This window comes from Sphingopyxis sp., assembly GCF_051861155.1.
Lineage (GTDB): Bacteria > Pseudomonadota > Alphaproteobacteria > Sphingomonadales > Sphingomonadaceae > Sphingopyxis.
In genome coordinates, this window is the sequence record NZ_JBHYDE010000001.1 from 1 (window position 1) to 57,671 (window position 57,671).

The following is a 57,671-nucleotide window of genomic DNA, read 5'->3' on the forward strand; positions in this document are numbered from 1 at the left end:
ACCGCATCGACGCCCGAACCGGCGACGAGCAGATGGACTTCGCCGAGCTTCGACGCGGCGGTGACCACCGCGAGCGTGGCGTCCTTGACGGCCTTGCCGTCATGTTCGACCCAAACCAGAGTTTTCATGAGTGCACTCCCAGCGCTTTCAGCTTGGCAACCAGTTCATCGACATCGGCGACCTTGACCCCGGCCGAGCGGACGGGCGGCTCCGAAACCTTCACCGTCTTGACCCGCGGCGTCGTATCGACGCCGTAATCGGCGGGGGTCTTGGTATCGAGCGGCTTCGACTTCGCCTTCATGATGTTCGGCAGCGAAGCGTAGCGCGGCTCGTTCAGACGAAGGTCGGTGGTGACGATCGCGGGAAGCTTGAGCTTCACCGTCTCGAGGCCGCCGTCGACTTCGCGGGTGACCGAGACATGGTCGCCATCCACATTGACCGCACTGGCGAAAGTGCCCTGCGCCCAGCCGGTCAGCGCGGCGAGCATCTGGCCGGTCTGGTTGTTGTCGTCGTCGATCGCCTGCTTGCCAAGAATGACAAGGCCGGGCTGTTCGGCGTCGGCGATCGCCTTGAATATCTTCGCGAGCGCGAGCGGTTCAACGGCATCGTCGGTCTGCACCAGGATCGCGCGGTCGGCACCCATCGCGAGCGCGGTGCGCAGCGTTTCCTGCGCCTTCGCCGGGCCGACGCTGATCGCGACGATTTCGGTCGCGACGCCCTTTTCCTTCAGGCGGATCGCTTCTTCGACCCCGATCTCGTCGAACGGGTTCATCGACATCTTCACATTGGCCAGGTCGACGCCGGTGCCATCGGACTTGACCCGCGGCTTGACGTTGTAATCGAGCACCCGCTTCACGGGGACGAGGATTTTCATGGGCTCTTGGCTCCTCTCAGCAAATTGTGCACTGCGCCATAGTTGCGCTTTACGTAAACGTCAACCTGACTCCCTTCTCCCTTGAAGGGAGAAGGATAGGAAGCCTTATCGCCGAAGGCGATTAGGCGAACTTGGATGAAGGTGGGCAGAGCTTCGCTCCGCGCGAGCCAAAGGCTCGCAACCCCTCACCCAGCTTCGACTAGCCAGCAAGCTGGCAAGTCTTCGCAACCTTCTCCCGCAAGGGGAGAGGGGATTTCATCACGCCGCGCGAACCTCGGCGACGATCTTCTTGGCCGCGTCGCCAAGGTCGTTTGCCGCCACGATCGGCAGCCCCGAATTGGCGAGGATGTCCTTGCCCTGCTGGACGTTCGTGCCTTCGAGGCGGACGACCAGCGGCACCGACAGATTCACTTCCTTCGCCGCGGCAACGATGCCGTCGGCGATGATGTCGCACTTCATGATGCCGCCAAAGATGTTGACGAGGATGCCCTTCACCGCGGGATCCTTGAGGATGATCTTGAACGCCGCGGTGACCTTTTCCTTGCTCGCGCCGCCGCCGACGTCGAGGAAGTTGGCGGGGAATTCGCCGTTCAATTTGATGATGTCCATCGTCGCCATCGCGAGGCCCGCGCCGTTGACCATGCAGCCGATGTTGCCATCGAGCTTGATGTAGGCGAGGTCATATTCCGACGCCTCGACCTCGGCCGGATCTTCTTCGGTCAGGTCACGCAGTTCGGCGAGATCCTTGTGGCGGAACATCGCATTGCCGTCGAACGCCACCTTGGCGTCGAGGACGAGCAGTTCGTCGCCGTTCGCGCCTTCGCACACCGCGAGCGGGTTGATTTCGATCTGTTCGGCATCGGTGCCGAGGAACGCGGCGTAAAGGCCAGCAAGAACCTTGGCGGCCTGCTTGGCAAGGTCGCCCGACAGGCCGAGCGCCGCGGCGACGCTGCGGCCATGGTGCGGCTGCAGGCCCGTGGCGGGGTCGACGACGATCGTGTGGATCTTTTCGGGCGTATCGTGCGCGACGGTTTCGATGTCCATGCCGCCCTCGGTCGAGGCGACGACCGCGATGCGGCTGGTGGCGCGGTCGACGAGCAGGGCGAGGTAGAATTCCTGCTTAATGTCGGCGCCGTCGGTGATGTAGAGGCGATTGACCTGCTTGCCGGCGTCGCCGGTCTGGATCGTCACCAGCGTGTTGCCAAGCATGTCCTTGGCGTGCGCTTCGACTTCCTCGATCGACTTCGCCAGGCGGACGCCGCCCTTGGCGTCGGGTCCGAGTTCCTTGAACTTGCCCTTGCCGCGGCCACCCGCGTGGATCTGCGATTTCACGACATAAAGCGGCCCGGGGAGCTGCCTTGCCGCGGCGACGGCTTCTTCGACGCTCATCGCGGCAATGCCCTTGGGCACCGCGACACCAAATTTTGCGAGCAGTTCTTTCGCCTGATATTCGTGGATGTTCATGAGGTCTGCCGGGCCTTTCGAGTCTGGGGCGGGGACAATTGGCGCCGCCTAAGCACAAGTTTGGCGGCAAGGCTACCCCTGGGGCAGCAAGAGATTCTATCCGTCGCGGCGAGCAAACTTATCCGTTCGTCATCCCGGCGAAGGCCGGGATCTCGCCGGTGCGCCTTGTCCCGAGGTTGAGATCCCGGCCTTCGCCGGGATGACGACAGCGGTTCTAGCGGAAAGCGCAGAGCGCCGCCGAGCTTGTCGTGACCGTCAAGATCTCGGGGTCTTTGAGCGCGCGGACCTTGTGAAGGAACTGGTTCAGCGACAAATCGCTCATCCGCTTGTCCTTCAGGCTCGACAGCGAGCCAAGGCGGCGTAGCTGGAGCAGCGACAGCCGGTCGACCATGCGTTCGGCCATGCACGACGCGATCGCCTGCGACAGCCCGGCATTGACCAGCCCGGTGCGCAGCCGCGTTTCGGGGGTGGCGCAGGCGGCAAGCGCGAGCAGCGACAAGGACAGAACAACGATACGCATCAGCGATTATCTTCCATGAAATTCGGCGACAGCGCCCGACACCGCCTGCATCAGCGCCATGCGCGCGGGAACCGGCGACGTCGTGCTGCCCATCATCACCACGATCGCATAGCGGGTGCCGTCGGGCGCGGTGGCGATGCCGATGTCGTTATAGCCCGCGGTCATGCCGTTCAAATTCTGGCCCGTCCCGGTTTTGTGCAGGAATTTCCAGCCGGGCGGCAGCCCGGCCTTGAGCCGCTTGGGGCCGCTTTTCGTCCGGCCCATCACCCCGAGCAGATAGTCGGTCGATTCGGGCGACAACAGCGTCCCGCGCGCCAGCCGGGTCAGCGCGCTGGCGATCGCCGCCGGGCTGGCGCCGTCCATCGGATTGGCGAGATAATTGTCCATCGCGGCGCGGCGCGTCGCCGGGGCGAGCGCGGCGCGGGCATTTTCGAAATTGCGCGCGACCGAATAGCTTTGCTGCCACGACATCCCGGCAATGCCGCTTTGCAGCAGGCGTTCGCCGGGGCCGAAACGGATTGCACCCAGGTCTTTTTTCGCCATGAAGGCGCGCACCGTGCCCGGCCCGCCGATCGTGCGCAGCAGGCTGTCGTTCGCGGTATTGTCGCTCTGCGTGATCGCGGTTTCGATCAGGCTGCGGACGGTCATCGTCACCGACCCTTCGCTGCGAACGCGCGCGGCGAGCGGCTGGTAGAACAGCGTCAGATCCTCGGGACCGATCCGCACCGGCTGGTCGAGCCGCAGCCGCCCCTGATCGACCGCGTCGAGCGCCGCCAGGCTGACCCACAGCTTCGACACGCTTTGCTGCGGGAACAGCTCGCCGCCGCGCTCGGCAATCGCCCATTCGCCGTCGATCCGCTGCACCGCGATCCCGGTCTTGCCCGGAAAGGCGCGCCACAGGAAATGGATGCGCTCGGTCAGCCCGGCGGGGGCGCGGCGAAAACCGGGATCGAGGGGGCCGATCGGGCGCGGCATGGCCGACCGCACCGGCTGGCCGATCGGGACCGTCACCGAACCCGCGGGCCGCGGCGCCGCCGCCTGCGAACGCGCCGGCGGCACGATCGCGGCACTGCTGACACAGCCCGCAAGCACGGCGGCGCTCATCGTCATGGCGAGGAGCGGCCGGCCCGATAACTTCAACTTCATGCAAACCCCGCAAGCTGCGACTTGTATAAAATCCCCGGCCTTCTGGTCTCGCACGCGGGCAAGGCGGACCAGCGGTTTGCGACGAATGATTCCTCTGGCGCGACGAGCGGCGGAACCGCGCGGATTTCTAAGGCGCGGGCGCCGCGCGCACTATCGCGGGGAACAGCCGCTTCAGCGCCGCCAGCTTCGGCGCGTCCCAGCGAACGATATAGCCGTTCGACGGGTTGCGGCGCATAAAATCCTGATGACTGGGTTCGGCGGGGTAAAAGCGTTTGTAGCTTTCGACCGGCACGACGATCGGCCGCGCGAAATATTTGCCCTTGCCGATCTGCGCCAGATAGCTGGTCGCGACCTGGCGCTGGACCGCGTCCAGCGGAACGATCGCGGCGCGATATTGCGAGCCGACGTCGGGCCCCTGGCGATTCTTGAGCGTCGGGTCGGCGACGACTGAAAACAGCACCCGCAGCAAGGTGCCATAGCTGACTTGGCTGGGGTCATAAACGATCCGCACCGCCTCGGCATGGCCCGACCGACCGTCGTGGGTCAGTTCATATTTCGCGGTGGCGGCGCTGCCGCCATGATAGCCCGATTCGACCGAGATGACGCCCTTCACATGCGAAAAGACGCCCTCGACCCCCCAGAAACAGCCGCCCGCGAGCACTGCGGTGGCCCGCTTGGCCTTGACCGCGGGATCGACGGCGGCGGCGGGCAGTTTAACGATGCTTTCGGCCTGCGCCGGGGCGCATTGCGCGACCAAGGCGCTGGCGGCCAGCGCCGCGACGACGCGAAAAAAAGATCTGCGGCGCGGTGGTGCCGTCACGCCGGGATCGGCAGCGCCGGCTGATTGAGGACGATGAACGTCGCACCAATAGCAAAGCCGGCAAGCATGGTCAGGAACCAGTCGGAGCGGAGGAGAGTGAGCATGGGAGCCTCTTTTTTTCATATCTGTCGTTCGCGGCCAGAACCGCTTTGGTTACACCGACGATATGGAGCGCCCCGACCAGCCGTGCAGTGATGACCGTCACCCTAAACAGGATGGCTTACTATCCGGTGAACCGGGCGCTTAACCGCGGTTCAGCTTCAGATAGGGCCGGCCGCGCCCATTACAAGACCGATCGGTATAGAATTCCTATGCGATCGCGGCTTCAGCGCAGCGCCGCGCACGCCTGCTGGATGCGCACGCACGCCTCCTTCAGCACCGCTTCCGACGTCGCATAGGATACGCGGAACGCGGGCGAGAGGCCGAACGCCCCGCCGTGCACCGCCGCGACCTTCGCCGCGTCGAGGAAATAGTCGATCAGTGCCTCGTCGCTGTCGATCAGCGCGCCGTCGGGAGTTTTCTTGCCCATGCAGCCGCTGGCATCGGGATAGACATAGAAAGCGCCGTCGGGGGTCGGGCAGCTGAGACCCGGGGCGTCGTTGAGCATCGCGACGACCATGTCGCGGCGCTTGCGGAACGCGGCGTTGCGGTCGTCGAGGAACTGCTGCGGCCCGCCGAGCGCGGCGGCGGCGGCGGCCTGCGCGATCGAACAGGGGTTCGACGTCGATTGCGACTGGAGCTTGCCCATCGCCTTGATGATCCACGCCGGGCCGCCCGCGTAACCGATGCGCCAGCCGGTCATCGCATAAGCTTTCGAACAGCCGTTCACCGTCAGGATGCGATCGGCAAGGTCGGGGCAGCGCTGGGCAAAGGTCGAAAATTCGAAATCGGCGTACCAGACATGCTCGTACATATCATCGGTCATCACCATGACATGCGGGTGTTGGCGGACAACCTCGCCCAGCGCGTCGAGTTCTTCGCCCGAATACGCGGCGCCCGACGGGTTCGACGGCGAATTCAGCATCACCCAGCGCGTCTTCGGGGTGATCGCGGCGTCGAGCTGCGCCGGGGTGATCTTGTAATTCTGCGCCGCGCTGCCTTCGATGATCACCGGCGTGCCGCCCGCAAAGGCGACGATGTCGGGATAGCTGACCCAATAGGGCGCCGGGATGATCACCTCGTCGCCCTTGTCGACCGTCGCGACGAGCGCGTTGAACAAAGTATGCTTGCCGCCGACATTGACCGAAATCTGGTCGAGGCCGAACTCCAGCCCGTTGTCGCGGCGGAACTTGCCGCGGATCGCTTCCTTCAGCGCCACCGTCCCGTCGACCAGCGTATATTTGGTCTGACCATTGCGGATCGCCTCGATCGCGGCTTCCTTGACGAAATCGGGGGTGTCGAAATCGGGTTCGCCGGCCGAAAGGCCGATCACGTCGACGCCCGCCGCTTTCAGCGCCGATACGCGCGCGGTCATCGCGAGCGTCGCCGACGGCTGGATACGTTTCAGGGCGGCGGAGATATGCGGCTTCAGCGACATGGACGGTCTTTCCTTCGCGGGCAAATTGACAGGAAATTGCGCGGCCGCGCGTAGAGCCTCCGCCCGCAGTTCGCAAGCACAGCGTCGCATAATTTACGAATGCAGGGCAGCGCCGAGCGAGAGGACAGACAGCACTCGGTCTTACGGCCGGGCTGACTCTCCCGACCACTGCGGCGACTTTCTAACAGATCGACCGCGCAGCGTCATTGCACTATTTTGTCCACCAGCCGCGCCGGGATCAGCCCGCGCAGTGAATTACCGATGAAGAAGCCATCCGCCAGGTCGGCGAGCCGCAGATGCGATTCGACCGCGCGCCCCTTGTCGATCAGCTCGGCGCGCAGCACCCCGGGCAGCAACCCCAGCGCGAGCGGCGGGGTCAGCAGCTGGCCGTCGCGTTCGACAAAGATGTTGCTCCAACTGCCCTCGGTAACAAAACCCGGCTCGTCGACAAAAACCACCTCGGCGGCGCCGCTGTCCAACCGCGCGGCGTCATAGGCGGCGCGCTGGCTCGTCTTGTGCGCCAGGCGGAAATCGTCGGCGGCCATCGGCGTCGGCCGCACCGCGACCGGCACCGGCAGTTCGGCAAGCCGCGGCAGCGGCGATACCTCGACCGCCAGCGCCCCCGACGGCGCCAGCCGCATCCGCACCCTTGCCGCGCTGCGCAGCCGGAAGGTCGCCGATTGCAGGCTGTTGCGCGCGCCGTGGCGATCAAAGGTAAAGCCGAGCGCCGCGGCGCTGGCCTTCATCCGCGCCAGATGCCCCTCCAGCCGCTGGACCCCCTCGACGGGATCGAAGAACATGGTTTCGATCAGGTCGAAACGCGCCCCCGCTGCTCCCACAAATTCCCCCTTCGCCAGACATTCGCGCCATTCCTCAGCCGGCCGGCTGTCGGCGACAATTCCCGAACCCAATCCCAGCGTGGCGCGATTTGCGCCATCGTGCAAGCCATCCCCGCGCGGCAGCACCAGCGTCCGGATCGCGACGTTGAACGCCGCGTCGCCACCGGGTTCGATGAAACCGATCGAACCCGTGTACAGTCCGCGCGCGCCTGCCTCTAGTTCGTCGATGATTTCCATCGCGCGCACCTTGGGCGCGCCGGTGATCGAGCCGCAGGGAAAGGCGGCGCGCAGCACATCGACCGCGCCGATACCTGCGGGCAGGCGCGCGCTGACGTCGGAGACGAGCTGGTGGATCGTCGGAAAGCTTTCGACGCGGAACAGGTCGGGCACCGCGACCGACCCCGGCACCGCGACGCGCGACAGGTCGTTGCGGATCAGATCGACGATCATCAGATTTTCGGCGCGCTGCTTGGGATCGCCCGCCAGCTCGCGCGCCGCCGCCGCGTCGGCCTCTGCGTCAGCCTGCCGCGTGGCGGTACCCTTCATCGGCCGCGCCATCACCTGGCCCTCGCGCAGCGCGAAGAACAGCTCGGGCGAATGCGACACGATCGCGCGCTCGCCGGTCCAGATCACTCCGCCATAGCCCGCGCGCGCCGTCTGCCGCAGTCGCGCGTGGATCGCGAGCGGATTGCCCAGCACCGGCACGTCGGCGCGAAAGGTCAAATTCGCCTGATAAATGTCGCCGGCGTCGATCAGCGCCAGCACCGCCTCGACCGCCGCCAGATAATCGGCGCGCGTCACCCGCGGCGCGACGGCGCCCACCCACGCCGCTTCGGGATCGGGCAGCAGCGCTGGTACCGCATCGGCGTCGATCCGCACCACGCCGCCGAACAGCCCGAACCAGCCGAGCGGCGCATCGCCGTCGCCTGCCGAACCGACCGGACCACGCCACGCCGGCGCCAGCGCCTGGCCCGCTTCATAGGCCAGATAACCCGCGGCATGGAGCCCGCGCGCCTGCGCCGCCTGCAGCGCTGCCAGCAGGTCGGGCACCTCCGCCGCCGAACGCGCGGTCAGTATCTCGACCGGATCGACGAACAGCCGCGCCGCGGCCGCGCCCTGCGCGCGCGCATCGTCGAGCAGGACAAAGGGCGGCGCGCCCGCCTCGGCCCCGGGAATCGCGATCTCACCCGCCACGACGACCCTGGCTCCCGGCGTGATCGCGCGCGGCGATCAGCGGTCGCGCTTCATGCGAATGCCGCGGCCGCCCTCGATGCTCGCGAAATAGCTGCCCATCGATGCGACCCGGATTTTGACCTTTTGCCCCGGCTTGGGCTGCCGCGCCAATTGGGTGGAATCGATCTGCACCCACACCGCATCATCCTCCATCACCAGCGTATATTTGCCCGAGCGGTCGACGCTGGCCGAACGGAGCGTCGTTTCGATCTCCTTGACCTCATCCTCATCGCCGCCGAAGATTCCGCCGAGCTTGGGAAAGGAAAAGCCGAACAGGCCGCGCCGCGCCTTTTTCGCGGTCTCGCGGTCGGTGAAGGTAATCTCGCGCGCGGTGTCGGCGCTCGACAGCTCGCCGACCTCGCGGTCGAAACAGGCGAGGCGGGCGGCCGGATCAGCGATGTCGCGGCAGGCATAAAGTTCCTGAATCTGCACCGGACGCGCCGTCGGCGCCTTGTCCTTGGCCGCGGCCGGCACGGCGATGGCGCCGGCAAGCAGGGCGAGCGGGATGGCGACGCGCGATGACAGCTGCAACATGGCAAAAACCCCCTGGCGAGAAAGATGGCTCTGCCTAGCGGGGCCGACCGCGCGCCGCAAGCGCGCCCGGTTGCGATGTCGGCTTACTGACCCTAGTGTCAGGAAAGCCGTGGCAATGGCATAGGGACGAGAGGATTTTTTCGGGCAATGGACAGCGAATTTTCCTGGGCGAGCGACTATCATCACCCGACGATCTGGGACCAGTCCTTCGCGCCGCTGTCGCTGCCCGACATGTTCGCCGCCAGCGTGGAGCGGCGCGGCGATGCGGCAATGCTCGATTTCCTCGGCCGCCGCTTCAGCTATGTCGAGGTCGCGCGCGGCGCGGCGCGCGTCGCGCGCGGCCTCCAGCAACTTGGACTCGGCAAGGGCAGCCGCGTCGGCCTGTTCCTGCCCAACGTCCCGCATTATGTCGCCGCTTATTATGGCGCGCTCGCCGCCGGGGCGACGGTGGTCAATTTCTCGCCGCTCTACACCGCCCGCGAGCTGGAGGAGCAGGTCGAGGATTCGGGCACCGACACATTGTTCACGGTCAGTGCCGCGGCGCTGTTGCCCACCGCGCTCAAAGTGCTCGACGGCTCAAGCCTCCAGCGGCTCGTCGTCGGCTCGGTCGCCGGGGGGCTGCCCGCCACGAAGTCGGCGCTCTACCGCCTGTTCAAGCGCGCCGAGATCGCGCCGCTGCCCGCCGATCCGCGCATCATCCGCTTTTCGGCGCTGATTGCCAACGACGGGCGGCCCAATCCGGTGGCGATCGACGCGGAAACCGACATCGCGCTGATCCAATATACCGGCGGCACCACCGGGACGCCCAAGGGCGCGAAGCTGACGCACCAGAATCTGACCGCCAACGCGCGGCAGGTGAACGCGATCGATCCCGACCATGACGCCGACGATCGCATTCTCGGCGTGCTCCCCTTCTTTCACGTCTTCGCCAACACCTGCGTGCTCAACCGCACGATCCTCAACGGCGGCACGATCACGATGCTGCCGCGCTTCGATGCGAAGCAGGCGCTGGCGGCGATCACCCGGACGCGGACCACCGCGCTGCCCGGGGTGCCGACGATGTATCAAGCGCTACTCGACCATCCCGACCTCGCGCGGACCGATTTCTCGTCGCTGCGCATCTGTATTTCGGGCGGCGCGCCGATGCCCGCCGAGCTGCGCGAGAAATTCACCGCCGCGACCGGCGCCGCGCTCGTCGAGGGCTATGGCCTGACCGAAAGCTCGGGGGTCGTCGCGACCAACCCCTATGACGGCCCGGTGCGGCCCGGCACGATCGGCCAGCCGCTGCCCGCGACGCGCATCCGCCTGCTCGACAAGGAAGACCCGGCCAAGGCCGCGCCCGCGGGCGAACCCGGCGAGCTGGCGGTCAAGGGGCCGCAGATCATGCAGGGCTATTGGAACCGCCCCGACGCCGATCTCGACAGCTTCACCGCGGACGGCTGGCTGCGCACCGGCGACGTCGCGGTGGTCGAGGAGGGCGGCTATATCCGCATTGTCGACCGGCTGAAGGACATGATCGCGGTCGGCGGCTTCAAAGTCTATCCGAGCGTGATCGAGGCGCATCTTTACGAGCATCCCGCGGTCAAGGAAGCGATCGTGCTCGGCGTCCCCGACGCCTATCGCGGCGAGGCGCCCAAGGCCTTTGTGACGCTGGAGGAAGGGTTCGAGATATCGGGCGAAGCCCTCGCCGCCTGGCTCAACCCGCGGCTCGGCAAGCACGAACGGGTGAACGCGGTCGAAGTGCGGCTGAACCTGCCCAAGACGATGATCGGCAAGCTCGACCGCAAGGCGCTCAGGGCCGAGGAAGGAGGCTGATGATCACCCACCGGCCGGTGAAGGCGCACGGGACACGCTCCGGCAGCCTCGGGGCTACGGCTCAACTTCGACAGGAGAAACGCGGATGCGGCAATATGGCACTTGTGTCAGCGTCTAAAGATTGATGTCGAAATGTAGCACTTCTTGGCGAACGCCGAGCGACTCATAGAGCGCGATGGCCGGCTCATCGCCATGGTCTGCCTGAACGAAAACCGCCCATACGCCGCGCTCTAACGCGATTTCTTTGAGATGCCCGATGAGGGTGGTCGCGACACCGCGTCGTCGATATTCTGAGGCGACGGCGAGATCATAGATGTAGAACTCTCGGCGCCTTTGCTCGAACTTTTCGAACTCATAAGCAACCAGGCCGCCCACGACCGCCGTGCCTGCAATTGCCACGAGAACCAGAACATTCTCTTTCGCGAGCAGTTCGGTCAAATAGGTGTCGGTCGGCGGTGCGCCTTGATAAGTGCCGGGGTCATCGAACGCATCGCCGAACAACGCGTTCAAGCCATGAAGCCGCGTCACGTCAGCCGGGCCGAGCCGACGAACGCTCATCGGCGCCAGCATCTCTGCCGCATCGGTCGCTTCATGGACTGATCGCCGGTCCGTCACGGATAGTCCTTCATCTGTCCGTCCCGGACAACATCGGCCCAACTTTTCATTCCGTTCTTGCCGTTTAGAAACGGCAGCGCAGCACGCACCATGTCGGGAGCCATGAAGCTTTCGTAGTGGGTTACGTCGGGTAGGATGGCCAACCGGTTGCGCGCCATGTGCTCCCTCTGCCAGCCAGCATCTTTTAGCCCGCCGTTCAGCTTCTGATAGAAGGCAACGATATGTTCGGGCCGGATCATATCTGAATCGCCGTAGATCAGCATGACCGGCATGGTCAGCTTGTCGACGGCCGCCGAATAGTCATAAGGCTCGCGCAGCAGCCTCCCCATCTCGTCGAGCAGCCGAGGAAACTCGGCGGCGTCGGGCGCGACCGCTACGTAAGACTGATACATTGGCGTGTCGATCATCGCCGCGGCCGACGCCGCGCTCAGTTGCGCCTGCTGCGGCAACATCTCGGGAAAAAAGCCATCGCGGGCAAAGGGGACCGAGACCAGAACGAGGCGGCGTACCTTATTTGGCGAATGTGCGGCGAGGTGAAGCGCAGCCCAACCACCAAATGAATAGCCGAGAACATCGATCTCGTCGTGGCCGAGCCGATTCACAAGAATTGCCAGGTCGGCACCGATGTCGGCCATATCGATCGAGCGCTTGCCAAGCCCGGTACGGCCGTGGCCGTGTAAATCAACGGCGATCACCCGCCGGTTCGTCGCCAGGGTCGGCAGAATCGGGGCATACATTTCGGTCGAGCCCAGTCCGCCATGCAGAAGGAGCAGAGGTTCGCCCTTGCCGCGTATTTCATAATAATAGTCGACACCGTTTATCGCGTGGCGGCCGGTCGATGGGCTATCGTCCTTCGACGCAATCGGTTTCTCTCCGGCGTTCACCGCGACCGGTGTCGTTACGGCAACCGCAGCGGCCGCCAATGCCGCAAAAAGCTTTGCCTTCAACATTCATCGTTCCTTGTTCGCATAGCTCATGATTTTGCTGCTAGCTCAAGAAACCGCTTTGCCGGCGACAACGCGGGTAAAGTCCATGTGCCAGTTTTCTTCCCAGGTTGCGCCGCCGTCGGTCGAAAAGGCCTGATCCCAATGGGCGGTGCTCGAGGTGATTTTCGTCCAGCGGAACCGGACCTTTACCGGCCGCCCATCATGGACGTCGTCGCCGATAAATATGCCCACCCCATCTTCGAAACCGCCCCGCACGGGCGGTTCGATATTGGCTGCTCGCGAGTCGAGCCACCAGATCGACCATTGCCGCGTGTCGGGATTAAAGGCTCGGATTCCTACCGCTTGGTAGGTTCCCGACGGCAGTTCCAGGACGTTGTCATCGACGTTGCCGTATCCGCCCATGGTTTTCCAGTTGACGCAGGTGCCATCGAATTCCTGCCACTCGGTGCTGCCCACAAGCCGCCCCTTCAAACGACGATGGCGAACGGACCAGCTCCCGACAAGAAAGTCCCAGTCACTCAACGCACCCATGGGGGCAAGTTCCTGCGCGCCTTCGCTTTGTCCCGCGACAGCCGCGGCAGGAAGAAAACCGCCCGCCAGCACCATCGCTGCCCCGGCCCCGGTCACAGTCGTGGCGACCACCGCGCGGCGTGTATGCGACTTTCCCTTTTCGTTCATTCTATGTGCTCCCTGGACGCCTGTGCCGCGCGACATTGCGTCGATGTTATCTGATCGAGAAGCCACGGCCGGATTTGGTATCGCGACGATATGAAGCATTGGAAATCCCGCTCCGCAACTACTCGGAACGTTATCAACTCGGCGGGGGAGCGACTGAATCGACCTGCACGTAGTGGAACACTATGGCGCCGCGAAAGCTGCCACTGCAATTTTTTCGAACCTTTGAATTCCCGCTACCAGCTTCGCTGGACCGGCATTCGGGGCGGTGACGAGAGACATGGCGGCGGCGGTTGCAATGAGACATTGTAACCTTTGTCATGTTATGCCATATCCGGCATCGCAATTGCCCCAACGGAGAATCGGGTGACCCAAGTCGCCAGCCCTGCCCCTGTCCTGACGCGCTTCGGCGCGGTGGTGCGGGCTGCGCGCGACGCGCGGCCGCTGACGTCACTCAGCGGCGACCAGCTGGCGATGGGACTGTCGGGACTGTGCCTCGTCCATTGTCTGGCCAGCACGATCCTGTTCGCCTCGATCGCTTCGGTCGGGGTCGCGTTCGACAACCATCTGTTCCACGAGGTCGGGCTGATCATCGCGATCGGCTTTGCGCTTGTGACGCTTGTCTCGGGCGTCCTCAGCCACGGTTACATGATGCCGTTTGCGGTCGGCAGCTTCGGGCTCGGCATGATGGCGGGCGCGCTGTCGCGGCCGCACGACGGCAGCGAAGTGCTGGCGACGATGATCGGCGTCGCCGTCGTCGCCTTGGGCCACGACCTCAACCGCCGCGCCAGACACTGACGACGCCACGGACCCGGCGCCGGAATGGACCGGTCCGCCGCTTGCGGGGGCCGTGTAAACAGCCTACATTGGGATGATAGTTGGCGCGGGATTTCCCGCGCGTGAGGAACAGTCCATGGGCAAGCATGACCATCCGCACGTCGAGGCCAGCGGCGCCTCGCTCGCCAAGGCGGCGCAGACCGCGCTCGAGGGCGCGGGCGAAGCGTGGACCGACATGCGCGCGCAAATTTTCGATGCGGTCGCCGCGATCGGCAAGCCCGCCAGCGCCTATGAAATCGCCGACATCGTGTCGCAAAAGCGCGGGAAGCGGGTGGCGCCGAACAGCGTCTATCGTATCCTCGACCTGTTCGTCGCCAACAACCTCGTCCGCCGCGTCGAAAGCGCCAACGCCTTTGTCGCCAACAGCCATCCCGGTTGCCTCCACGACTGCATCTTCCTGATCTGCGACAGCTGCGGGAGCGCGGTGCATGTCGATGATGACAAGCTGTCGACCGGCGTTCGCGCTGCCGCCAACGCGACGGGCTTCGCTGCCGAGCGCCCGGTGATCGAGGTGCGCGGTAAATGCGCCGAGTGCCAATAGGGTGAGCCGCCGCGCTTCGGAGCCGGCCCCTATATTCCTTCATCAGGTTAGAGCTGTTCCCCGGCGAAAGCTGGGGCCCAGGGCGTCATTGCGCAACGCCTGTTTTCTAACGCCCTGGACCCCGGCTTTCGCCGGGGAGCAGCTACGGGGTGGACCGGGATAAGCGCCAACGATGGTCAGGGGGCTCCAACAGTGGATCGAAGTGCAGCGGTCGCGCCCGCCCGCACCGACGCGCTGGTGGATCGCCACCTTGGCATTCGGCATCGCGGTGGTGCTGTTCGGCCTCCACCTGACGCAGGTCTTTCCGCAAGCGGGGCATGACATCGCCCCCGGTTATGGGCCGCCCGTCCTCGCGTTTGAATTTGCCGGTGGGCAAGCCGACCTCGAAGCGATCTTCGGTTTCTTCACCGACCCGCAGCAGGTGACACGGCTGGCCGCGATGCGCGCGGGGAACGAGCAGGATTATCTCTACATGCTGCTCTATGCCGGGTTCCTGACCAGCGGCTGCCTTGCGCTCTGGCGCGAGCTGCGCGCGCGGGCGGTGCTGGCCGCGGCGGCGCTCCCGGTCGCGGCGGCGCTGTGCGATGGTTATGAAAACTGGCTGCTGTTCGACATCCAGGCTGCCTTTACCGCGGGCGAATATTCGCCCGCCATGGCCAGTCTGCCCTATCCGGTCGCGGCGAAATTCCTGTTGCTGGCGGCGACCAATGTCGCGATCGGCGCCGCGGCGACGCAGCTGGGGCGCTGGTGGGCGCTGTTCGGCACCGTTGCGATCCTCGCCGCGATCCCGACCGTGATGGCGATCATCACCCCCGCCGCCTTTGCCTGGGCACTGATCCCCTCCGCGGCGGGCGGCTGGATCCTGCTGCTTGCGCTGGCCGCGGCGGGCAGCTGGCGCGCGCTGGTCCAGAAACGCCCGCTGGTCGATTTCGCGCCGACCGCCCCCTCCGCCGACGTGCCGCAAACCGCCGCGATGCCGCGCGCAGGGTTCGGCCGTCGCCGTAGCTGACCCCCTTTCCACCCTGCGCCGCCGGGTCTAGGGAAGCGCGAATCCCGCAAACAGGGCGAAAGGCTGCACATGAACAATGTCATCATCCGCGAGGACGACCTGGTCGAAACCATCGCCGACGCGCTCCAGTACATCAGCTATTTTCATCCGATGGACTATATCCGCGCATTGGGCGCCGCGTACGAACGCGAAGTCTCGCCCGCCGCGAAGGACGCGATGGCGCAGATCCTATCGAACAGCCGCATGTGCGCCGAGGGGCACCGCCCGATCTGCCAGGACACCGGCATCGTCACCGTCTTCATCAAATGGGGCATGGACTGCCGCCTCGACAGCCCGCGCAGCCTGCAGCAGGTCGTCGACGAGGGCGTGCGCCGCGCCTATCTGCACCCCGAAAACAAGCTCCGCGCCTCGATCCTCGCCGACCCGGCGTTCAGCCGCGTGAACACCAAGGACAACACGCCGTCGGTGCTCAACGTCGAAATGGTTCCGGGCGCGAAGGTCCATATCGACGTCGCCGCGAAGGGCGGCGGCAGCGAGAACAAGTCGAAGTTCAAGATGATGAACCCGTCGGATTCGATCGTCGACTGGGTGCTCGAAATGGTGCCGCAGATGGGCGCCGGCTGGTGCCCGCCGGGCATGCTCGGCATCGGCATCGGCGGCACCGCCGAAAAGGCGATGCTGCTCGCCAAACAGTCGCTGATGGACCCGATCGACATGACCGAGCTGCTCGCGCGCGGGCCGGCGTCGCCGACCGAGGAACTGCGCATCGAGCTGTATGAAAAGGTCAACGCGCTCGGCATCGGCGCGCAGGGGCTAGGCGGGCTTGCGACCGTGCTCGACGTCAAGATCGCCGACTGGCCGACCCACGCCGCGTCGAAGCCGGTCGCGATGATCCCCAACTGCGCCGCGACAAGACATGCTCATGTGACGCTCGACGGCAGCGGCCCGGCGTTCCTCGAACCCCCGGTGCTCGCCGACTATCCGCAGATCGACTGGCAGCCCGATACCGCCGCGATCCGCGTCGACCTCGACACCCTGACGCCCGAAGTCGTTGCGAGCTGGAAACAGGGTGATCGCATCCTCCTCAACGGCAAGATGCTCACCGGCCGCGATGCCGCGCACAAACGCATCGCCGAGATGCTGGCCAAGGGCGAGGAGTTGCCGGTCAGCTTCCGCGACCGCGTCATCTATTATGTCGGCCCGGTCGATCCGGTCGGCGAAGAAGTCGTCGGCCCCGCGGGCCCGACGACCGCGACGCGCATGGACAAGTTCATGGACATGATGCTGGGTCAGGGGCTGCTCGCCTGCGTCGGCAAGGCCGAACGCGGCCCCGCCGCGACGCAGGCGATCGCCAAGCACAAGAGCGCCTATCTGATGGCGGTCGGCGGCGCCGCCTACCTCGTGGCGCGCGCGATCAAGGGCAGCCAGGTCGTCGGCTTCGCCGACCTCGGCATGGAAGCGATCTACGAGTTCGAGGTGCAGGACTTCCCGGTCACCGTCGCGGTCGACAGCGAAGGCCAGAATGTCCACGTCAACGCGCCGATGCTGTGGCAGAAGCGGATCAAGGATGAGGGGTTGCTGGAGGGGGCTTGATCGCCCCCGCCGTCACCCCGGCGAAGGCCGGGATCGCGCCGGTGCCGCCTTGCCATGTCGCTCAATTTGAAGAACACTCCCCGCGACACAGACACCGCAGGGGGAAGCAGCATGGATTTCCGTAACGTCGACCGACCGAACCGCCGCAACCTGATTCGCGGCGCCGCCATGCTCGGCGCGGGCGCGGCGGTCATGGCGCCCTTCCCCGTCCTCGCCGCGAGCAGCCAGTCCGCGGCCATCCGCAAGGCCGCCGAAGCCGGCAAGGACGCCTCGATCAAGCGCATCCGCGACTGGATCGCCCTCCCCTCGATCGCTGCCGAAAACCGCAATATGGCCGAGGGCGCGGCCTATATGGCCGAGCTCGCGCGCGATGCGGGTTTCAGCAATGTCGAGATCGTCCCCACCGACGGCCATCCCGGGGTGTTCGGCACGATCGACGTCGGCGCCCCGCGCACGCTCGGTATCTATTTCATGTACGACGTCAAACAGTTCGACCCCGCCGAATGGTCGTCGCCGCCGCTGGAGGGCCGGATGGTCGATCGCCCCGGTTTCGGCCAGTCGATCATGGGCCGCGGCGCGGTGAACCAGAAGGGGCCGGAGGCGACCTTCCTCGCCGCACTCCACGCGATCCGCGCCGCGAAAGCCAAGCTGCCGGTCAACATCGTCCTCGTCTGCGAGGGCGAGGAGGAGATCGGCTCGCCGCATTTCCGCCAGATCGCGACCAAACCCAACATCCTCGCGGCGCTGAAGAAATGCGACGGCATCTTCATCCCCTTTGCCTCGCAGGGGCAGAACGGCAATGTCACGGTCAATCTGGGATCAAAGGGGATCATCGAACTCGAACTGGTCGCCAGCGGCGAGAAATGGGGGCGCGGGCCAAAGGGGGATGTGCATAGCAGCCTGAAGGCGATGGTCGATTCGCCCGCCTGGCGGCTGGTGCAGGCGCTCCAGACGCTCGTCACCCCCGATGGCAACAAGCCGGTGATTGACGGCTGGTTCGAAAATGTCCGCCCGCTCACGACCCGCGAAAAGGCGCTCATCCGCGAAGCCGCGAAGGCAGGCGACGAGGCGCAGCAAAAGGCGGCGCTCGGCGTCACCCACTGGATCGACAACCTCGCCTATGACGACGCGCTGATCCGGCTGGCGCAGGAACCGACGGTCAATATCGAAGGCCTGGTCGCGGGCTACACCGGCCCCGGCGGCAAGACGATCCTGCCCGGCCGCGCGGTCGCGAAGCTCGACTTCCGCCTTGTCCCCAACCAGACCCGCGCCGAGGCGGAGCAGAAGCTGCGCGCGCATCTCGACAAGCATGGTTTCAAGGATGTCGAGGTCAATGTCTCGGGCGGCTATGACCCGACCGAAGTCGCCGAGGACAGCCGCCTGATCCGCACCGCGCTGGCCAGCTACAAAAAGCTCGGGGTCGCGACCAACCTCAACGCCCGGCTCGCGGGCAGCTGGCCGGGGGCGACCTTCACCGCGCCGCCGGTATCGATCCCGGCGGGGCATTTCGGCACCGGCCACGGGTCGGGCGCGCACGCCCCCGACGAATATTTCCTGATCGATTCGACCAATCCCAAGGTCGCCGGGCTGGTCGACGCGACGATGGGCTTCGCCGAATTCCTCTACACGCTGGCGGCGATCAAATAGGGGCGGGCAGATGAGCGACCTCAACGGCGTCGCGCACGTCATCCTGACCGCCGGGAATTTCGAGCGATCGACCGCCTTCTGGCGCGACATGATCGACTATCTCCAGCTCAAGCTGGTGCTCGACAGCGAGCATATGCTGTACGGCGTCGGCGGACGCACCGCGATCGGCATCCGCACCGGCAGCCCGGACAATGCCGGCAAAAGGTTTGACCAGGGCGCCCCCGGGCTGCACCACGCCTGTTTCCGCATGCGCGACCGTGCCGCAATCGATCGCGTTCACGCCTTTCTCGCCGCGCGCGCCGACATCCATATCGTCCACGCCCCGCAGGAAGAACCGTGGGCGCCAGGCTATTATTCGGTATTGTTCGAGGATCCCGACGGCATCCGCATCGAATTCAACCACGTCCCCGGCGCTGGCCTGCTCGTCGATGGCGAGGAAATCGGCGGCGCGGACGCCTTCGACTAAAAGCCGTACACCAAAGTAAACCGCGTCTGGGTATCGACGCTTTCGATGCCCGGCGGCGGGCTGGTGTCGATCTGCGCCGAATAGGCGATGCGTGCCGACAAAGCGCCAGTCAGCTTGGCGTTGAGCGCGGTCAACGAGCTGGTCGAGCTGTTCGCTTCGCCGACGATCGTCGAGGCGACCTGCGTCAACCGCAAGGTCGGCGACAATTGCCAGCCGAAATCGATCCCGCCCAATGCGGTCAGTTCGCTGTCGCTCAGTCCGCTGATGAACTCGGTCTGGCGCCACGCCGGCCCGCCCTTCAGGCTGAGCGACATCGTCTTGCTGTCGATCACCTTGTACCCCAGCCCGCCCGACAGGTTCCAGCGCGTGTCATAGCCCAGGATGCGATCATGCTCCCACCGCCCCAGCCCAAAGGCGAAGGCGCGGTCGTTGACGCGATATTGCGGCTCGATTTCGGTGATATAGCGTTCGACCGAGGTGCGTCCGTTGGTGCGCTGATAATCGGCCTGGGCCCGAAATTTATAGGTCCAGTCGATCCCCTTGCGCGCCACCGCGATCCCCGCGCTCAGCCCCGCCGATTTGGTATTGCCGCTGCTCTGCGACGCGCCGATCTGCCCCTCGCCTTTCCAGTTTTGCCAGAATTTGGCCGACGCCAGCCGGGCGCGCTCGGCCGCCGCGGCCTCGTCCTTGAGCCGTTGCCGTTCGGCGCGATAGGCGGCCAGCCGCACGTCGATCTCCGCCGCGTCGTCGGGGTGGGTGTCCTTGGCCAGCTTGGCCACCGCTTCGACATCGGCGTCCTTGCCGCTCGCCATCGCGGCGGCGAGCATGTCGCCGATCGGGTCGGGCGCCGCGACCGGCGGGTGGCCGCTGCGATAATAAGCGAGCAAGGCGTCGATTTCGCCGACATTGCCGGGGTTGGTCATCCGCGCGACCTTGGCCACCGCTTCGACATCGGCGTTCGCACCGCTCGCGAACGCAGCATTGATCATCGCGCGCACCGCATCGGGCAATGGCGGATCGAGCGGCACGAGCAGCGTCGGAATCGGATTGGCCAGGACCGGATCAGCGAGCGCGGGGTTCGGCTGCGGCGGGTTGGCGGGTTCCTGCGCCGCATGCGCGGGCGGCGCGGCAAGCGCGAGCGGCAGGCACAGCGCGGCCAGTCGGGGGAGAGAGGTCACCGAAGACGTCCTTCGCTGGGCCACGGGGCCGGGTTCGTTCGATCCTTGGCGCGGGGCCAAAGCGGTGCGATGCCCCGCTATAACCCGAAAGAGGCTGGCATTTCCACCCCGCCCGCCCCATTTGCAAACCTATGGTAATCGCCCTCATCGCCATTTTCTGTGCCGGGATCGGCAATTTCGCGATGCACCGCGCCTTCATGGAAAGCGACGACCCGCTGATCCAGCAGATGGTCAAGCCGCTGGCCGACAAGGCGGGGCCGCACATCACCTATGTTTTTGAATTTTTGCTGCTCGTCGGCGCGATGGCGATCGCGACGCGCAACTGGTTCACCGCGCTGATGCTCTACGGGCTTTATACGATGTTCAACGCGATGGCGTTCAGCTGGATCATGCAGCGCCGGGATTGACGCGCGGTTGCCGTCATCGATCGTCCAAATTCTCAACGCCTCGTTAACCATGTTGCAACCCCCGTCATCGTAATTTCACAAAGCCTTCCGCTTTTCCCTTGCGGCGCGGCGGCGGCATCGCCACGTTGTGTTCCTAGGGGCCGCCTCTCTCCCCCGGCGGGCCTCGCAAGGAGAAAAGTCCATGCCGTCCTTTTCGGAGAGCCTCGAAAAGACCCTGCACAATGCGCTGAAAGCCGCATCGGAGCGTCACCACGAATATGCGACGCTGGAGCATCTGCTTTACGCGCTGATCGACGACGACCATGCCGCCGAAGTGATGCGCGCCTGTGGCGTCGCACTCGACGATCTGCAGACCGCAGTCGTCCATTATCTCGACACCGAACTCGACAGCCTGAAGGTCGAGGGACACAGCGATCCGTCGCCGACGAGCGGATTTCAGCGCGTCGTCCAGCGTGCGATCCTGCACGTCCAGTCATCGGGCAAGGATGAAGTGACGGGCGCCAACGTCCTCGTCGCGCTGTTCTCCGAACGCGAATCCTATGCCGTCTATTTCCTCCAGCAGCAGGATCTGACCCGGCTCGACGCCGTCTCCTACCTCAGCCACGGCGTCGGCAAGGGCGGCAAGCCCTCGCCGCAGGCCGAGCCCGAGGAAAAGGAAGAAACGAAGGACAAGGACAGCGGCGGCAAGAACAAGAAAGAAACCGCGCTCGACCAGTTCACCGTCAACCTCAACGAAAAGGCCAAGGTCGGCAAGGTCGATCCGCTGATCGGCCGCAGCGCCGAGGTCGATCGCACGATCCAGATCCTCTGCCGCCGCAGCAAGAACAACCCGCTCTATGTCGGCGATCCCGGCGTCGGCAAGACCGCGATCGCCGAAGGCCTCGCGCGCAAGATCATCGAGGGTGACGTGCCCGAGGTACTGCTGCCCGCGGTCATCTATTCGCTCGACATGGGCGCGCTGCTTGCGGGCACGCGCTACCGCGGCGATTTCGAGGAGCGGCTGAAACAGGTCGTGACCGAACTCGAAGGACTGCCGCACGCGATCCTGTTCATCGACGAGATCCACACCGTGATCGGTGCGGGCGCTACGTCGGGTGGCGCGATGGACGCGTCGAACCTCCTGAAACCCGCCTTGTCGGGCGGCGTGATCCGCTGCATCGGATCGACGACGTACAAGGAGTTCCGCAACCATTTTGAAAAGGACCGCGCGCTGCTCCGCCGGTTCCAAAAGATCGACGTGGTCGAGCCGACGCTCGAGGACACGAAGAAGATCCTCGCGGGCCTGCGCAGCGCGTTCGAGGCGCACCACCAGGTGCGCTACACCCAGGATGCGATCAACGCCGCGGTCGACCTGTCGGCGCGCTACATCAACGATCGCAAATTGCCCGACAAGGCGATCGACGTGATCGACGAGGTCGGCGCGATGCAGATGCTCGTCGCCCCATCGAAGCGCAAGAAGACGATCACCGCCAAGGAGATCGAGGCCGTGATCGCGACGATGGCGCGCATTCCGCCCAAGTCGGTGTCGACCGACGACAAGGCGACGCTCGCAAGCCTCGAAACCGATCTGAAGCGCGTGGTGTTCGGCCAGAACACCGCGATCGAGGTGCTGTCGTCGGCGATCAAACTGTCCCGCGCGGGCCTCCGTGACCCCGAAAAGCCGATCGGCAACTATCTGTTCAGCGGCCCGACCGGGGTCGGCAAGACCGAGGTCGCCAAACAGCTCGCGTCGATCATGGGCATCCCGCTCCAGCGCTTCGACATGTCCGAATATATGGAACGCCATTCGGTCAGCCGCCTGATCGGGGCGCCCCCGGGCTATGTCGGTTATGATCAGGGCGGCCTGCTCACCGATGCGATCGACCAGAACCCGCATTGCGTGCTGCTGCTCGACGAGATCGAAAAGGCGCATCCCGACCTGTTCAACATCCTGCTTCAGGTGATGGATAATGGCCGCCTGACCGACCACCACGGCAAGACCGTCGATTTCCGCAACGTCATCCTGATCATGACGACCAATGCGGGCGCCAGCGATATGGCGCGCGAATCGATCGGTTTCGGCCAGCAAACGCGCGAGGATGTGCAGGAAGAAGCGGTGAAGCGCATGTTCACCCCCGAATTCCGCAATCGCCTCGATGCGATCGTCCCCTTTGGTTACCTGCCGCCCGAGGTCGTCGCGCGCGTCGTCGACAAGTTCATCCTCGAGCTCGAACTGCAGCTTGCCGACCGCAACGTCCACATCCAGCTCGACGATGCGGCGCGCGAATGGCTGACCGGCAAGGGCTATGACAAGCTCTATGGCGCGCGTCCGATGGGCCGCCTGATCCAGGAAAAGATCAAGCAGCCGCTCGCCGAGGAACTGCTCTTCGGCAAGCTCGTCCATGGCGGCGAGGTCAAGGTGAAGATGAAGACCGGCGACGACGCGCATGTCGGCAACCCGCTGGCGTTCGAGATCGTCTCGGCGCCGCCGAAAGCGGGCAAGGGCAAGGCGAAGGTGCCCAAGGCTGACAAGGCGAAGAAAGCGGCGGAGTAAGGGAGCGCCATAGAATAATCTTCATCCCGGCGGAGGCCGGGATCTCATCGCCGCATCCAAACGCAACGGTGAGATCCCGGCCTTCGCCGGGATGACGGAATTGGGGTTTGGACCACCCTCGCAATTCGGCGCCATATCGCTTATATCCCCTCCCATGTACGACTATGTCTCCGTAACCACCGCCGACGCCGGCGCGCCCACCCCCGTGCGCGACGGCACGATCAAGCTGCACGATGAGGCAGGCTTTGCCGGGATGCGCAAGGCGGGGCGGCTGTCGGCCGAAATCCTCGACGCGCTCGTCCCCTTCGTCCAGCCCGGCGTGACCACGGCAGAGATCGACGACCTTGTCCGCACGATGATGCTCGATGGCGGCGGCATCCCCGCGACACTCGGCTATCGCGGTTTCACCCACAGCTGCTGCACCAGCATCAACCATGTCGTATGCCACGGCATCCCCGACGACAAGCCGGTGCGCGAGGGCGATATCGTCAACATCGACGTGACGACGATCATCGACGGCTGGCACGGCGACACCAGCCGCATGTATCTGGTCGGCGACGTGCCGATCAAGGCCAAGCGCCTCGTCGAGGTTACCTATGAATGCCTGATGCTCGGCATCGAGCAGGCAAAGCCGGGCAACCGCATGGGCGACGTCGCGCACGCGATCCAGACCCACGCCGAGCGCCACCGCTATTCGGTCGTCCGCGATTTCTGCGGCCATGGGCTGGGCCAGATGTTCCACGACGCGCCCGAGGTTGTCCACGCCGGGCGCCCCGGCACCGGGCCGGAGCTGCGCCCCGGCATGTTCTTCACGATCGAACCGATGATCAACACCGGCAAATATGCGGTGAAGATGCTCGCCGACGGCTGGACCGCGGTGACCCGCGACCGTTCGCTCTCGGCGCAGTTCGAACACAGTATCGGGATCACCGAAACGGGCTGCGAGATTTTCACCGCCAGCCCCAAGGGCCTGAACGCGCCGCCTTGGAATTGAGCATCATTTTTCGTCATCCCGGCGAAGGCCGGGATCTCACCCTAGCCAGATAACGATACGGCGAGACCCCGGCCTCCGCCGGGGTGACGATCGAATAATATGAGCGGATTAGCCCCCGCCGCCACGTCATCCATTTTCCCGCTTGCACCCGCCTCCCTTCCAGCGCAGTCTTGACGTTAACGTCAAGCATAGGCGTCGAGCGGGAGAGCATGGGATGGCGAAACGGGTCTTGAAGGCCGTGCTGCTGGGTGGCGCGATACTGGCATTAGCGGCGTGCAACGCGTCGAAGAACGACAGCATCTCCGGCACCGCGACGCTCGACGATGCCGAAAAGGCCAGCGAGACCTTGCTCAAGACCGGCGGCAACGGCGATGACTGGGGCGCGATCGGTTTCAGTTACGACGAACAACGCTTCAGCCCGCTGACCGACATCGACGCCAGCAACGTCGGCCAGCTCGGCATCGCCTGGACCGCCGATCTGGAAGACGCGCGCGGACAGGAAGCGACCCCCGTCGTCGTCGACGGCGTGATGTATGTGAGCCACGCCTGGTCGAAAGTCAGCGCCTGGGACGCCGCGACAGGGAAGCCGCTATGGAAATTCGACCCCAAGGTTCCCGGCGAGAGCGCGGTCAACGCGTGCTGCGACGTCGTCAACCGCGGCATCGCGCTGTGGGGCGACAAATTGTTCGTCGGGACGATCGACGGGCGACTGATCGCGCTCGACCGCAAGACAGGCAAGGAGCTGTGGTCGGCGCAGACGGTCGACGCCGACAAACCCTATACAATCACCGGCGCGCCGCGGGTCGTGAAGGACATGGTGCTGATCGGCAATGGCGGCGCCGAATTCGGGGTGCGCGGTTATGTCACCGCCTATGATGCCGACACGGGCAAGGAACGCTGGCGCTTCTACACCGCGCCCAACCCGGCCAAGGCGAAGGACGGCGCGGCGTCGGACGACATCTTCGCATCGAAAGCCAACGCGACCTGGTCCGACAAGGGCGAGTGGCAGACCTCGGGCGGCGGCGGCACGGTGTGGGACGCGATCGTCTATGACAAGGATCTCGACCAGATCTACCTCGGCGTCGGCAACGGCAATCCGTGGAACCATGGCACCCGCTCGAACGGCGAGGGCGACAACTGGTTCCTGTCCTCGATCGTCGCGCTCGACGCAGCGACCGGCGCCTATAAATGGCATTATCAGGAAACCCCGGCCGAAACCTGGGATTACACCGCGACCCAACCGATCATCCTTGCCGAACAGGCGGTGAACGGCACACCGACCAAGGTGCTGTACCATGCGCCGAAGAACGGCTTTTTCTTCACCCTCGACCGGTCGAACGGCAAGCTGATCGATGCCAAGCCCTTCGTCGACGGGATCAACTGGGCGACAGGCTACGACCTGACGACCGGCCGCCCGATCGAGAAGCCCGAGGCGCGCTTCTACAAGACCGGCAAGCCCTTCATTGCGATCCCCGGCGCCTTGGGCGCGCACAACTGGCACCCGATGAGCTACAATCCCAAAACCGGGCTCGTTTACATCCCGGCGCAGCAGATCCCGCAGGGCTATCTTACCGACATGAACGAGCTCGACCGGCGCAAGGTCTTGGGCTTCAACGTCGGCACCTCGCTCACCGGCACACTGCTTCCCGACGACAAGGCGGCGTTCCGCGCCGCGGTCGCCGCGACCACCGGCCGCCTCGTCGCCTTCGACCCGCGCACCGGCAAGGTCGCGTGGGCGGTCGATCATCCGGCGGCGTGGAACGGCGGCACGATGACGACCGCGGGCAATCTGGTGTTTCAGGGCACCAGCCTCGGCCGCTTCCGCGCCTATACCGCCGACACCGGCAAGCAATTGCTCGACCTCGACATGCAATCGGGGATCGTCAGCGCACCATCGACCTTCCGCGTCGGCGGCGTCCAATATGTCGCGTTCATGACCAGCAAGGGCGGCGCCTTCCCGCTCGTCGCCGGGGTCGCGGGCGGCGCGACGCGCAAGATTCCCAACATCCCGCGCCTCGTCGTGCTCAAGATCGGCGGTACCGGCAAACTCCCCGCCCCGCCTGCCAGCACGACGCTGGCGTGGAACCCGCCGCCGATGACCGCGAGTGCGGCGCAGGTCGCCGCGGGCAAGGCGCAGTTCGGGCGCTATTGCATGGTCTGTCACGGTGACAGCGCGATCGGCAACGGCTTCACCCCCGACCTGCGCGTATCAGGCACGCTCGCCAATGCCGAAGCGTGGAAAGCGGTGACCATCGACGGGGCGCTGAAGGACCGCGGCATGGTCAGCTTCGCGAAAGTGCTGACCCCGCAGGACGCCGAAGCGATCCGCGCCTATGTCATCGAACGGTCGAACTGGACCAAGGCGAACCTGGCGGACAGCGCGGCGCCGATGGGGCGATAGTCAAGAAAGAAGAATTTCGCACGAAGACACAAAGGCACGAAGAGCGTCGCGCAAGGTTCGAATCGAAATCGTCGCCGTAGGCGGCGCTGATCCCCAATGCGCTTCGCGCGTTTGGTGCGCCGAGCCGGCGACCACTCACTGACCCCTTCGTGCCTTTGTGTCTTTGTGCGAACCAAAATCGCAACCGCTCGCCCCAACACAGCATCGATGCCCAAAATTTGGGCAGCCGCCGGCATCCATTGCTCACCCCTTGGGCACCGCCGCAATTTCGTTTCAAATTTCTTACCAAATCCCCGTGATTCGCCAATTGGCACGGCTCTTGATTGGTGCAAGATGGCGGCACACCGCACCGACTCACGGGGACCGGACAGGCGTGCCTGATCCGGGTTTGACCGCGAGACGGGGGTGAAGGCCCAAAGGGGGAAGAGAAGCGTGAAGAAGATTGAGGCGATCATCAAGCCGTTCAAGCTCGACGAGGTCAAGGAAGCGCTGCACGAAGTCGGGGTCAGCGGCATCACCGTCACCGAAGCCAAGGGCTTCGGACGGCAGAAGGGTCATACCGAGCTGTACCGCGGCGCCGAATATGTCGTCGACTTCCTGCCCAAGGTGAAGCTGGAAGTGATCGTCGAGGATTCGATGGCCGAACGCGTCGTCGAGGCGATCGCCGCCGCCGCGCAGACCGGCCGCATCGGCGACGGCAAGATTTTCGTCATCCCGGTCGAGACGGCGCTCCGTATCCGCACCGGCGAGCGCAACGAGGACGCGCTGTAAACCCGCCTTACCCATCCAGTTCAACAAGCCCCGGTGCGCCGGGATCATTTCGCAAGAAGGAAGCATCTGACATGGCTACGAAGCCCAAGGACATCATCGCCCGGATCAAGGAAAACGACATTGAGTGGGTCGATCTGCGTTTCACCGATCCCAAGGGCAAGTGGCAGCACCTGACCATGGTCGCCTCGGTCCTCGGCGAGGACGAGCTCGAAGACGGCCTGATGTTCGACGGGTCGTCGATCGAAGGCTGGAAGGCGATCAACGAGTCGGACATGATCCTCAAGCCCGACCTCGACGCCGTCTATGACGATCCTTTCTCGGCCACCCCGATGCTCGTGATCTTCTGCGACATCGTCGAACCGTCGACCGGCGAAGGCTATGCCCGCGACCCGCGCACCACTGCCAAGCGCGCCGAGGCCTATGTCGCCTCGACCGGCATCGGCGACACCGTCTATGTCGGCCCCGAAGCCGAATTCTTCATGTTCGACGACGTCCGTTTCGAAACCGGCTACAACAAGTCGGGCTTCGAAATCGACGATATCGAACTGCCGACGAACACCGGCCGCGCTTACGAAGGCGGCAACCTCGGCCACCGTCCGCGCGCCAAGGGCGGCTATTTCCCTGTCGCGCCGGTCGACAGCGCGGTCGACATCCGCGCCGAAATGGTTTCGACGATGCTCGAACTCGGCCTGCCGTGCGACAAGCATCACCATGAAGTCGCCGCCGCGCAGCACGAACTCGGTCTGACCTTCGGTACGCTGACCGAAACCGCCGACCGCATGCAGATCTACAAATATGTCGTGCATCAGGTCGCACATGCCTATGGCAAGACCGCGACCTTCATGCCGAAGCCGATCAAGGACGATAATGGCAGCGGCATGCATACCCACATCTCGATCTGGGAAAAGGGCAAGCCGCTGTTCGCCGGCAACGGCTATGCTGGCCTCAGCGACATGTGCCTCTATTTCATCGGCGGCGTCGTCAAACATGCCAAGGCGCTCAACGCCTTCACCAACCCGACGACGAACAGCTACAAGCGCCTTGTCCCCGGCTTCGAAGCCCCGGTGCTGCTCGCTTATTCGAGCCGCAACCGTTCGGCCTCGTGCCGCATCCCCTACGGTGCGGGCGCCAAGTCGAAGCGCGTCGAATTCCGTTTCCCCGACGCAATGGCGAACCCCTATCTCTGCTATTCGGCGCTGCTGATGGCGGGGCTCGACGGCATCCAGAATAAAATCCATCCGGGCGACCCGATGGACAAGAACCTCTACGACCTGCCGCCCGAAGAACTGAGCGAAGTCCCGACCGTCTGCGGTAGCCTCCGCGAAGCGCTTGACAGCCTGATGGCCGACCACGACTTCCTCTTGAAGGGCGACGTGTTCTCGAAGGACCAGATCGAGGCCTATGTCGAGCTGAAGTGGGACGAAGTCTATCGTTTCGAACAGACCCCCAGCCCGGTCGAGTTCGACATGTACTACAGCGCCTGATCGTCCCGATCAGCGACGCCAAGGGGGGCGCCCGGTTCGGGGGAACCGGGCGCCCTTTTTTGGTGCTTCCCACGGCCCCCTACGCCGCGGGTAATTGCACCGGTGCCCCATTTCCCGCGACAGCCCGCGGGGCGCGATAAAAGTCGTCGGCGTCGGGGCAGGGAGAATGATGATGCGGGGTGCGGTATCGGCGTTGTTGTTGCTGATGACCGCGTGCAGCGATGCCGCTGACCCCGCAGCACCCACCGCGACCCCGGCCGGCTATCGCGAGGCGGCGGCGGCGCTCGACGCGGCGATCGCGGCCAAGGATAAGGCGGCGCTGCGGCGGCTGATCGCCGACGATTTCCTGTGGGTCCGCGGCAGCGGCGCGACGGGCGACAAGGCGGCCTTCATCGCCGCGCTCACCGCACCCACGATCCGTATCGAGCCCTTCCGTCCGAGCGAGGCGCGCTGGATCGTTGCGGGCGACACGGCGCTGCTCGCCGCGACCAACACCCTGCGCGGCACCGCCGACGGCGAAGCCTTTGTCGATCGTCACCGCTATGCCGATCATTGGGTGTGGCGCGGCGGTGCCTGGCACCTGGTCTATGCGCAGGTGACGCCTGCGCCGGCTGCGACACCCGGCGGCGAATGATCGCCGCGCCTATCGCGGCGCCATCATCCCGCGGCGGCTCGCCGCCACGAAACAGGCGAGCAGCATCGATCCGAACGCCAGCGACACCAGGTCGAGCGGCTGGGGACCGGCGGCCAACCCCGCCGCCGCCGCGCCGCCCCAGACGATCGCGACGAACATCAGCAGATTGCCGGTGATCGCGGTGATCTCCACGGTCAGCTGCCGCCACAGCTCGTCGAAGCTTTTCCACATCCACAGCGACACGGCGGTGAAACCGCCCAGCACGACGAGCAGGATCCAATAGGCCGCCGCAGGCGTTACCAGCGCCGCGGCGTCCGCCGCCACGGCGTGCGCGAGCAGCATCAGCGCCGCGCCCAGGATCAGGCAGCAGATCGCGCTGGCGCCCATGCTCGACCGTTCCTCGACGATTTCCTCGGCATCGGCGACGTTGAGCAACCGCTGGCCGACCAGTTTCGGGGCCACGGTGCCGAGTCCGACGAACAGTCCCATCAGCGCATAGATGAAGCCGACGCCAAGCAGGATGATCGCCGAAGGCGCCCAGTCGAGCCCGCCCTGCCCCTCGACCAGCGCCAGCACCGCGATCATGCCGCCGGCGCCCGCGATCGCCCCGAACACGGCCTGCATCGCCATCTTGCGCCATCCCGCCGCCTTGCTTGCCTGCGTCGTCATATCGCTACTCCTTCGGGGTCCAATGGTCGATGAACAGTTCGCGCACTTCGAGCGCGAACAGGCCTGCCATGCGCAGCGCGAGCGGCAGGCTGGGGTCGTATTTGTCGGTTTCGACCGCGTTGATCGTCTGGCGCGACACGCCGAGGCGGCGGGCGAGTTCGCCCTGGCTCCACCCCGCAGCTTCGCGATATTCGCGCACCCGATTTTCCACAGCCGCTCCCATGCCTGTCAAGAGCTCTTTACAGACGCGATGACGGCCTGTCAAACACTCTTTACAGTCCGCCGCGGCCGTTGACGCTTTGGTAAATCGTCGGGGCTATGCAGGCTTTGCTTTTCAGGGGGATCGCGATGCTGCGCACCATATGTCTGATCGCCGCGATGCTGCTCACCACCAGCTGCGGCAAGGTCGCCGAGCTGGTGAGCCAGACGCGCACCGTCGCCGCGCCGCGCGAAGAGGTGTTCGCCAAGATGTTCGGCGACGGCAGCGATTCGGGCCTGCCGTTGGTCACCAACGGCGGCTCGACGCGGCTTTACGAACTGGTCGTCGAAAAGGGCGACCCCGACTGGGCCAAGATCGTCCCCAAAGAACGCCCCGACGCCTATAAGGTCAAATTCGCGGTGGCGATGGAGATCCCGCGCGAAATGCACCTCATCTACAGCATCGACGACGGGGCGGTGACCACCGGGCTGAAATTCACCCTTGAAGAACTGGCCCCGGCAAAGACGCGCGTGGTGTTCAACGTCGACAATCTGACCGGCCACGATACCGAAGGGCTGACGGTCAACATGGTCAAGATGCACAGCATCGCGCGCGAGGCGCTCGACAAGCTCGACGATTTCGAAGAGGTCGCGGACGCCGCCTGACGCGCCGCGCGCAGCCAGCAATGTGGTAAACGGCCGGGGTTGCCGTCGCGGTTCGCCGATGGCAGGTTGATCGGCGGGGCGGGCTCGACGACGAAAGGCTGTTTGGCCATGCGGATGCGCGTCCCTGTCGCCCTCACCTCGCTTCTGCTGGTCTCCTGCGGCGGCGGAGGCAGCAGCGGCGGCGGCACCCCGCCCGCCGCCAACGCCCCGCCCAGCTTCACCTCGCTGCAAACCGCCAGCGTCGCGGAAAACACCGCCGCCGCCTATCAGGCGACCGCGACCGACCCCAACGGCAACACGCTGACCTTTACCATCGACGGCGGCGCCGATGCGGGGCGCTTTGCGATCACCGGCGCCGGGGCGCTCAGCTTCAGCCCTGCACCCGATTTCGACCTGCCCGGCGACGCCGACGGCGACAATGTCTATGCCGTGGTGCTGCGCGTCAGCGATGGACAGGCGAGCGTCACGCAGGCGGTCAACATCACCGTCACCAACAGCCGCGAGGGCATAGCGGTGACGCGCGTCGGCACCGGCTTCAACCAGCCGCTCTATGTCGCCGCGATCCCCGGCGACAGCCGCGTCTATGTCGTCGAGAAAGGCGGCGATGTGTATCGCTTCGACCCGGTGAACGGCAGCCGCACGCGGATGCTCGACATCACCGACATTTCGACCAGCGGCGAACGCGGCCTGCTCGGCCTCGCGCCCTATCCCGACCATGCGACGTCGCAGCGGCTGTTCGCGGTCGCGACCGCGACCAACGGCAATGTTCAGGTGCGCCGCTACACGCTGGGCCTGCCGAACAGCTCGACCAGCTATGACACCGTGCTCGACATCCCGCACCCCGGGTTCGACAATCACAATGGCGGCTGGATCGGCTTCGGCCCCGACGGCCATGTCTATGTCGGGGTGGGCGACGGCGGTGGGGGCGGCGACCCGAACAACAATGCCCAGAACCGCAATGTGCAGCTCGGCAAGATCCTGCGCTTTGCCGTCGGCGCGGGCGGCAGCAGCTACGCCCCGGCTCCCGGCAATCCGTTTCTGGCGGGCGGCGGCGATCCCTATGTTTTTGCCTTTGGCCTGCGCAACCCGTTCCGTGCCTCCTTCTCGGGTTCGACGCTGCTGATCGGCGACGTCGGCCAAGGCGCGGTCGAGGAAATCGACGCGGTGACCACGACCCAGCCCGGGCTGAATTTCGGCTGGCGCTTCCTCGAAGGCACCCAGCCCTTTTCGGGCACCGCCCCCGCCGGGCTGACCCCGCCCGTCGCCGAATATGGCCATGGCAGCGGTCCGCGCCAGGGACGGTCGGTGACCGGCGGCTATGTCTATCGCGGCCCGGTGACCTCGCTCGTCGGCCAATATGTCTTTGCCGATTTCATCACCGGCAACATCTGGTCGGTGCCCTTCGCCAGCCTCGTCCCCGGCCAGACGCTCGCCTCGTCGCGCTTTGCCCGGCGCAACGAGGATTTCGCCCCCGATGCGGGCGCGCTGAGCAATATCGCCTCGTTCGGCGAAGACAGCGCGGGCAATCTGTTCATCGTCAGCATCGGCGGCGACATTTTCATGGTGCGCCCCGGCTGACCCTTGCCCCACTGGCGCGCAACCGGCACAAGGGCGGCGTCCAGAGGAGTTCCCCATGAAATCGCTGCCGCTTGCCGCTCTCGTCGCCCTCCAGCTCGCGCTCGCCCCCGCCGTGGCGACGAAGCTGTCGAAAGCCGAAAGCGGCATGGCAAAGACGGTGACCGCCGAGCAGGACCGCAGCCTCGCCCTGCTCGAAAAGCTGGTCAACCAGAACAGTGGCTCGCTCAACCTGGCGGGCGTCGAAAAGGTCGGAGCGATGATGCGCGCCGAGCTTGAACCCCTCGGCTTCAAGGTCGAATGGAAGCCGATGACCGACACCGGCCGCGCCGGGCATCTGATCGCCACGCATGTCGGCCGCCCCGACACCAAGCGCCTGCTCCTCATCGCCCACCTGGACACCGTGTTCGAACCCGACTCGCCGTTCCAGAAATTCACGAGGTTGGGCGATAAGGGCGAAGGCCCCGGCGCGGGCGATGACAAGGGCGGGATGGTCGTCATCGTCGCGGCGCTGCGCGCGATGCAGGCGGCGGGGACGCTGAAGGGCGCCAACATCGAAATCCATATGACCGGCGACGAAGAGGATGCCGGCAGCCCGATCGAAAAGGCGCGCGCCGACCTGATCGCCGCAGGCAAGCGCAGCGACGTCGCGCTCGATTTCGAAGGGCTGGTGCGCGATGGAGGCGCCGACATGGGATCGGTCGCGCGCCGCTCGTCGGACAGCTGGACCGTCACCGCGACGGGGAAGAGCGCCCACAGCTCGGGCATCTTCAGCGCCGCGGCGGGCGACGGCGCAATCTATGAACTGACCCGCATCCTCTACCGCTTTCGCACCGAGCTTCCCGAACCGAACCTGACCTTCAACGTCGGCTTGATCGCGGGCGGGCAGCAGGCCGAACTCGACGCGGGCGGGATCCGCGCCGCCGTAAACGGCAAGACCAACATCATCGCGCCGATCGCGATCGCGCGCGGCGACCTGCGTGCGCTGTCACCCGAACAGATCGAGCGCGTGAAGGCAAAGATGACCGCGATCGTCGCGGGCCACGCGCCCGGCACCGACGCGAAAATCAGCTTCGATCCCGGCGGCTACCCGTCGATGGCACCGACCGACGGCAACCGCGCGCTGCTGGCGAAGCTCAACGGCGTCAACCGCGACCTCGGGCTTGCCGAAATGACACCGCTCGATCCGCTGAAGCGCGGCGCCGGCGACATCAGCTTCGTCGCCGCCGATGTCGACGGCCTCGCGGGACTCGGGCCGTACAGCACCGGCGACCATGCGCCCGGCGAGGCGGTCGACATCCCCAGCATCGCGCGCCAGGCGACCCGCGCTGCCATATTGATGTCAAGGCTGAGTGCTGAAAAGCGCTAAACCGTCACCTTTGTCAGTTGGCCTCGCTTGATTCATCCGCCACAGTGATTAGGTAGCAATCCGAGACGTAAATTCACGCCGATTGGGAGAGAGAAAATGAGCGACACCGCAACGCACCTCAAGCAGAACTATATCGGCGGCCAGTGGGTCGACAGCAAGGGCGGCAAATCGCACGACGTGATCAACCCCGCGACCGAAGAAGCCGCCTCGACGATCGTGCTCGGCACCGCCGCCGACGTTGACGATGCCGTCGCCGCGGCGCGCGAAGCGCTGAAAAGCTGGTCGCAGACGACGCGCGAAGAGCGCCTCGACCTGCTGAATCGCATCGTCGAGGAATATAAGAAGCGCGCGGGCGACCTCGCCAAATCGATGGCGTCGGAAATGGGCGCCCCGGTCAGCTTTGCCGGCACTGCACAGGTCGGCGCCGGGATTGGCGGTTTCCTCGGCACCATCGCGGCGCTCAAGGATTTCGCCTTCACCGAAAAATATGCCGCGGGTGTCATCGCCTATGAACCGATCGGCGTCGTCGGCATGATCACCCCGTGGAACTGGCCGCTCAACCAGATCGCCCTGAAGGTCGCCCCGGCGCTCGCCGCGGGCAACACGATGGTGCTGAAGCCCTCCGAAGAATGCCCCGGCAACGCGACGATCTTTGCCGAAATCCTCGACGCCGCGGGCGTGCCGCCGGGCGTGTTCAATCTGGTACAGGGTGACGGCCCGACGGTCGGCAACGCGATCAGCGCGCACCCCGGCATCGAAATGGTCAGCTTCACCGGATCGACCCGCGCGGGCATCCTCGTTGCCAAGGCCGCCGCCGACACCGTCAAGCGCGTCCATCAGGAACTCGGTGGCAAGTCGCCGAACATCGTCCTGCCCGACGCCGATTTCGCCGCCGTGCTGCCCCCGACGGTGCAGGGCGTGCTGGTCAACACCGGCCAGAGCTGCATCGCCCCGACGCGCATCCTGGTCCAGAAAGAGCGTCAGGCCGAAGCGGTCGGCGTGATCAAGGCGATGTTCGACGGCACGTCGGTCGGCGATCCGCAGGCCGAGGGCGGCCATATCGGCCCCGTCGTCAACAAGGCGCAGTTCGACAAGATCCAGGGCCTGATCCAGTCGGCGATCGACGAAGGCGCAACGCTCGAGACCGGCGGCACCGGTCTGCCGAGCAACGTCAACCGCGGCTATTATATCAAGCCGACGGTCTTCTCGGGCGTCACCCGCGACATGCGGATCGCCAATGAAGAAATCTTCGGCCCCGTCGCGACGGTGATGGCCTATGGCGATCTCGACGAGGCGGTCGATATCGCCAACGACACCGAATATGGCCTGTCGGCGGTAATCTCAGGCGATCCGGCGCAGGCCGCCGGCTTGGCGCCGAAGCTGCGCGCGGGCATGGTCGCGGTCAACGCCTGGGGCCCCGGCCCGGGCGCGGCGTTCGGCGGCTACAAGGCGTCGGGCAACGGCCGCGAAGGCGGCGTGTTCGGGCTGAAGGACTTCATGGAAGTGAAGTCGATCAGCGGCATCCCGGGGTAAAGCGCTCGTCGCCCCCGCGAAGGCGGGGGCCGCCAGCGTCATTTCTCGGCGTCGCTGCATAAATCTCCAGCGGCCCCCGCCTTCGCGGGGGCGACGTAAAAACGGCCATACCCCTCCCGCATGCGGGAGGGGTTTTGCTTTGGGCCGATAGCGATTATGCGCCCTCGCATGACCACCCGCTCCCCCCTCGCCCCCGCCGCCTTCCCCGCGCTCCCCGACATCGCCGGGGTCACACGCCGCGTCGCGCGCGCGCAGTACAAGAATTGGGACCGCTGCGACCTCACCTATGTCGAACTCGCCCCCGGCACGACAGTCGCGGGCGTGTTCACGCGCAATGTGTGCTGCTCGTCCGAAGTCGAGCTCGGCCGCGAGCAGGTCAGGGGCGGAAAAGGCCGCGCGCTGATCGTCAACGCGGGCAACAGCAACGCCTTCACCGGCTATCGCGGGCGCGAGGCGGTCGAACAGATCATGGCGCAGGTCGCCGATCACCTCGGCTGCGCCGCGGATGAAGTGTTTGTCAGCTCGACCGGCGTCATCGGTGTCCCATTGCCCAAGGACAGGGCGCGCGCCGGGGTTGCGGCCGCACTGACCGCGCTACCTTGCTCGTGGGAAGCCGCCGCCGAAACCATCTGCACCACCGACACTTTCGCCAAAGGATCGACCGCGAGCGCGATCGTCGGCGGCAAGACCGTCCAAGTCGCGGGTATCGTCAAAGGCTCCGGCATGATCGCGCCCGACATGGCGACGATGCTCGGCTATATCTTCACCGACGCCGCGGTCGCGCCGGCGCTGCTGCAGGAGATGCTCAGCGACGCGACCGGCGGCAGCTTCAACAGCATCACCGTGGACAGCGACACCTCGACGAGCGACACGGTGCTGCTGTTTGCGACCGGACAGGCAGGCAACGCGCCGCTCGCCACCCGCGACGATCCCGGCGCCGATGCGCTGTACGCCGCGATCCACGCCGTCGCGCTCGACCTCGCGCAGCAGGTCGTGCGCGACGGCGAAGGCGCATCAAAGTTCATCGAAGTTCAGGTCAGCGGCGCGGTCAGCGACGACAGCGCCAAACGCGTCGCGCTCGCGATCGCCAATTCGCCGCTGGTGAAAACCGCGATCGCCGGCGAGGACGCCAATTGGGGCAGGGTCGTGATGGCGGTAGGGAAAGCGGGCGAACCCGCCGACCGCGACAAGCTGGCGATCCGTTTCGGCGATCACTGGGTGGCGAGGGATGGGCTGCCGGTTGACGGTTATGACGAAGCGCCCGTCGCGGCGCATCTGAAAGGTCTGGAAATCCGCGTCGGCGCGGATTTGGGCTTGGGCGAAGGCCGCGCGACCGTTTGGACCTGCGACCTGACCCACGGCTACATCAGCATCAACGCCGATTACCGGAGCTGATGCCCTACCCGAACCGTCACCCCGGCGAAGGCCGGGGTCTCGCCGTCGGCGACATGACGCACAGGTGAGATCCCGGCCTTCGCCGGGATGACGGTGTTGAACTAAAGCGCCCCCTCAAGCCAGCCCTTGAGCGCGCTCTTCGGCGCCGCGCCGACCTTGGTGTCGGCGACCTCGCCATTTTTGAACAGGATCATCGTCGGGATGCCGCGCACGCCATATTTGGCGGGGGCGTTGGGATGATCGTCGATGTTCAGCTTCGCGATCACGACCTTTTCGCCGAGTTCATTCGCGATTTCTTCCAGCGACGGGCCGATCATCTTGCACGGGCCGCACCATTCGGCCCAGAAATCGACCAGCACGGGGGTGTCGCTGTCGAGGACGTCGGCCTGGAAGCTGTCGTCGCTGATTGCCTTGGTACCCATGATATAAACTCCTGAATTTCGCTTGCCCTCAAGCTAAGAGGTCGCGGCCTCCGGCTCAAGACCTCAACCGCCCAAATTCGCCTTGGTTGCCGCCAAGCCCGGCTTGTGCGCGTCGAGCAGCGCGTCGTCGAGCGCGATCAGCCGCGGCCCGCCGGTGTAAAGCAGCGCCGCCTCGACCCGCCGCCCCGGAAAAATCGCCGCCAGTGCGCCGCGATACGCCGCCATCTGGCGCAGATAGGCGGGCTGCACCGCGGCGGCGCTGTCCGGTACATGGCGCCCCGTCTTGAAATCGATCACCGTCACCGCGTCGGTGGTGACCAGCAGCCGATCGGCGATCCCCGCGACGACCACGCCGTCGACCACCGCCGACAACGGCACTTCGGCAAGCGAGCCCGGCCCGAACAGTGCGGCGTGCGCCGAATCGTCCAATACGCTCAGCACCTCATCGACCATCGCAGCGCGTGCAGCGGCGTCAAGGTCGGCCGCCTGCACCTCCAGCCAGCGCAGCGCCGCAGCGCGGCGCCGATCGGGCGTCACTGGCGGCAGCCGCTCGAACAAAGCGTGCAGCAACCGCCCACGGTTCACCGCCGCGCCGCGCGCCGTGCCCTGCGGCACGGTTGCGACATCATCGTCGCCCAGCGCCGAGGGCGCGAGCGGGCGCGGCGGACGCGCTTCTTCGGGAGCCCGTTGCCGTGCCCAGGCAGGCATGGCAACCGGCGGCGCAGCGGCCCGCGCCTTTTCCTTCGCCGCGCGTGCCTTGCCCGCCACCGCATGAACGCGCTTCTGTCCCCAGTGCGATCCGGCGTCCTGCCATTCGGCACCCATGCCCGCCATCACCGCATCGACCGCGCTGTGCCAATTGCCCTCGGGCAGCTCGTCCGCTTTGCGCGTTCCGGTGACGATCAGCAGCTCCTCGGCGCGTGTCATCGCCACATAGAGCAGCCGCCAATGCTCCTCGCGCTCGGCGCGTTCCTTGGCGTCGTGCGCCTCGGCGATTGCGCCTTGCCGCTCGTCCTTGCCCAGCGGAAATACCGGCAATTTGTCCCACCCGGCCATCGACAGGCCAAAGCTCACGCGCCGCGGCTTCGGATCGTCGGTCGCATCGGCCAGGATGACGATCGGCGCCTGCAAGCCCTTCGACCCATGCACCGTCATCACCCGCACGACATTGCTGCGCGCCTCGCTCTGGCGTTTGATTTCGGCACTGCTCGCGGCGATGTGCGACAGGAAGCCGAGCAGCGACGGCGCCTCCTGCCGCTCGAACGCCAGCGCCTGCGCCAGCAGTTCGTCGATCGGGTCGCGCGCCTCGCGCCCCAGCCGATGATACAGCTTGCGCCGCCCGTCGAGCGGCCCCGACAACATGCGTTCCAGAAAGCGGAACGGCGTCGTGAAATCGCCCATGCCGAGCAAGCCGCGCAGCGCCGCCATCGTTTCGGGCGGAGCCACTTCTTCGCGCGCGCGCAACTGTTCCCACAGCGCCCGTTTCTGTCGGCCGTGGGCAAAGCCGAACAGATCGTCCTGGCTCCACCCGAACAGCGGCGACACCAGCAGGCTGGCGAGGTTGAGGTCGTCGAGCGGCTGCACCGCAAAGCGCATCGCGGCGAGCAGATCCTGCACCGCCAGCGACTGGGTGAGCGAAAAACGATCGACCCCGGCGACGGGGACGTGCAGCGATTGCAGCCGCGCGACGATCCGCGCCGCAACATCCTTGCGGCGGCGGACGAGGATCAGGATGTCGCCCGGCGCCACCGGACGCCCGTCCTTGCCATGCGCGATCCACTCGCGCACTTCGTCGGCGATCGCGCGCGATAGCCGCAGGCTGGCAGGGTCGCTCGCCGCGGCCGACGTGTCGCGGGGAGCGCCGCCCTCGTCATCGCCATCAACCTCGCCGACCCCCTCATCCTCGGCATCGGCATCGAGCGCTTTTCCGACCGGAAGCGGCGCCCACAACTCGACCCGCCCGGCGCGGTCCCGGTTGAACTCAGCGGGAATGTGCGGCGGCTCGTCGCTGTCGAGCCCCATCAATTCGGTCGCGCCCGCCGCGATCCATGCGTCGACGACGTCGAGCACCGCAGGGCTGGAGCGGTAGTTGGTATCGAGGTCGACATCCTCGAACGGCCTGCCGCCCGCCGCAGCCATTTGGGCAAAACTACGTCGAGCAGCCTCGAACGCTATCGGATCAGTTCCTTGAAAGCCAAAAATCGCCTGCTTGCGGTCCCCGACGGTGAACATGGTGCGGACGCGATCATCTTTTGCGCCCACTCCTGCGAAAAACTCGCCGGCCAGCGAGGCGACAATCGCCCATTGCCGCGCATTGGTGTCCTGCGCCTCGTCGACCAATATATGGTCGGTGCGCTGGTCGAGCTTGAAGCGCACCCAGTCGCCGAAATCACCTTGTGCGAGCAGGTGGCCCGCGATGCTGATCAGATCGTCGAAATCGGCCAGCCCGCGCTCGCGCTTGGCCAGCGCATAGGCTTCGGCAAAGCGGCTGCCCAGATCCCACGCCGCCGCCAGATCGTCGGAGACCGCCATCGCGGTGGCGGTGGCGAGCAGGTCATCGGCCGCGGCGACGATGCGTTCGGCGGCGGCGAGGCAGCTGCGCATCCCGCCCTTGTCCTTGGTATAATCGGCGCGCATGTCGCCGGTGCCGGTCAGGAAGCAGCCGCGCACTGCGGTCAGCATCGCGGCGCGGCCATGCGCGTCGGCACGAAACCAGTCGTCCATGATGTCGGCGCGGCCGTCGCCGGTCTTGGTCCCCCAACCGCGCCCGCTCGCGGCCACCGCCGCGATGTCGGCGTCGGCAATCGCGTCGTCCGCCAGCGCCGCCGCCTGCCAGCTCAGCGGATCGCCCTGCGGCAAGCCCAGCTGCGCGCGCAGGTCCGCGGCGCGCGGCGCCAGCCGTGGGGCGTTGGCGGCGGTGAAACTGCTCGCACAGCGCGCCAGGAAGGCAATCGCCGCGTCCTGCCCCAACCGCTGCGCCAGCATCGCCGCGATCGTCCGCATCGCATCGCCGTCGGCATCGGCGCGCGCGAGCAATTGCCCCAGCACCTCGCGCTGGAGCGCGCTCGCCTCGCTGTCCTCCAGCGCGCGAAACCCCGGCAATATTTTCGCCTCGAGCGGGAAACTCGCGAGCAAAGTCTGGCAGAAACTGTGGATCGTCTGCACGCGCACCGCGCCGCCGGGGCTGTCGATGACGGTGGCGAACAGCGACCGCGCGCGGTCGAGGATGCCCGGTTCGGCCCAGTCGGCGCCCAGCGCGGCAAGGTCGAGCCGCAAATCGCCGTCGGCCATCCGCACCCACATCGCCAGCCGCTCGTGGATGCGGTGCGCCATTTCGGCGGCGCCCGCCTTGGTAAAGGTGATGCACAGGATCGCCTCGGGCGACACCCCCGCCAGCATCAGCCGCAGCACGCGCGCCGACAGCACCTGCGTCTTGCCCGTCCCCGCCGATGCACCCAGCCAGACATGGTCTTCCGGCTGCGCCGCGGCGCGCTGGCCGCCGTCGAGCGTCTTGAGCAGCTTGTCGGGGTCGATCATGCCGCCCCCTCGTCGGTCGCACCCGGATCGGGATCACCCCGCCCGAACCATTCGTCGCGGCGCATCAGCTGGTCGAAATCGGGGTAGCGTTTGGCGCTGTCGCCAGGGACGAACGGCTCCTGCCCCAGCAGGAAGCGCGCGCTCAGCTCAGCCAGCGCCTCGCGCGCCCGCTCGATCACGGCGGCGGCGGTCGACGGTTTCGGCTTTTGTCCCTTGATCGCCTTGACCGCGCCATCGACGCCCTTTTTCCGGTCGCGCTTCAATTCCCAATATTCGAACGCGCCAACCGGCTCGGGGGCCAGATCGCCCAGCCCCGCTTCCTCGGCGATCAGCCCGAGCAGGCCGAGTTGGCTGTTCAGCCCTTCGCCCGCCGACTTGGCCGACGGCGCCGCGCCGGTCTTGTAATCGACGATCGCCAGCGTGCCGTCGGCGGCCTGATCGACGCGGTCGGCGGTGCCGCGCAGCATGATGCCATTGACCAGCAGCTTGCCGCTCACCTCATTGGCGACCGGCCAACGTTCCTCGCGCGCCGCCCACACCCGTTCGGCGGCCCAGCGCAGCGATGGTTCGATGCGCGGCAGCCAGAAGGCGCGGCCCAGCGAGTCGAGGGCGGGATCGGCGCGCAAAGCCGCGATTTCCGCCGCAAAGGCCGCCTCGGTCAGCCCCGCCGCCTGCCAGTCCTGCAGGAATTTATGCACCCGCGTGCCGAACCATTTGGCGTCGGGACCGCTGCTCAGCGGTTCAAGTTCGCTCAGCCGCAGGATCTTGGCCGCGTAAAAGGCAAAAGGATCGCGCGCCAGCTGGTCGACCCCGGTGACGCTGATCCGGTCGGGCCGCGCCGTTGGCGGCGGCGCCGGGCGCGGCTTGTCGGCGGGCTGGCTGTCGCCCGGCGGGACATCAAGCGTCGCCGCCAGCGCGGTCACCGGCTGCCCGTCCAGCGTCGCCGCGGGTAAGTCACCGCCCAACGCCGCCAGCCGGAGCCAGAAGCGCGACGCGACCGCCGGGTCGCCGCCGCTGCGCAGCGCGCGCGTCACCACCACCGCGCGCGCCGCAAAGGCACCGGCAAAATCATGCGCCGCCATCCCCTGCTGGCGCTCGGGGGCGGCGAGGCCGAGCATCCGCCGGATGCCGGGGGCAAGCCAGGGGTCGGGGCTTTGCTGCGGCGGCCAGCGCCCTTCGTCGAGCCCGCCCAAAATCATCAGGTCGGCGCGCTGCAACCGCGCCTCCAGAAGACCCCAGATGAACAGCCGCGGATGCCCGCCATAGGGCGGCCGGATGCTCTCGCCGCTCAACAGGTCGGCGAGCATCTTGGGGAAGTCGGCGGGCGCGACCAGCGCCGGACCGTCGCCCTTGGCCAGCGCCCAGCGATCGAAGAGGTCGGACAGCGCGCGGCCCGCATGCCCCGTCCACGCCCCCTCGCCGGTCAGCCAGCCGAGCGCGTCCTGCAACGCGGCAAGCAGCACCGACGGCGGGGCGGGCACTCCCGCGGCAAAAGGCACGAGCGCACCGCTCAGCCCCGTCGTCACCTCGGCCCACCAATCACTGATCGCCGCCGCCGCGCCATGCCCGCGCCGATCGCTGGCGGCCGCAATCTCGTCAATCCGCGCCGTCACCCCGGCCCAGCCCGGCACCAGCCCCGGGCCGCGCAGCACCAGGTCGAGCCGCCGCACCTGGTCGAGCCAGTCGAGCCGTCCCTCGCCGGCGCGCACCAGCGGATGGCCGAGCAGCGCGACCAGCCGCACCGGATCGAACGCCGCGGCAAATTCGGCGAGCAGCAACAGCAGCGCGCCCGGCGGCGTCTGCCCCAGCGGCTGCCCGGCGCTGTCGTCGACCGCAATGTCCCAGCGCGCCAGCGCCGCGGCGACGCGCTCGGCGAGCAGGCGGTCGGGGGTCACCAGCGCGGCGGTGCGCCCCGGTTCTTCCAGCGCGCGCCGCATCATCAGCGCGATCCCCTGCGCCTCCTGCCCGTCGTCGGCGAAGGTTGCCGCGCTGACCCCGGCCAGGCCGGGCGGGAGGTTTTCGGCGGCCTGCCAGCGCGCGGTGTAAGCGGCGGGCGCGAACAGCAGCGACAAAAAGGGAGTGCGCGCATCGGGGCCATCGAACGGCGACGCCGCGGCCCATTCGCCCACCTCGTCGCGCGCAATCCCCATCCGGCCGAGCAGCAGCTTCAGATGATATTGCGGATGCGTTTCGAGCGGGCGATCTCCCGGCTTTTCCGGGTCGGCTTTGACCGGCCCCAGCGCGTCCCATTCCTCAGCCGCCATGCCCAGATCGAGTCCCGGCAGCACCACCATCCCCTGCGGCAGGTCGGCGACGGTGCGCAGCAGCCGCGCGATCGCCGGCGCTGCGGTGGTCACCCCTGCGGCGACGACGAAACGCGCGGGCGGCGCGACGCGCCATCCGGCGCTGACCCGCGCGAGCAGGCGGTTGCGGCGGTCGGCGCGGTCGATATGCCCGGTCGCGGCCAGCATCGCGGGCCAATGATCGACGAGCAGGCGCAGCCGCTGCCACGACGCCTGCCAATGCCCGGCCAGATCGCCGAGCGTCGATTCAAGGTCGCTGAGCCGCGCCGGGGCGATCTCCTCATATTGCAGCTGGTCGATCACCCGCCCCAGCCCCTCGGCCAGCTGGAACGCCGCGGCGCCGGTGATCGCTTCCTCGCCCGCGGGATTGTGCCGCTCGATCAGCGCCGCGAGCATCAACCGCCGCCGCAGCGCATCGATCGCGGGCGGGATCGGTTCGGCGTCGTCGATCGCATCGAGCGCCAGCGCGACGCTTTCATCCAGATCGGCGTCGCCGATCACCGCCAGCCGCGGCATCAGCAACCCCGCCCCGCTGGCGCGCACAAACGCCGCCTGCACCGCGCTGCGCGCGCGATTGCTGGGCAGCAGGATCAGCCCTTCGGCAAGCCCCAATGCGCCATCGCCAAAACGATCGATCAGCCCCGCGGCCAAGGCATCGGCGAACGCCCGCTGGACCGGGATGGAAAAGACGGTGGGCTTCGTATCAGCCATCGGGTTCACACCTCGTCATTGCGAGTGTAGCGAAGCAATGACGAAAGGGGAGGTTCAAACCTCACTCAAGGCGGCTTCGGTCGGCGCAATGCGGGCCGGGGTGCCGACATCGAACCATTCGCCCATGTGCGACAACCCATAAAGCCGCCCCGCCGCGATCGCGCGGTCCCACAATATGTTCGTCGAAAACGCCCCCTCGGGCGCGCCGTCGAGCAGGCGCGGCGAGATCAGCTGGATGCCCGTATAAACAAAGGGCGCGATGCGGCCGGGCTTGCGCCGCGACAGCTGGCCGTTGGGGTCCATGTGAAAATCGCCCTTGCCGCCGTGCCCGGTGGCGCTCGCCTGACGAATGACCAGCAACAGCGCGTCCATCCGCGCCCCATCCCAGTGCCGCGCCAGATGCCGAATGCTGTCCTCGGGGCCATCGGTCCAGATATTGTCGCTGTTGACGATCAGGATCGGATCGCCGCTGAGCTGCGGCAGCGCCTTGACCATGCCGCCGCCGGTTTCGAGCAACAGGTCGCGCTCGTCTGAAATACCGATCGTGAACGACCGCTGCTGCGCCGCCAGATGCGCTTCCAATGCGTCGGCGAGGTAATGGACGTTGACGACGACATGCCCGATCCCCGCCGCCTCGATCCGGTCGAGGCTGTGGTCGATCAACGCCTTGCCCGCGACGCGCACCAGCGGCTTGGGCCGCGTAGCGGTAAGCGGACGCATCCGCTTGCCCAGCCCCGCCGCCATGACCATCGCGCTGTCGATCTTCACGCTCACAGCCACGCCGCCGCGCGTTTGTCGGCGGGGATATTCTCGTCGAACCAGGCACGCACGGGCGCCAGTCCCGGATGCGCCAGGTCGCGTTCGAGCAGCCCCCACATCCGCGGCTGGAACTGGCGATACCACGGCTTTCCGTCGCGTTTCCACAGCCGCACGAACACCCCCAGGATGCGCGTGTTGCGCTGCGCCGCGAGCGCCCAATAGGCACTCTCGATGTCCTGCCCGGTGGCACCCTGGTAGCGCGCCAGCATCGCCGCCTCGACCGCCGGAGTGACATCGCGCCGCGCATCCTCGAGCACCGAGGCGAGGTCATAGGCGGGGTGCCCGACCAGCGCGTCCTGAAAATCGAGCAGGCCATAATGGGCAACGCCCTCCTTGCCCGGAACCAGCATGATATTTTCGGCGTGATAATCGCGCAGCACGGTGACGCGCGGCAGGCCGTCATGCTCGATCGGGGTCAGCACCGCTTCCCATGCGCCGCGAAAGGCATCGCGGTCGACCTCGATGCCCAGCGTCGGGCAATACCAGTCGCTGAACAGCATCACCTCGTCGAGCCACTGTTCCAGCCCCAGCACCGGCAGCCCCGGCATCGGCGGGCGCGCATGAAGGTGGACGAGCAGGTCGGTCACCCCGGCGTACAGATCGACCTCGCGGTCGAGCGCGGCATCAGCTGTCTCGCGCAGCCGCACATCGCCGAAATCCTCGATCAGCAGCAATCCCTGCGCCAGGTCGCGGGCAAAGATTGTCGGCGCAGTCAGCCCCTGCTCGCACAGATATTCGGCGACCGCGATAAACGGCCGCGGATCCTCGTGCGGCGGCGGCGCGTCCATCAGCACAGCCTGCCGCGCACCGTCGACGACGCGAAAATAGCGCCGGAACGACGCATCGCCGGCCAGCGGCAAAATCTGGGCATCGCCCCAGCCATGCGCGGCGAGGAAGGCGGGCGCATGGGGGGGCGGAATCATCGGAGCGGCCATCGGCTCCCCCAAGACGTCGGCACGTCGGCTGTCAAGACGCGCGCGTCGCCGCTCCCCGAAATCGTGATCGACAGTGCACCCGGCCAACCCTGCGACCCGAGCCGCTCGGGCCATTCGATCAGCAGCGCGCCGTCGTACAGATACTCGTCGAGGCCAAGCTCGATCAGCTCGCTTTCATCCTCGATCCGGTACAGATCGACATGCGCGATGGGCAAATCGACCTCGGGCGGCGCATAGGGCTGGACGATCGCAAAGGTCGGGCTGGGCGCCTCACCCGCCAACCCCCGCGCCTTCAGCATCGCGCGCGCCAGCGTCGTCTTCCCCGCGCCAAGGTTGCCCGACAGCGCGACGACATCGCCCGGCATCAACGCCAAACCAATCGCCGCACCGATCCGCTCGGCGTCGGCCAGGGTATAGTCGTATCGGTGGCTCATGCGCTGCGCGGCAGGCTGATCCGCACCAGCGTGCCCTGCCCCGGCTCGCTCACCACCTCCATCGTCCCGCCGTGCGCGGCGACGAGCTGGCGCGCGAGGGCGAGGCCGATGCCGCCCGACGCGGTGCCCGCCTGCTGCCCCTTGGTCACCGCGGCGACTGCTTCGGGCATCCCCGGGCCATTGTCCGACACGATGATGTCGATCCCGCGCGCATCGCCCGCGGCGTGGAGCAGCACCCGGCCGCCGGTCTTGCGGGTCTGTGCGGTATAGCGCACCGCATTGTCGAGCAGCCCCGCGACCAGCCGCGACAGCCGTGGCGCGTCGCCGTCGATGCGGCCGAGGTCGGGCGCGATATTGCCGACCAGTTCGACCTTCTCACCCGCGGCAAAGCCCTTCGCATCGGCCAGCGCGCCGTCGAGCAGCGTCTGGACATCGACCGGCGCCCGCTCGACCACCAGCGACCCTGCCTCGCCCTGCGCCAGGTCGAGCACATTGTCGATCTGGCGCCCCAGCACCCCGACCGAATCCATGATCGCGGCGACGTAGCGCTGCTGCTGATCGCTCAGTTTGCCGGCATAGCCCGCCTGCAACATCTCGCCGAACCCGCCGATCGAGGTCAGCGGCGTGCGCAGTTCGTAACTCATCCGCGACAGGAACGCGGTCTTGACCTTGTCCGCCGCCTCCAGCGCCTCGTTGCGTTCGCGCAGCGCGCCCTCCATCCGACGGCTCGGCGTGATGTCGAGCATGATCAGCAGCGCATTGCCGTCGGGCAGCGGGATCGACGCGAAATCGAAATAGCGCCCGTCGGCGAAACCGATTTCGCCGCCGCGCTGCTGTCGTTCCAATGTCGCGGCGCGGATGACTTCCTGCACGATGCTGATCTGGTTCGGTTTCACCAGCCGGTCGGCCAGCCCGCCCATCAGCGCATCGACGCGCGGATGCGCCGCCAGCGTCCCTTCGTCGATCCCCCACAGGCGGCGGAAGCGCTGGTTCCACAAATGCAACCGCCCGTCGGGCGCGAACACCGCAATCGCCTCGAACAGATTGTCGAAGGTCGCGGTGCGCACACGCAGCAACGTATCGCGGGCACCCGCGAGCTGGACCTGCTCGGTCTTGTCTTCGGCGATCAGCAGCAGCCCGCCGTCGGGGGTCGGCTGGGCCACGACATGCAGGTGGGTGCCGTCGCGCAGCAGCCAATCCTCTTCGCTTGCCCCCGCCTGCGCGAACCAATCGACGTGCGCCTGCCGCCATTCGGGATAATCGCGCACCTCGGGGGTTCGCCCGCCCTCGCGCCACGCGTCGAGCAGCCGCGCAAACGGCCGCGCCTCGGCGACGTCGTCGGCGTCGAGCGCGAACAGGCGGCGGAACGGCAGATTGGCGAAGCTCAGCCCCTGATCGGGGCCGAATTGCGCCACCGCCGCCGACAGCCGGTCGAGCAGCTCGCGCTGGGTATCGACGAAGCGGCGGTGCGCGCCGCGCTCGCTCTCCAGCTCCTGGATGTCGATCGCATAGCCCGCGATGCCGATCACCCGCCCGCCGGTCGGCGCCAGCGGCACGTCGACGACGCGCATGATCCGCCGCTCGCCCTCGATCGTCACCGGGATCGTGCGCACCTGCGCCGCCCCCGCGCTGCGCGCCTCGTCGGCGGCTTCGGCGGCGCTGACCCCGGCGACGGTTTCGCACAGCTCGATGCCGCCATCGATCACCGCGACCGCGCTCTTGGCCTCGACCGCGCGGACATAGGCGCCATTGACGAGCGCCAGATTGAGGCCGGTGTCGCGGAACCACATCGGAAAGGGCGCGGCTTCGATCAGCCCCGACAGCGCCTCGAACGCCGCCATCGCCTCGTCGCGCTCGCTGCGCGCCTGCGCCAGCGCATGCTGGCCGTCGGTCGCATCGCTCAGCCACAGCAGCACGCTGCCTGCCCCACCGACCGCCTGCGGCGCCGGGGCGCCGTGCAATATTATCGTGCGATCGCTGCCCTGCGGCTTCAGGCTCAGCGTGAAGGGCTTGGCACCGCGCTGCGCGCCGAGGATCGCCTGGCGCAGCGCGTCATGGCCGTCGGCGTCGAGCCCGCTGTCCAGCCCGCGCAATTCGTCGAAATTGCGCGGCCCTTGCGCCAACCCCAGCCAGCGGCCCAGCTTCTCGCTCGCCTCGACCCGCCAGTCGGCGCGGACAATGATCGGCAATTGCGGCGACGCTTCGACCAGGCTGGCCAGCCGCTCGGCCTGCCCGGCGACGAAGGCCGCGCGGCGCTGCATCGCGATTCCGCGCCCGACCGCCCACAATCCGGCGAGCAGCCACAGCGCGGCAAACAGGCCCAGGGCAAAGAGCGCGCCCGACGACAGCGTCATCGTGCGGGCGCCGCGCCGTGCGAAAAATGAAGGGGGGGACGAAGGACCATCAGCCCGCCCTATCGCCTGTCCCCGAGGGTTTCAATCGCCTGGCGCCGGAACGCCCGATCAGGCTGCCCGATCTGCCGATCGCCGCCGGGACGCAGCATATGCGGCAATTCTGTCACAGGTAATTGACAAATCGGTGAATGGCGCGCCGCGGCGCTTGACTTGGCGTCCAAGCCTTGGAAGGCTAGTACATCGGCAAGTCAAAAGGCCCAAAGAGGCTGAAAAGGCTTGGCAATATTATACGGCCCACCCAATCGGGGGCGGCCTGGGCACTTAAAACCGGGGATTACATTATGAATGATTTGAGCAGGGCGTCGCTGCATGCGCGGCGGATTCTGGGTTTCGCGAGCCTCTCCGCGATGGCGGTGATGATGGTATCGCCGGCCGCGGCGCAGGACACCGCACCGGCCGAAACCGACGCCGCCGAAACCGCGGCACCCGAAGATGCGATCGTCGTCACCGGGTCGCGTCTGCGCAATGTGACGCCGTTCAACAGTCCCGATCCGATTGCGGTCATCGACCCCAATATCGCGTCGAAAGAAGGCAAGTTCGATCTGGCATCGACGCTGCAAAGCTCGCCGATCGCCGCCGGTTCGACCCAGATCACCGCCGCGATTTCGTCCAACTTCGTCACCAATGGCGGACCGGGCGCACAGACGATCGATCTGCGCGGTCTCGGCGCCAACCGCACCCTCGTGCTGCTCAACGGCCGCCGCGCCGGCCCCGCGGGTACCCGCGGCGGCGTGTCGTCGTTCGACCTTAACGTCCTGCCGCAGTCGATCGCCGAAAGCGTCGAAATCCTGAAAACCGGCGCATCGTCGGTCTATGGCTCGGACGCGGTCGCGGGCGTCGTGAACATCAAGACCAAGACCAGCACCAACGGCCTCGAACTCAACGGCACCGTTTCGGCGCCGTTCGGCGGCGGCGGCGAGGAATATCGCGTCAACGCGATCTGGGGCAAAACCTTCAGCCGCGGCCACATCCTGGTCGCGGGCGATTATACCAAGGTCAACGAGCTGAAGCGCGGCGATCGCAGTTATCTGGCCTGTCCGGAAGCCTTTACCTTCCGCCAGGACGGCAGCCGCGCCGACATCATCGATCCGCGCACCGGCCAGTTCAAGTGCGAAGATCTGCGCTGGGGCCACGCCTGGACCTATAATCTGATCGACAACCTCCAGCTCGACGGCCCCGGCGGCCCGAACACCGGCACCAACACCTCGCCGACCGGCGCGACGGTGCTGATGCAGTTCCAATATCCGGGCGAACGGCTCGGCGTTCCGACCTATGGCGCGCCGGCCTATCCGGGCGACTTCGGCATGCCCGCCGGCTGGTTCCCGACCGGTTACGATACCGCGTCGCTGGCGATCCAGAATTCCTATCACCCGTTCCAGGCCGATCAGACGCTGATCCCCGAAACCGAACTGTACACCGGGTTCATCGACGGCGCGTTCGAAATCTCCGATTCGATCGAATTGTTCGGCGAATTCCTGTTCAACCGTCGCGAAACCTATCAGAACGGCTGGCGCCAGTTCTGGAACTTTGGCTACACCGGCGACCTTTACGGCACCGGCACCCCGGCGACCAGCTGGGCGCAGGGGTGGCAGGGCGTCAACCTGATCAGCCCGACCGCGATCACCGACCAGTCGGACAGCAGCCAGCGCGTCGATTATTATCGCGGCGTGGCGGGCGCGCGCGGCGACTTCGGCGGCACCGGCAACTGGCGCTGGGAGGTCTATGGCCAGTACAGCAAGAGCATCGGCAAATATCGCACCCAGCAGGCGCTGCAGGATGCGTATGACACCGGCTATTTCCAGACCGCGTCGTGCGTCGGCACCGTGACCCCGGTTTCGGGCAAGCAGTGCGTCGACATGCGCTGGCTGAATCCCGATTTCCTCGCCGGCAACCTGACGCAGGCGGAAAAGGATTTCTACTTCGAATGGGAAGAAGGCAAGACCGTCTATACCCAGAAGTCGGGCGAAGCGACGCTGACCGGCGATCTGTTCAAATTGCCGGCGGGCGCGGTCCAGGTCGCGCTGGGCGGCACCCTGCGCGAAGACCGCATCAACGACGTGCCGGGTGAAATCACCCGCGCCGGCAACGCCTGGGGCGCCTCGACGTCGGGGATCACCGCGGGCAAGAGCATGACGAAGGAAGCGTTCGGGGAAATCAACATCCCCGTCCTGGCCGACAAGCCCTTCTTCCAGAATCTGACCCTCTCGGCCGCGGCGCGCATCACCAGCGTCAAATCGACGCGCGCGTCGGATGGCGTGTCGGACAGCGACAACGGCAACTGGACGTACAAGCTGGGGGCCAACTGGGCGCTCAACGACACGATCCGCTTCCGCGCCAGCTATGGCACGTCGTTCCGTGCGCCGGCGCTGTTCGAACAGTTCCTCGCCGACGAAACCAGCTTCCCGCGCCAGGTCGACATCGATCCTTGCGTCAACTGGGCGGCGAACCTCGCGGCGGGCCGCATCACGCAACGTATCGCCGACAATTGTTCAGCCGACGGCGTGCCGAACAACCATCCGGGCGGCGGCGTGACGGCGACGGCCACCTCGCGCGGCGGCCTTGGCCTGCTCGAAGCGGAAACGTCGAAGGCGATGGTGGTCGGTGGTGTATTGACGCCGAAGTTCAACTTCCTGCCCGACACGACGATCAACATCGCGGTCGATTATTTCGACATCAAGGTGAAGGGCCAAATCACCCAGTTGGGTGCCCGGAACATCATCTTCGGCTGCTATGATTCGGACGATTTCCCGAATGATCCGCTGTGCGACCTGTTCACCCGCGGCCAGACCGCGGCGCCGAACAACATCAACGAAGTGCGCGACCAGTTCGTGAACATCGCGCGCCAGCGCAACAGCGGCGTCGACCTCAACGTCAATATCCGCCACGATCTGGGCAAATTGGGACGCCTGTCGTTCACCGCCGACATGACCTGGCAGACGAAAGACGTCTTCCAGTTGCTGCCGACGTCGACGGCCGAGGATGACAATGGCGAAGTCGGCTCGCCGCAGTGGGTCGGCGATTTCCGCCTCAGCTGGGCCGCCAACGGCGGCACGACGCTGTTTTACGGCATGAACGTCATCGGCGGCACGTCGAACGTGGCGGAATTTGTCGATCGCAACGGCGGCGTCTGCATCACCAACGCGCTGCGCGGCACCTATTGTCCCAAGCTGACGACCCCGGCGGTCTTCTACCACAATGCGTCGATCACGCAGGAGATCAACGACCGGTTCGAGATCACTCTGGGGGTCAGCAACCTGTTCAACACGCGCCCGCCGCGCGTGTCGACGCTGAACGGCGGGACGATCTCGATGATCGGGCCGGTGGTCGCCGCGTCGCAATATGGGTTCAGCGGACGCCGCGGCTTCGTGAGCGTCAAATCCAAGTTCTGATCGATTTGACACGACAAACTCTGGGGCGGCATGGCAACATGCCGCCCCAATTGTTTCTATTATCCGCCAGGAGCGCCCGCACCCCATGCCCGAAGTCACGGTGAAAGCCGACACGCTCGATGCCGAGAACCGCCGCTTCGGCCAGGCCGCGCTGCGCCAGCCGGTGTTTCTGAACAGCGTGCCCAAAAGCGGCAGTCACTTGCTGCGCAACATCATCCGCATGTTCGTGCCGGTCGAACAGCAATATGCGCGCGATTTCATCCAGTGGCCGAACCTGCAACAGCATCGCAGCGCCTTTGACCCGGCGCGGCCGATGCTCAGCTGGGGCCATTTATTCTTCGCCGACGCCTCGGCGATCGAAACCGCACCGGCGCGGCGCATCCTGCTCTACCGCGATCCCTATGACTGGGTGATCGCGCGCGCGCGGTTTTTCGCGTCGGAGCAATTTTCGGGCAATATGGATTTTTTCAAGACCGGCGCGCTGACCGTCGACGAACTGCTCACGATGATGATCTTCGGCCTGCCGGGCAAGGCGCCCTCGCTCAACGACATTTATGAGATGAACGCCGCGGCATGGCTGGGCGCGCGCGTCCATGCCGTGACCTATGAGGATCTGCTCACGCATCTCGGCGACCTGGACAGCCCGGCGGCGGCGACCTTTTTCTCCGCCCTGCTCGGCGCCTGCGGCATCGACCGCCCCGACGATTGGCAGCTGCGCGTCCGCACCGGCGCCGACCCCGCGCAAAGCGGCACCGCGCGCACCAACCTCACCGGGGTCGCGCTCGACTTTCCGGCGGCGCTCGGTCCGCGCCACCGCGCCCTCGTCGATTATCAGGCGCCGGGGCTGCGCGCGCTGCTCGGCTACAGCTGATGAGCCTGGACGGCACCGTCAGCGCCTTTCCGCTGCTGATCCGCGCGACCTCGCTCGCCAATGCCGGGCGGCTCGAAGACGCCGCGCAGCAGGTGATCGCGCACTTGCGCCAACGCCCCGACGAGCCGCAGGGACTCGCCAAGCTGGGCGAGATCGCGATGCTGCTCGGCGCGCTCGGCCAGTCCGAACATTTCCTCCGCCGCGCGCTCGCCGCGGGTGCCCGCGACGTCGCGGTGCGCCGCCACCTCGCCTCGGTGCTCAACCAGCAGGAACGGCTGGACGAGGCGGCCATGCTGTTCGCCGCACTGGAACGCGAAATCGACGATCCGGTCATCCCCGCGATGCACGCGCTGATCCTCGACAAACTGGGCCATAACGCCGCAGCGCAGGCGATCCAGCAGAGGCTTGCCGAACAGCATGGCGACAAGCCGCACCACTGGATCGCCTATGGCCACAGCCTGCGCGCCGCGGGCAAGGTCGATGCCGCGATCGCCGCCTATCGCCATGCGATCGCCGCCGACGACGAATGCGGCGAGGCCTGGTGGGCGCTCGCCAACATCAAGAGCCGCGTGCTCACCGACGCCGACGTCGCGCATATGCAGCGGATGATCGGCATCGCGATCGACGTCCGCAACAGCGCCCCGCTCCACTTCGCGCTCGCCCGCGCGCTCCACGACCGCGGCCGCTACCGCGAGGCGTTCGACCATTATGAACAGGGCAACCAGCAGCGCGCCGACGACATCGCCTATGACGCGCGCGAACTCACCGCCGAGGTCGCCGAGATCGAGGCCGCGGTCGATCCCGCCTTCATCGCGGCGCTCGGCGACCAGCCGGTCGGCGACGCGGTGCCGATCTTCATCGTCAGCCTGCCGCGCTCGGGCTCGACCCTGCTCGAACAGATGCTCGGCAGCCATCCGGCGATCGAACCCGTCGGCGAGCTGCCCTATGCCCCCGCGATCCTGCGCGGCGCGATGGAGATGGCGACGCGGCGCGGCAAGGTGACGGTGCCGCAGCTGATCGCGCGGATCCCCGACGCTGCGGCTGCGGCAATGGGGCAGGATTATCTCCGCCGCGCCGCACTGCACCGCAAGACCGACCGCGGCTTTTTCGTCGACAAGCTGCCGCACAATTGGAGCAACATCCTCTTCATCCGCCGCATCCTGCCGCAGGCGAAGTTCCTCGACATCCGCCGCGACGCGATGGACTGCTGTTTCTCGAATTTTTCACAAAGCTTTTCACACGCCCATGCTTCGTCGTTCCGGCTCGCCGACATCGGCCAATGCTACGCCGATTATGTGCGGATGATGGCGCACCTGGATCGCGTCGCGCCGACGCTGGTCCACCATATCGACTATGACGCGATGGTCGCCGATCCCGAAAGCCAGCTCCGCCCCGCGCTCGCCCATCTCGGGCTCGACTGGGATCCGGCGCTGCTCGATTTCCACAAGCTCGACCGCGTCGTCCGCACCCCGTCGAGCGAACAGGTGCGCCGCCCGCTCAACCGCGACGGCATGGACGTGTGGAAACCCTATGCCGACTGGCTGGGGCCGCTGCGCGATACACTGGGGCCGCTCGGGCGCTGAACGAAAACGGCCCGCTCCCTCGTCGGGAGCGGGCCGCTCTGATCCACCTCAGTGGACGTGATCAATAACGATAATGGTCGGGCTTGAACGGCCCTTCGACCGGCACGCCGATATAGTCGGCCTGCTTCTGCGAGAGCTGGCTCAGCTTCACGCCCAGCTTTTCAAGATGCAGCGCTGCGACCTTTTCGTCGAGATGCTTGGGCAGGACATAAACGTCGTTCTGATACTGCTCGCTGCGCGTCCACAGCTCGATCTGCGCCAGCGTCTGATTGGTGAAGCTCGCCGACATCACGAAGCTCGGGTGACCCGTCGCGTTGCCGAGATTCACGAGGCGGCCCTTCGACAGGATGATGATCTGCTTGCCATCCGGAAATTCGACCAGGTCGACCTGCGGCTTGACTTCGGTCCATTTGTAGTTGGCGAGCGCCGCGATCTGGATCTCGCTGTCGAAGTGGCCGATGTTGCAGACGATCGCCATATTCTTCATGCCCGCCATATGTTCGGCGGTGATCACGTCGGCGTTGCCGGTCGCGGTGACGAAGATGTCCGAACGTTTGACGGCTTCGTCCATCGTCACGACTTCGAAGCCTTCCATCGCCGCCTGCAGCGCGCAGATCGGATCGATTTCGGTGACGAGAACGCGCGCGCCGCCGTTGCGGAGGCTCTGGGCGCTGCCCTTGCCGACGTCGCCGAAGCCGGCAACCGTGGCGACCTTGCCCGCGAGCATCACGTCGGTGCCGCGGCGGATCGCGTCGACCAGCGATTCCTTACAACCATAGAGATTGTCGAACTTCGACTTGGTGACGCTGTCGTTGACGTTGATCGCGGGGAAGGGCAGCTCGCCCTTCTTCGCGATATGGTACAGGCGGTGGACCCCCGTCGTGGTTTCTTCCGACACGCCCTTGATCGCCTTGACCGTCTTGGTCAGGTAGCCGGGGTTGGCCGCGACGAACGCCTTCAGCGCACGCTGCATCTCGATCTCTTCTTCATTCTCGGGGGCCGGCATGTCCTGCCCGGCTTCGAGCTTCGCGCCCCACAGCGCGAACATCGTGGCGTCGCCGCCATCGTCGAGGATCAGGTTGCAGGTCGTGCCGTCTTCGACACCCCAGTCGAAAATGCGGCCGACATAGTCCCAATAATCGGCGAGGCTTTCGCCCTTCACCGCGAACACCGGCACGCCCGTCGCGGCGATCGCGGCGGCGGCATGGTCCTGGGTCGAAAAGATGTTGCACGTCGCCCAGCGGACTTCGGCGCCGAGCGCGGTCAGCGTCTCGATCAGCACCGCGGTCTGGATCGTCATGTGGAGCGAACCGACGATCTTCGCGCCCTTCAGCGGCTGCGCCGCGCCGAACTCGCTGCGCAGCGCCATCAGGCCCGGCATTTCGGTTTCGGCGATGTTGATTTCCTTGCGACCGAAGTCGGCAAGTTCGATGTCGGCAACGACATAATCACGGGTATCGGCGGCGAGAGTGGCCACGGTGTGTCTCCTGTAGGCGAGTATCGGCCGCAGGCGAGCGGCCCCGAAAGCATGAGTAATTATGTTGCGCGCCCTATCCGAAAGCGCCCTCAGGATCAAATATAAACTTTTCTTTATATCGCAATGACGGGTCGGTCTGCCGAACGCCGCGGGCGCGCGAATCGCAGGCGCAAAATGCACCGGGCCGCGAATTTATTTTCAACGGGCGCGATTGTGACAGTCGGGGCCGCAAAATTGTGACACCGAGTCGCGACCGCCAAGATTCTGAAAATCCTGACTTATAATGCGCCTTGCGATCAGCATAATTTGCGATTGTGACACGAGTGTTACAAAGTGCCGAAAACATTGACTTTTCCGCTGATCAGCGAGAAAATCGGCTAAGTTTTCGAGGGGATAGAGAGATGAAAAAAATATTGCTGCCGCTGATCGCATTGGCTTTCGCGACCCCGGCTGCCGCGCAATCGATCATCGTTGTCACGGGCCCGCAGGCCGATTCGATGACGCTGCCCGTCGCTTATGCCGAGCTGCGCGCCGGTGAAAATCACGCCGCGATCGCCAAGCTGACCGGCGAGACCACCCTCGACGCCCGCGACCCGTCGCGGCTGATCAACCTCGGCACCGCTTACGCTCGCCTGGGTCGCACCACTGATGCCGCCGCCGCTTACGACGCCGCTATAGCCAGCCCGATCCGCTACGATCTCGAACTCGCCGACGGGCGTTATGTCGATTCGCGCTGGGCCGCCCGCACCGCGCGCGCCAATCTTGCCGCCGGTCGTCCGCTGCTCGCGCTAGCGCGTTAAGCCTCGCCGCCCTCGGTTGTCAGCAAGCGGGCGTCCACTCCCGCTTCGGCAAACGCCGCCTGCCAGCGTCTGGCGGGCGGCGTGTCGAACAACAGGGCGTCGCTGCCCGGGGTGACGTGCCAGCCGTGGCGCACCATCTCGCCCTCCAGCTGCCCCGCCGACCATCCGGCATAGCCCAGCGCCACCAGCCATTGGGCGGGACCGCGCCCGTCGCCGATCGCGCGCAAGATGTCGTGCGAGCTCGACACCATCCAGCGATCGCTGACCTGCACCGCTTCCTGCCCGCTCCAGTCCAGGCTGTGCAGCACGAACCCCCGCGACGGCTCGACCGGGCCGCCCAGAAACACCGGCTGTTCGAGCGGATCGTCATGCGCGATTTCGAGCTGATCGAGCACCGCGCCGACGGTCATCCCGGCCATCGGGTCGGAAATCCCGATGCCCATCGCCCCCTCCTCATCATGGCTGATCATCGCGATCACCGAATGCTCGAAGCGGGGATCGCCAATCCCGGGCAGCGCAAGCAGCAGCTGGCCGGTGAACCAAATGGGGTCTCTCTCCATCGCGCCATCATGCAGCGGCGCGGCGGGGTGGTCCAGCATCTTTGGCGCGAATGTCGGCTTCGGGGTGGTGAGCGGACGTTCTCACCTAACTTCGTCATTCCCGCGAAGGCGGGAATCCCGCTTTTTTCCTTCGCCGTCGCCAAGCGGGATCCCCGCCTTCGCGGGGATGACAGGAAATGGTCGTTAGCTGACCCTCGCCATCCCGGACTTCTATGCCTGCAACCAAATCGCCAACCACTAATCCCTCCAAAATCCAACCCCAACCCCCTCACCAACCTTGACTCGCGCCCCGCCCGACCCAATGTCTCGCCGACCAATATCCCCTCAACGAAAAGGATGCCGACCATGACGATCCAGCCCGGCGACAAGCTGCCCGACGCCACCTTTGTAAAGGTCACCGAAAATGGTCCCGAACAGGTCAGCACCGCCGATTATTTCAAGGGCCGCAAGGTCGCTTTGTTCTCGGTCCCCGGCGCCTTCACCCCGACCTGTTCGGC

The 57,671-nt window shown here is 66.1% G+C and carries 47 protein-coding genes and 1 pseudogene (1 of these 48 running past the window's edge); 24 read left to right on the forward strand and 24 right to left on the reverse strand.

The window, feature by feature from the left end:
- The 9 genes and pseudogenes from ACTIFP_RS00005 to ACTIFP_RS00045 form a co-directional block, all read right to left on the reverse strand.
- Positions 1–128: pseudogene (locus ACTIFP_RS00005) on the reverse strand (electron transfer flavoprotein subunit alpha/FixB family protein); the annotation flags it as partial.
- On the reverse strand, positions 125–874 hold the full coding sequence (locus tag ACTIFP_RS00010; RefSeq protein WP_439566676.1) for an electron transfer flavoprotein subunit beta/FixA family protein: 750 nt from the start codon (positions 872–874) through the stop codon (positions 125–127). The gene ACTIFP_RS00010 and the pseudogene ACTIFP_RS00005, both read right to left, overlap by 4 nt.
- A 258-nt stretch (positions 875–1,132) precedes the next feature.
- Positions 1,133–2,338 carry an ADP-forming succinate--CoA ligase subunit beta gene (gene sucC / locus ACTIFP_RS00015; RefSeq protein WP_439566677.1) on the reverse strand — a complete coding sequence of 402 codons (1,206 nt, stop codon included), beginning with the start codon at positions 2,336–2,338 and terminating at the stop codon, positions 1,133–1,135.
- 214 nt (positions 2,339–2,552) lie between these two features.
- Positions 2,553–2,858 carry a hypothetical protein gene (locus ACTIFP_RS00020; protein ID WP_439566678.1) on the reverse strand — a complete coding sequence of 102 codons (306 nt, stop codon included), beginning with the start codon at positions 2,856–2,858 and terminating at the stop codon, positions 2,553–2,555.
- Positions 2,859–2,864: 6 nt separating this feature from the next.
- Positions 2,865–3,962 (reverse strand): serine hydrolase, encoded by a 1,098-nt coding sequence (locus ACTIFP_RS00025; protein WP_439566679.1) that lies wholly within the window; start codon positions 3,960–3,962, stop codon positions 2,865–2,867.
- Positions 3,963–4,131: 169 nt separating this feature from the next.
- The gene (msrA, locus tag ACTIFP_RS00030) at positions 4,132–4,824 is read right to left on the reverse strand and encodes a peptide-methionine (S)-S-oxide reductase MsrA (protein ID WP_439566680.1); all 693 of its coding nucleotides are present in this window, start codon (positions 4,822–4,824) and stop codon (positions 4,132–4,134) included.
- A gap of 325 nt (positions 4,825–5,149) precedes the next feature.
- A complete protein-coding gene (locus ACTIFP_RS00035; protein WP_439566681.1) occupies positions 5,150–6,361 on the reverse strand; it encodes a pyridoxal phosphate-dependent aminotransferase in 1,212 nt (403 codons plus the stop codon).
- 203 nt (positions 6,362–6,564) lie between these two features.
- Positions 6,565–8,394, reverse strand: a complete 1,830-nt coding sequence (pabB, locus tag ACTIFP_RS00040; RefSeq protein WP_439566682.1) for an aminodeoxychorismate synthase component I — start codon at positions 8,392–8,394, stop codon at positions 6,565–6,567.
- 36 nt (positions 8,395–8,430) lie between these two features.
- A complete protein-coding gene (locus ACTIFP_RS00045; protein ID WP_439566683.1) occupies positions 8,431–8,967 on the reverse strand; it encodes a hypothetical protein in 537 nt (178 codons plus the stop codon).
- 147 nt (positions 8,968–9,114) lie between these two features.
- Here ACTIFP_RS00045 and ACTIFP_RS00050 point away from each other — a divergent pair, with 147 nt between their 5' ends.
- A complete protein-coding gene (locus ACTIFP_RS00050) occupies positions 9,115–10,782 on the forward strand; it encodes an AMP-binding protein (protein WP_439566684.1) in 1,668 nt (555 codons plus the stop codon).
- A gap of 114 nt (positions 10,783–10,896) precedes the next feature.
- Here ACTIFP_RS00050 and ACTIFP_RS00055 read toward each other — a convergent pair whose 3' ends face one another.
- Genes ACTIFP_RS00055 through ACTIFP_RS00065 form a run of 3 tightly spaced genes read right to left on the reverse strand, consistent with a single transcriptional unit; the run spans position 10,897 to position 13,022 of the window.
- Positions 10,897–11,397 carry an AAC(3)-I family aminoglycoside N-acetyltransferase gene (locus ACTIFP_RS00055; protein ID WP_439566685.1) on the reverse strand — a complete coding sequence of 167 codons (501 nt, stop codon included), beginning with the start codon at positions 11,395–11,397 and terminating at the stop codon, positions 10,897–10,899.
- A complete protein-coding gene (locus ACTIFP_RS00060) occupies positions 11,394–12,347 on the reverse strand; it encodes an alpha/beta fold hydrolase (RefSeq protein ID WP_439566686.1) in 954 nt (317 codons plus the stop codon). The genes ACTIFP_RS00055 and ACTIFP_RS00060 overlap by 4 nt, the downstream gene beginning before the upstream one ends.
- A gap of 42 nt (positions 12,348–12,389) precedes the next feature.
- Entirely contained in the window at positions 12,390–13,022 is a 633-nt protein-coding gene (locus tag ACTIFP_RS00065; RefSeq protein WP_439566687.1) for a DUF1579 domain-containing protein, read from the reverse strand.
- Between the two features lie 363 nt (positions 13,023–13,385).
- Between ACTIFP_RS00065 and ACTIFP_RS00070 the strand changes: the two genes are divergently transcribed.
- The 6 genes from ACTIFP_RS00070 (at position 13,386) to ACTIFP_RS00095 (ending at position 19,112) form a co-directional block, all read left to right on the forward strand.
- Complete coding sequence (locus tag ACTIFP_RS00070) at positions 13,386–13,817, forward strand: MerC domain-containing protein (protein ID WP_439566688.1); 432 nt, start codon at positions 13,386–13,388, stop codon at positions 13,815–13,817.
- A 115-nt stretch (positions 13,818–13,932) separates the two neighbouring features.
- A complete protein-coding gene (locus ACTIFP_RS00075; protein WP_439566689.1) occupies positions 13,933–14,397 on the forward strand; it encodes a Fur family transcriptional regulator in 465 nt (154 codons plus the stop codon).
- A 172-nt stretch (positions 14,398–14,569) separates the two neighbouring features.
- Complete coding sequence (locus tag ACTIFP_RS00080; protein ID WP_439566690.1) at positions 14,570–15,406, forward strand: hypothetical protein; 837 nt, start codon at positions 14,570–14,572, stop codon at positions 15,404–15,406.
- A gap of 69 nt (positions 15,407–15,475) precedes the next feature.
- Positions 15,476–16,999, forward strand: coding sequence for a fumarate hydratase (locus tag ACTIFP_RS00085; RefSeq protein WP_439566691.1), 1,524 nt, complete (start codon positions 15,476–15,478; stop codon positions 16,997–16,999).
- 111 nt (positions 17,000–17,110) lie between these two features.
- A complete protein-coding gene (locus ACTIFP_RS00090) occupies positions 17,111–18,646 on the forward strand; it encodes a M20/M25/M40 family metallo-hydrolase (RefSeq protein WP_439566692.1) in 1,536 nt (511 codons plus the stop codon).
- Positions 18,647–18,656: 10 nt separating this feature from the next.
- Positions 18,657–19,112, forward strand: coding sequence for a VOC family protein (locus tag ACTIFP_RS00095; protein ID WP_439566693.1), 456 nt, complete (start codon positions 18,657–18,659; stop codon positions 19,110–19,112).
- Here the strand turns inward: ACTIFP_RS00095 and ACTIFP_RS00100 are convergent.
- Positions 19,109–20,290, reverse strand: coding sequence for a DUF481 domain-containing protein (locus ACTIFP_RS00100; protein WP_439566694.1), 1,182 nt, complete (start codon positions 20,288–20,290; stop codon positions 19,109–19,111). The genes ACTIFP_RS00095 and ACTIFP_RS00100 overlap by 4 nt on opposite strands.
- A 131-nt stretch (positions 20,291–20,421) precedes the next feature.
- On the opposite strand from ACTIFP_RS00100, the gene ACTIFP_RS00105 reads away from it, so the two are divergent.
- The 7 genes from ACTIFP_RS00105 to ACTIFP_RS00135 all read left to right on the forward strand — a co-directional run bounded on the left by ACTIFP_RS00105 (position 20,422) and on the right by ACTIFP_RS00135 (position 29,514).
- Entirely contained in the window at positions 20,422–20,697 is a 276-nt protein-coding gene (locus ACTIFP_RS00105; RefSeq protein WP_439566695.1) for a hypothetical protein, read from the forward strand.
- A gap of 181 nt (positions 20,698–20,878) precedes the next feature.
- A complete protein-coding gene (gene clpA, locus ACTIFP_RS00110; RefSeq protein ID WP_439566696.1) occupies positions 20,879–23,230 on the forward strand; it encodes an ATP-dependent Clp protease ATP-binding subunit ClpA in 2,352 nt (783 codons plus the stop codon).
- Positions 23,231–23,384: 154 nt separating this feature from the next.
- Complete coding sequence (map, locus tag ACTIFP_RS00115; RefSeq protein WP_439566697.1) at positions 23,385–24,224, forward strand: type I methionyl aminopeptidase; 840 nt, start codon at positions 23,385–23,387, stop codon at positions 24,222–24,224.
- 214 nt (positions 24,225–24,438) lie between these two features.
- Positions 24,439–26,625, forward strand: a complete 2,187-nt coding sequence (locus ACTIFP_RS00120; protein ID WP_439566698.1) for a PQQ-dependent dehydrogenase, methanol/ethanol family — start codon at positions 24,439–24,441, stop codon at positions 26,623–26,625.
- A 432-nt stretch (positions 26,626–27,057) separates the two neighbouring features.
- Positions 27,058–27,396 (forward strand): P-II family nitrogen regulator, encoded by a 339-nt coding sequence (locus tag ACTIFP_RS00125; RefSeq protein ID WP_037518110.1) that lies wholly within the window; start codon positions 27,058–27,060, stop codon positions 27,394–27,396.
- A 71-nt stretch (positions 27,397–27,467) separates the two neighbouring features.
- Positions 27,468–28,880, forward strand: a complete 1,413-nt coding sequence (gene glnA, locus ACTIFP_RS00130; protein ID WP_439566699.1) for a type I glutamate--ammonia ligase — start codon at positions 27,468–27,470, stop codon at positions 28,878–28,880.
- A 166-nt stretch (positions 28,881–29,046) separates the two neighbouring features.
- Positions 29,047–29,514, forward strand: a complete 468-nt coding sequence (locus ACTIFP_RS00135; protein ID WP_439566700.1) for a nuclear transport factor 2 family protein — start codon at positions 29,047–29,049, stop codon at positions 29,512–29,514.
- Between the two features lie 9 nt (positions 29,515–29,523).
- On the opposite strand, the gene ACTIFP_RS00140 is transcribed toward ACTIFP_RS00135, so the two are convergent.
- Both ACTIFP_RS00140 and ACTIFP_RS00145 read right to left on the reverse strand, forming a co-directional pair.
- On the reverse strand, positions 29,524–30,183 hold the full coding sequence (locus tag ACTIFP_RS00140; RefSeq protein ID WP_439566701.1) for a hypothetical protein: 660 nt from the start codon (positions 30,181–30,183) through the stop codon (positions 29,524–29,526).
- A gap of 4 nt (positions 30,184–30,187) precedes the next feature.
- A complete protein-coding gene (locus ACTIFP_RS00145; RefSeq protein WP_439566702.1) occupies positions 30,188–30,394 on the reverse strand; it encodes a helix-turn-helix transcriptional regulator in 207 nt (68 codons plus the stop codon).
- 137 nt (positions 30,395–30,531) lie between these two features.
- On the opposite strand from ACTIFP_RS00145, the gene ACTIFP_RS00150 reads away from it, so the two are divergent.
- From ACTIFP_RS00150 to argJ, 5 genes are all read left to right on the forward strand, one after another.
- Positions 30,532–31,047: a hypothetical protein gene (locus ACTIFP_RS00150; RefSeq protein WP_439566703.1), complete on the forward strand. Its 516-nt coding sequence runs from the start codon at positions 30,532–30,534 to the stop codon at positions 31,045–31,047.
- Between the two features lie 108 nt (positions 31,048–31,155).
- On the forward strand, positions 31,156–32,625 hold the full coding sequence (locus ACTIFP_RS00155; RefSeq protein WP_439566704.1) for a PQQ-dependent sugar dehydrogenase: 1,470 nt from the start codon (positions 31,156–31,158) through the stop codon (positions 32,623–32,625).
- 55 nt (positions 32,626–32,680) lie between these two features.
- A complete protein-coding gene (locus ACTIFP_RS00160) occupies positions 32,681–33,991 on the forward strand; it encodes a M20/M25/M40 family metallo-hydrolase (protein WP_439566705.1) in 1,311 nt (436 codons plus the stop codon).
- A 96-nt stretch (positions 33,992–34,087) separates the two neighbouring features.
- Positions 34,088–35,524 carry an aldehyde dehydrogenase family protein gene (locus ACTIFP_RS00165; protein ID WP_439566706.1) on the forward strand — a complete coding sequence of 479 codons (1,437 nt, stop codon included), beginning with the start codon at positions 34,088–34,090 and terminating at the stop codon, positions 35,522–35,524.
- Positions 35,525–35,692: 168 nt separating this feature from the next.
- The gene (argJ, locus tag ACTIFP_RS00170) at positions 35,693–36,919 is read left to right on the forward strand and encodes a bifunctional glutamate N-acetyltransferase/amino-acid acetyltransferase ArgJ (protein WP_439566707.1); all 1,227 of its coding nucleotides are present in this window, start codon (positions 35,693–35,695) and stop codon (positions 36,917–36,919) included.
- Between the two features lie 101 nt (positions 36,920–37,020).
- Here the strand turns inward: argJ and trxA are convergent, their stop codons facing one another.
- The 7 genes from trxA to ACTIFP_RS00205 all read right to left on the reverse strand — a co-directional run bounded on the left by trxA (position 37,021) and on the right by ACTIFP_RS00205 (position 48,434).
- A complete protein-coding gene (trxA, locus tag ACTIFP_RS00175) occupies positions 37,021–37,341 on the reverse strand; it encodes a thioredoxin TrxA (protein WP_293701859.1) in 321 nt (106 codons plus the stop codon).
- 63 nt (positions 37,342–37,404) lie between these two features.
- The gene (gene addA / locus ACTIFP_RS00180) at positions 37,405–40,878 is read right to left on the reverse strand and encodes a double-strand break repair helicase AddA (protein WP_439566708.1); all 3,474 of its coding nucleotides are present in this window, start codon (positions 40,876–40,878) and stop codon (positions 37,405–37,407) included.
- Complete coding sequence (gene addB, locus ACTIFP_RS00185; protein ID WP_439566709.1) at positions 40,875–43,892, reverse strand: double-strand break repair protein AddB; 3,018 nt, start codon at positions 43,890–43,892, stop codon at positions 40,875–40,877. The genes addA and addB overlap by 4 nt, the downstream gene beginning before the upstream one ends.
- A 54-nt stretch (positions 43,893–43,946) precedes the next feature.
- Positions 43,947–44,642, reverse strand: a complete 696-nt coding sequence (locus ACTIFP_RS00190; protein WP_439567277.1) for a nucleotidyltransferase family protein — start codon at positions 44,640–44,642, stop codon at positions 43,947–43,949.
- 20 nt (positions 44,643–44,662) lie between these two features.
- Positions 44,663–45,646 carry an aminoglycoside phosphotransferase family protein gene (locus tag ACTIFP_RS00195; RefSeq protein ID WP_439566710.1) on the reverse strand — a complete coding sequence of 328 codons (984 nt, stop codon included), beginning with the start codon at positions 45,644–45,646 and terminating at the stop codon, positions 44,663–44,665.
- A complete protein-coding gene (tsaE, locus tag ACTIFP_RS00200; RefSeq protein WP_439566711.1) occupies positions 45,631–46,080 on the reverse strand; it encodes a tRNA (adenosine(37)-N6)-threonylcarbamoyltransferase complex ATPase subunit type 1 TsaE in 450 nt (149 codons plus the stop codon). The genes ACTIFP_RS00195 and tsaE overlap by 16 nt, the downstream gene beginning before the upstream one ends.
- A complete protein-coding gene (locus ACTIFP_RS00205) occupies positions 46,077–48,434 on the reverse strand; it encodes a PAS-domain containing protein (RefSeq protein ID WP_439566712.1) in 2,358 nt (785 codons plus the stop codon). The genes tsaE and ACTIFP_RS00205 overlap by 4 nt, the downstream gene beginning before the upstream one ends.
- A gap of 341 nt (positions 48,435–48,775) precedes the next feature.
- Here ACTIFP_RS00205 and ACTIFP_RS00210 point away from each other — a divergent pair, with 341 nt between their 5' ends.
- From ACTIFP_RS00210 to ACTIFP_RS00220, 3 genes are all read left to right on the forward strand, one after another.
- Positions 48,776–51,883, forward strand: coding sequence for a TonB-dependent receptor domain-containing protein (locus ACTIFP_RS00210; protein WP_439566713.1), 3,108 nt, complete (start codon positions 48,776–48,778; stop codon positions 51,881–51,883).
- 85 nt (positions 51,884–51,968) lie between these two features.
- A complete protein-coding gene (locus ACTIFP_RS00215; RefSeq protein WP_439566714.1) occupies positions 51,969–52,754 on the forward strand; it encodes a hypothetical protein in 786 nt (261 codons plus the stop codon).
- Positions 52,754–54,337: a tetratricopeptide repeat-containing sulfotransferase family protein gene (locus ACTIFP_RS00220; RefSeq protein ID WP_439566715.1), complete on the forward strand. Its 1,584-nt coding sequence runs from the start codon at positions 52,754–52,756 to the stop codon at positions 54,335–54,337. The genes ACTIFP_RS00215 and ACTIFP_RS00220 overlap by 1 nt, the downstream gene beginning before the upstream one ends.
- Before the next feature lie 61 nt (positions 54,338–54,398).
- On the opposite strand, the gene ahcY is transcribed toward ACTIFP_RS00220, so the two are convergent.
- A complete protein-coding gene (ahcY, locus tag ACTIFP_RS00225; RefSeq protein ID WP_439566716.1) occupies positions 54,399–55,814 on the reverse strand; it encodes an adenosylhomocysteinase in 1,416 nt (471 codons plus the stop codon).
- A gap of 401 nt (positions 55,815–56,215) precedes the next feature.
- Between ahcY and ACTIFP_RS00230 the strand changes: the two genes are divergently transcribed.
- Positions 56,216–56,614, forward strand: coding sequence for a hypothetical protein (locus tag ACTIFP_RS00230; RefSeq protein ID WP_439566717.1), 399 nt, complete (start codon positions 56,216–56,218; stop codon positions 56,612–56,614).
- Here ACTIFP_RS00230 and ACTIFP_RS00235 read toward each other — a convergent pair.
- Positions 56,611–57,174 (reverse strand): YqgE/AlgH family protein, encoded by a 564-nt coding sequence (locus tag ACTIFP_RS00235; protein ID WP_439567278.1) that lies wholly within the window; start codon positions 57,172–57,174, stop codon positions 56,611–56,613. The two genes, ACTIFP_RS00230 and ACTIFP_RS00235, sit on opposite strands and share 4 nt — an antisense overlap.
- A gap of 345 nt (positions 57,175–57,519) precedes the next feature.
- On the opposite strand from ACTIFP_RS00235, the gene ACTIFP_RS00240 reads away from it, so the two are divergent.
- On the forward strand, positions 57,520–57,671 hold the 5' portion of the coding sequence (locus tag ACTIFP_RS00240) for a peroxiredoxin (protein WP_439566718.1). Its footprint extends 331 nt past the window's final position; the window shows 152 of its 483 coding nt (coding positions 1–152); its start codon is at positions 57,520–57,522; the stop codon falls past the right edge of the window.

Bases quoted from the DNA above. Each gene is read 5' to 3' on its own strand.
- ACTIFP_RS00010 (WP_439566676.1), bottom strand. From the start codon at position 874: ATGAAAATCCTCGTCCCCGTGAAGCGGGTGCTCGATTACAACGTCAAG.
- sucC (WP_439566677.1), bottom strand. From the start codon at position 2,338: ATGAACATCCACGAATATCAGGCGAAAGAACTGCTCGCAAAATTTGGT.
- ACTIFP_RS00020 (WP_439566678.1), bottom strand. From the start codon at position 2,858: ATGCGTATCGTTGTTCTGTCCTTGTCGCTGCTCGCGCTTGCCGCCTGC.
- ACTIFP_RS00025 (WP_439566679.1), bottom strand. From the start codon at position 3,962: ATGAGCGCCGCCGTGCTTGCGGGCTGTGTCAGCAGTGCCGCGATCGTG.
- ACTIFP_RS00035 (WP_439566681.1), bottom strand. From the start codon at position 6,361: ATGTCGCTGAAGCCGCATATCTCCGCCGCCCTGAAACGTATCCAGCCG.
- ACTIFP_RS00045 (WP_439566683.1), bottom strand. From the start codon at position 8,967: ATGTTGCAGCTGTCATCGCGCGTCGCCATCCCGCTCGCCCTGCTTGCC.
- ACTIFP_RS00050 (WP_439566684.1), top strand. From the start codon at position 9,115: ATGGACAGCGAATTTTCCTGGGCGAGCGACTATCATCACCCGACGATC.
- ACTIFP_RS00060 (WP_439566686.1), bottom strand. From the start codon at position 12,347: ATGTTGAAGGCAAAGCTTTTTGCGGCATTGGCGGCCGCTGCGGTTGCC.
- ACTIFP_RS00065 (WP_439566687.1), bottom strand. From the start codon at position 13,022: ATGAACGAAAAGGGAAAGTCGCATACACGCCGCGCGGTGGTCGCCACG.
- ACTIFP_RS00075 (WP_439566689.1), top strand. From the start codon at position 13,933: ATGGGCAAGCATGACCATCCGCACGTCGAGGCCAGCGGCGCCTCGCTC.
- ACTIFP_RS00080 (WP_439566690.1), top strand. From the start codon at position 14,570: ATGGTCAGGGGGCTCCAACAGTGGATCGAAGTGCAGCGGTCGCGCCCG.
- ACTIFP_RS00085 (WP_439566691.1), top strand. From the start codon at position 15,476: ATGAACAATGTCATCATCCGCGAGGACGACCTGGTCGAAACCATCGCC.
- ACTIFP_RS00090 (WP_439566692.1), top strand. From the start codon at position 17,111: ATGGATTTCCGTAACGTCGACCGACCGAACCGCCGCAACCTGATTCGC.
- ACTIFP_RS00095 (WP_439566693.1), top strand. From the start codon at position 18,657: ATGAGCGACCTCAACGGCGTCGCGCACGTCATCCTGACCGCCGGGAAT.
- ACTIFP_RS00105 (WP_439566695.1), top strand. From the start codon at position 20,422: ATGGTAATCGCCCTCATCGCCATTTTCTGTGCCGGGATCGGCAATTTC.
- clpA (WP_439566696.1), top strand. From the start codon at position 20,879: ATGCCGTCCTTTTCGGAGAGCCTCGAAAAGACCCTGCACAATGCGCTG.
- map (WP_439566697.1), top strand. From the start codon at position 23,385: ATGTACGACTATGTCTCCGTAACCACCGCCGACGCCGGCGCGCCCACC.
- ACTIFP_RS00120 (WP_439566698.1), top strand. From the start codon at position 24,439: ATGGCGAAACGGGTCTTGAAGGCCGTGCTGCTGGGTGGCGCGATACTG.
- glnA (WP_439566699.1), top strand. From the start codon at position 27,468: ATGGCTACGAAGCCCAAGGACATCATCGCCCGGATCAAGGAAAACGAC.
- ACTIFP_RS00135 (WP_439566700.1), top strand. From the start codon at position 29,047: ATGATGATGCGGGGTGCGGTATCGGCGTTGTTGTTGCTGATGACCGCG.
- ACTIFP_RS00140 (WP_439566701.1), bottom strand. From the start codon at position 30,183: ATGACGACGCAGGCAAGCAAGGCGGCGGGATGGCGCAAGATGGCGATG.
- ACTIFP_RS00150 (WP_439566703.1), top strand. From the start codon at position 30,532: ATGCTGCGCACCATATGTCTGATCGCCGCGATGCTGCTCACCACCAGC.
- ACTIFP_RS00155 (WP_439566704.1), top strand. From the start codon at position 31,156: ATGCGGATGCGCGTCCCTGTCGCCCTCACCTCGCTTCTGCTGGTCTCC.
- ACTIFP_RS00160 (WP_439566705.1), top strand. From the start codon at position 32,681: ATGAAATCGCTGCCGCTTGCCGCTCTCGTCGCCCTCCAGCTCGCGCTC.
- ACTIFP_RS00165 (WP_439566706.1), top strand. From the start codon at position 34,088: ATGAGCGACACCGCAACGCACCTCAAGCAGAACTATATCGGCGGCCAG.
- argJ (WP_439566707.1), top strand. From the start codon at position 35,693: ATGACCACCCGCTCCCCCCTCGCCCCCGCCGCCTTCCCCGCGCTCCCC.
- trxA (WP_293701859.1), bottom strand. From the start codon at position 37,341: ATGGGTACCAAGGCAATCAGCGACGACAGCTTCCAGGCCGACGTCCTC.
- addA (WP_439566708.1), bottom strand. From the start codon at position 40,878: ATGATCGACCCCGACAAGCTGCTCAAGACGCTCGACGGCGGCCAGCGC.
- addB (WP_439566709.1), bottom strand. From the start codon at position 43,892: ATGGCTGATACGAAGCCCACCGTCTTTTCCATCCCGGTCCAGCGGGCG.
- ACTIFP_RS00190 (WP_439567277.1), bottom strand. From the start codon at position 44,642: ATGGTCATGGCGGCGGGGCTGGGCAAGCGGATGCGTCCGCTTACCGCT.
- ACTIFP_RS00195 (WP_439566710.1), bottom strand. From the start codon at position 45,646: ATGGCCGCTCCGATGATTCCGCCCCCCCATGCGCCCGCCTTCCTCGCC.
- tsaE (WP_439566711.1), bottom strand. From the start codon at position 46,080: ATGAGCCACCGATACGACTATACCCTGGCCGACGCCGAGCGGATCGGT.
- ACTIFP_RS00205 (WP_439566712.1), bottom strand. From the start codon at position 48,434: ATGACGCTGTCGTCGGGCGCGCTCTTTGCCCTGGGCCTGTTTGCCGCG.
- ACTIFP_RS00210 (WP_439566713.1), top strand. From the start codon at position 48,776: ATGAATGATTTGAGCAGGGCGTCGCTGCATGCGCGGCGGATTCTGGGT.
- ACTIFP_RS00215 (WP_439566714.1), top strand. From the start codon at position 51,969: ATGCCCGAAGTCACGGTGAAAGCCGACACGCTCGATGCCGAGAACCGC.
- ACTIFP_RS00220 (WP_439566715.1), top strand. From the start codon at position 52,754: ATGAGCCTGGACGGCACCGTCAGCGCCTTTCCGCTGCTGATCCGCGCG.
- ACTIFP_RS00230 (WP_439566717.1), top strand. From the start codon at position 56,216: ATGAAAAAAATATTGCTGCCGCTGATCGCATTGGCTTTCGCGACCCCG.
- ACTIFP_RS00235 (WP_439567278.1), bottom strand. From the start codon at position 57,174: ATGGAGAGAGACCCCATTTGGTTCACCGGCCAGCTGCTGCTTGCGCTG.